The sequence below is a fragment of the Anaerocolumna jejuensis DSM 15929 genome (assembly GCF_900142215.1).
Lineage (GTDB): Bacteria > Bacillota > Clostridia > Lachnospirales > Lachnospiraceae > Anaerocolumna > Anaerocolumna jejuensis.
Window position 1 is genome coordinate 57,672 of the sequence record NZ_FRAC01000022.1, and the last position, 57,671, is coordinate 115,342.

At 40.6% G+C, this 57,671-nt stretch carries 56 protein-coding genes, 1 pseudogene and 1 riboswitch (2 of these 58 cut by a window edge); of the genes and pseudogenes, 44 read left to right on the forward strand and 13 right to left on the reverse strand.

Annotated elements, in window-relative coordinates; translation table 11 throughout:
• The 4 genes from BUB77_RS19755 to BUB77_RS30025 form a co-directional block, all read left to right on the forward strand.
• On the forward strand, positions 1–18 hold the final stretch of the coding sequence (locus tag BUB77_RS19755; RefSeq protein ID WP_073278576.1) for a spore coat protein CotJB. The gene continues 240 nt to the left of window position 1, outside the view; the window shows 18 of its 258 coding nt (coding positions 241–258); the start codon falls outside the window, past its left edge; its stop codon occupies positions 16–18.
• Between the two features lie 2 nt (positions 19–20).
• On the forward strand, positions 21–620 hold the full coding sequence (locus tag BUB77_RS19760) for a manganese catalase family protein (protein WP_073278577.1): 600 nt from the start codon (positions 21–23) through the stop codon (positions 618–620).
• Between the two features lie 243 nt (positions 621–863).
• Positions 864–1,229: a zinc ribbon domain-containing protein gene (locus tag BUB77_RS19765; RefSeq protein WP_073278578.1), complete on the forward strand. Its 366-nt coding sequence runs from the start codon at positions 864–866 to the stop codon at positions 1,227–1,229.
• A gap of 21 nt (positions 1,230–1,250) precedes the next feature.
• Complete coding sequence (locus BUB77_RS30025) at positions 1,251–1,397, forward strand: hypothetical protein (protein ID WP_170866699.1); 147 nt, start codon at positions 1,251–1,253, stop codon at positions 1,395–1,397.
• Positions 1,398–1,411: 14 nt separating this feature from the next.
• On the opposite strand, the gene BUB77_RS19770 is transcribed toward BUB77_RS30025, so the two are convergent.
• From BUB77_RS19770 to rpoD, 3 genes are all read right to left on the reverse strand, one after another.
• The gene (locus BUB77_RS19770) at positions 1,412–3,394 is read right to left on the reverse strand and encodes a glycoside hydrolase family 31 protein (RefSeq protein ID WP_073278579.1); all 1,983 of its coding nucleotides are present in this window, start codon (positions 3,392–3,394) and stop codon (positions 1,412–1,414) included.
• A 521-nt stretch (positions 3,395–3,915) separates the two neighbouring features.
• Positions 3,916–4,626, reverse strand: a complete 711-nt coding sequence (locus BUB77_RS19775) for a lysophospholipid acyltransferase family protein (protein WP_073278580.1) — start codon at positions 4,624–4,626, stop codon at positions 3,916–3,918.
• A 135-nt stretch (positions 4,627–4,761) separates the two neighbouring features.
• A complete protein-coding gene (gene rpoD / locus BUB77_RS19780; RefSeq protein WP_073278581.1) occupies positions 4,762–5,877 on the reverse strand; it encodes an RNA polymerase sigma factor RpoD in 1,116 nt (371 codons plus the stop codon).
• A 456-nt stretch (positions 5,878–6,333) separates the two neighbouring features.
• Between rpoD and BUB77_RS19785 the strand changes: the two genes are divergently transcribed.
• The gene (locus tag BUB77_RS19785) at positions 6,334–6,678 is read left to right on the forward strand and encodes a phenylpyruvate tautomerase MIF-related protein (protein WP_073278582.1); all 345 of its coding nucleotides are present in this window, start codon (positions 6,334–6,336) and stop codon (positions 6,676–6,678) included.
• A 75-nt stretch (positions 6,679–6,753) separates the two neighbouring features.
• Here the strand turns inward: BUB77_RS19785 and BUB77_RS19790 are convergent, their stop codons facing one another.
• Positions 6,754–7,329 carry an N-acetylmuramoyl-L-alanine amidase family protein gene (locus BUB77_RS19790; RefSeq protein WP_073278583.1) on the reverse strand — a complete coding sequence of 192 codons (576 nt, stop codon included), beginning with the start codon at positions 7,327–7,329 and terminating at the stop codon, positions 6,754–6,756.
• Positions 7,330–7,710: 381 nt separating this feature from the next.
• On the opposite strand from BUB77_RS19790, the gene BUB77_RS19795 reads away from it, so the two are divergent.
• From BUB77_RS19795 to BUB77_RS30910, 3 genes and pseudogenes are all read left to right on the forward strand, one after another.
• Positions 7,711–8,055 (forward strand): DUF134 domain-containing protein, encoded by a 345-nt coding sequence (locus BUB77_RS19795; protein WP_073278584.1) that lies wholly within the window; start codon positions 7,711–7,713, stop codon positions 8,053–8,055.
• A pseudogene (locus BUB77_RS19800) lies at positions 8,048–8,893 on the forward strand (P-loop NTPase); the annotation flags it as partial. The gene BUB77_RS19795 and the pseudogene BUB77_RS19800, both read left to right, overlap by 8 nt.
• Positions 8,891–9,325 carry a NifB/NifX family molybdenum-iron cluster-binding protein gene (locus tag BUB77_RS30910; RefSeq protein WP_334293048.1) on the forward strand — a complete coding sequence of 145 codons (435 nt, stop codon included), beginning with the start codon at positions 8,891–8,893 and terminating at the stop codon, positions 9,323–9,325. The pseudogene BUB77_RS19800 and the gene BUB77_RS30910, both read left to right, overlap by 3 nt.
• Here BUB77_RS30910 and BUB77_RS19805 read toward each other — a convergent pair.
• Positions 9,322–10,524 carry a DNA polymerase Y family protein gene (locus BUB77_RS19805; RefSeq protein WP_073278586.1) on the reverse strand — a complete coding sequence of 401 codons (1,203 nt, stop codon included), beginning with the start codon at positions 10,522–10,524 and terminating at the stop codon, positions 9,322–9,324. The genes BUB77_RS30910 and BUB77_RS19805 overlap by 4 nt on opposite strands.
• A 242-nt stretch (positions 10,525–10,766) precedes the next feature.
• Between BUB77_RS19805 and fba the strand changes: the two genes are divergently transcribed.
• Positions 10,767–11,630 (forward strand): class II fructose-1,6-bisphosphate aldolase, encoded by an 864-nt coding sequence (gene fba / locus BUB77_RS19810; protein WP_073278587.1) that lies wholly within the window; start codon positions 10,767–10,769, stop codon positions 11,628–11,630.
• Positions 11,631–12,367: 737 nt separating this feature from the next.
• Positions 12,368–13,390, forward strand: a complete 1,023-nt coding sequence (locus BUB77_RS19815; RefSeq protein WP_073278588.1) for a glycoside hydrolase family 130 protein — start codon at positions 12,368–12,370, stop codon at positions 13,388–13,390.
• 314 nt (positions 13,391–13,704) lie between these two features.
• On the opposite strand, the gene BUB77_RS19820 is transcribed toward BUB77_RS19815, so the two are convergent.
• Positions 13,705–15,144 carry a helix-turn-helix domain-containing protein gene (locus BUB77_RS19820; RefSeq protein WP_073278589.1) on the reverse strand — a complete coding sequence of 480 codons (1,440 nt, stop codon included), beginning with the start codon at positions 15,142–15,144 and terminating at the stop codon, positions 13,705–13,707.
• Positions 15,145–15,205: 61 nt separating this feature from the next.
• Entirely contained in the window at positions 15,206–16,936 is a 1,731-nt protein-coding gene (locus BUB77_RS19825) for a sensor histidine kinase (protein WP_073278590.1), read from the reverse strand.
• A gap of 418 nt (positions 16,937–17,354) precedes the next feature.
• On the opposite strand from BUB77_RS19825, the gene BUB77_RS19830 reads away from it, so the two are divergent.
• The 4 genes from BUB77_RS19830 to BUB77_RS19845 all read left to right on the forward strand — a co-directional run bounded on the left by BUB77_RS19830 (position 17,355) and on the right by BUB77_RS19845 (position 21,560).
• On the forward strand, positions 17,355–18,680 hold the full coding sequence (locus tag BUB77_RS19830) for an ABC transporter substrate-binding protein (RefSeq protein WP_073278591.1): 1,326 nt from the start codon (positions 17,355–17,357) through the stop codon (positions 18,678–18,680).
• A 103-nt stretch (positions 18,681–18,783) separates the two neighbouring features.
• The gene (locus BUB77_RS19835) at positions 18,784–19,653 is read left to right on the forward strand and encodes a carbohydrate ABC transporter permease (protein ID WP_073278592.1); all 870 of its coding nucleotides are present in this window, start codon (positions 18,784–18,786) and stop codon (positions 19,651–19,653) included.
• Positions 19,650–20,477 (forward strand): carbohydrate ABC transporter permease, encoded by an 828-nt coding sequence (locus BUB77_RS19840; RefSeq protein WP_073278593.1) that lies wholly within the window; start codon positions 19,650–19,652, stop codon positions 20,475–20,477. The genes BUB77_RS19835 and BUB77_RS19840 overlap by 4 nt, the downstream gene beginning before the upstream one ends.
• 12 nt (positions 20,478–20,489) lie before the next feature.
• Entirely contained in the window at positions 20,490–21,560 is a 1,071-nt protein-coding gene (locus tag BUB77_RS19845; RefSeq protein ID WP_073278594.1) for a glycoside hydrolase family 5 protein, read from the forward strand.
• A gap of 415 nt (positions 21,561–21,975) precedes the next feature.
• On the opposite strand, the gene BUB77_RS19850 is transcribed toward BUB77_RS19845, so the two are convergent.
• Together BUB77_RS19850 and BUB77_RS19855 are read right to left on the reverse strand one after the other, a co-directional pair.
• Entirely contained in the window at positions 21,976–24,654 is a 2,679-nt protein-coding gene (locus tag BUB77_RS19850; protein WP_073278595.1) for a cation-translocating P-type ATPase, read from the reverse strand.
• A gap of 407 nt (positions 24,655–25,061) precedes the next feature.
• Positions 25,062–25,496, reverse strand: coding sequence for a MarR family winged helix-turn-helix transcriptional regulator (locus BUB77_RS19855; RefSeq protein ID WP_073278596.1), 435 nt, complete (start codon positions 25,494–25,496; stop codon positions 25,062–25,064).
• Positions 25,497–26,016: 520 nt separating this feature from the next.
• Here BUB77_RS19855 and BUB77_RS19860 point away from each other — a divergent pair.
• Positions 26,017–27,732 carry a phospho-sugar mutase gene (locus BUB77_RS19860; protein ID WP_073278597.1) on the forward strand — a complete coding sequence of 572 codons (1,716 nt, stop codon included), beginning with the start codon at positions 26,017–26,019 and terminating at the stop codon, positions 27,730–27,732.
• A 92-nt stretch (positions 27,733–27,824) separates the two neighbouring features.
• Here BUB77_RS19860 and BUB77_RS19865 read toward each other — a convergent pair whose 3' ends face one another.
• From BUB77_RS19865 to BUB77_RS19880, 4 genes are all read right to left on the reverse strand, one after another.
• Positions 27,825–28,787, reverse strand: coding sequence for an SPFH domain-containing protein (locus tag BUB77_RS19865; protein ID WP_073278598.1), 963 nt, complete (start codon positions 28,785–28,787; stop codon positions 27,825–27,827).
• A 178-nt stretch (positions 28,788–28,965) separates the two neighbouring features.
• Positions 28,966–29,886 (reverse strand): TPM domain-containing protein, encoded by a 921-nt coding sequence (locus BUB77_RS19870; RefSeq protein ID WP_073278599.1) that lies wholly within the window; start codon positions 29,884–29,886, stop codon positions 28,966–28,968.
• Complete coding sequence (locus BUB77_RS19875; protein ID WP_073278600.1) at positions 29,883–30,959, reverse strand: TFIIB-type zinc ribbon-containing protein; 1,077 nt, start codon at positions 30,957–30,959, stop codon at positions 29,883–29,885. The genes BUB77_RS19870 and BUB77_RS19875 overlap by 4 nt, the downstream gene beginning before the upstream one ends.
• A 136-nt stretch (positions 30,960–31,095) precedes the next feature.
• Positions 31,096–31,770, reverse strand: a complete 675-nt coding sequence (locus BUB77_RS19880) for a PspA/IM30 family protein (protein WP_073278650.1) — start codon at positions 31,768–31,770, stop codon at positions 31,096–31,098.
• 272 nt (positions 31,771–32,042) lie between these two features.
• Between BUB77_RS19880 and BUB77_RS19885 the strand changes: the two genes are divergently transcribed.
• From BUB77_RS19885 to secY, 29 genes are all read left to right on the forward strand, one after another.
• A complete protein-coding gene (locus tag BUB77_RS19885; RefSeq protein WP_242962554.1) occupies positions 32,043–33,167 on the forward strand; it encodes an SGNH/GDSL hydrolase family protein in 1,125 nt (374 codons plus the stop codon).
• A gap of 41 nt (positions 33,168–33,208) precedes the next feature.
• Positions 33,209–34,252 (forward strand): LacI family DNA-binding transcriptional regulator, encoded by a 1,044-nt coding sequence (locus BUB77_RS19890; RefSeq protein ID WP_073278601.1) that lies wholly within the window; start codon positions 33,209–33,211, stop codon positions 34,250–34,252.
• A 421-nt stretch (positions 34,253–34,673) separates the two neighbouring features.
• Positions 34,674–35,555, forward strand: coding sequence for a class I SAM-dependent methyltransferase (locus BUB77_RS19900; protein ID WP_073278603.1), 882 nt, complete (start codon positions 34,674–34,676; stop codon positions 35,553–35,555).
• Positions 35,556–35,608: 53 nt separating this feature from the next.
• Entirely contained in the window at positions 35,609–38,767 is a 3,159-nt protein-coding gene (locus tag BUB77_RS19905; protein WP_073278604.1) for a hybrid sensor histidine kinase/response regulator, read from the forward strand.
• Positions 38,764–39,885 (forward strand): response regulator, encoded by a 1,122-nt coding sequence (locus BUB77_RS19910; protein WP_073278605.1) that lies wholly within the window; start codon positions 38,764–38,766, stop codon positions 39,883–39,885. The genes BUB77_RS19905 and BUB77_RS19910 overlap by 4 nt, the downstream gene beginning before the upstream one ends.
• Positions 39,886–40,536: 651 nt before the next feature.
• Entirely contained in the window at positions 40,537–45,147 is a 4,611-nt protein-coding gene (locus BUB77_RS29220; protein ID WP_084124498.1) for a collagen binding domain-containing protein, read from the forward strand.
• A 371-nt stretch (positions 45,148–45,518) separates the two neighbouring features.
• Positions 45,519–45,608, forward strand: a riboswitch (cyclic di-GMP riboswitch).
• A 14-nt stretch (positions 45,609–45,622) separates the two neighbouring features.
• On the forward strand, positions 45,623–46,444 hold the full coding sequence (locus tag BUB77_RS19945; protein ID WP_084124500.1) for a transglutaminase-like domain-containing protein: 822 nt from the start codon (positions 45,623–45,625) through the stop codon (positions 46,442–46,444).
• Between the two features lie 1,042 nt (positions 46,445–47,486).
• Positions 47,487–47,804 (forward strand): 30S ribosomal protein S10, encoded by a 318-nt coding sequence (rpsJ, locus tag BUB77_RS19955; protein ID WP_073278607.1) that lies wholly within the window; start codon positions 47,487–47,489, stop codon positions 47,802–47,804.
• 188 nt (positions 47,805–47,992) lie between these two features.
• Positions 47,993–48,625: a 50S ribosomal protein L3 gene (gene rplC, locus BUB77_RS19960; RefSeq protein ID WP_073278608.1), complete on the forward strand. Its 633-nt coding sequence runs from the start codon at positions 47,993–47,995 to the stop codon at positions 48,623–48,625.
• Between the two features lie 27 nt (positions 48,626–48,652).
• Positions 48,653–49,273, forward strand: a complete 621-nt coding sequence (rplD, locus tag BUB77_RS19965; RefSeq protein WP_073278609.1) for a 50S ribosomal protein L4 — start codon at positions 48,653–48,655, stop codon at positions 49,271–49,273.
• Positions 49,273–49,572: a 50S ribosomal protein L23 gene (gene rplW, locus BUB77_RS19970; RefSeq protein ID WP_073278610.1), complete on the forward strand. Its 300-nt coding sequence runs from the start codon at positions 49,273–49,275 to the stop codon at positions 49,570–49,572. The genes rplD and rplW overlap by 1 nt, the downstream gene beginning before the upstream one ends.
• Before the next feature lie 129 nt (positions 49,573–49,701).
• The gene (gene rplB / locus BUB77_RS19975; protein ID WP_073278611.1) at positions 49,702–50,544 is read left to right on the forward strand and encodes a 50S ribosomal protein L2; all 843 of its coding nucleotides are present in this window, start codon (positions 49,702–49,704) and stop codon (positions 50,542–50,544) included.
• 17 nt (positions 50,545–50,561) lie between these two features.
• Positions 50,562–50,840 carry a 30S ribosomal protein S19 gene (gene rpsS / locus BUB77_RS19980; RefSeq protein WP_073278612.1) on the forward strand — a complete coding sequence of 93 codons (279 nt, stop codon included), beginning with the start codon at positions 50,562–50,564 and terminating at the stop codon, positions 50,838–50,840.
• A 31-nt stretch (positions 50,841–50,871) separates the two neighbouring features.
• Positions 50,872–51,258 carry a 50S ribosomal protein L22 gene (gene rplV, locus BUB77_RS19985; protein WP_073278613.1) on the forward strand — a complete coding sequence of 129 codons (387 nt, stop codon included), beginning with the start codon at positions 50,872–50,874 and terminating at the stop codon, positions 51,256–51,258.
• 11 nt (positions 51,259–51,269) lie between these two features.
• Complete coding sequence (gene rpsC / locus BUB77_RS19990; protein WP_073278614.1) at positions 51,270–51,926, forward strand: 30S ribosomal protein S3; 657 nt, start codon at positions 51,270–51,272, stop codon at positions 51,924–51,926.
• The gene (gene rplP, locus BUB77_RS19995; RefSeq protein ID WP_073278615.1) at positions 51,926–52,363 is read left to right on the forward strand and encodes a 50S ribosomal protein L16; all 438 of its coding nucleotides are present in this window, start codon (positions 51,926–51,928) and stop codon (positions 52,361–52,363) included. The genes rpsC and rplP overlap by 1 nt, the downstream gene beginning before the upstream one ends.
• Positions 52,353–52,562 carry a 50S ribosomal protein L29 gene (gene rpmC, locus BUB77_RS20000; RefSeq protein ID WP_073278616.1) on the forward strand — a complete coding sequence of 70 codons (210 nt, stop codon included), beginning with the start codon at positions 52,353–52,355 and terminating at the stop codon, positions 52,560–52,562. The genes rplP and rpmC overlap by 11 nt, the downstream gene beginning before the upstream one ends.
• A gap of 53 nt (positions 52,563–52,615) precedes the next feature.
• Entirely contained in the window at positions 52,616–52,870 is a 255-nt protein-coding gene (rpsQ, locus tag BUB77_RS20005; protein WP_073278617.1) for a 30S ribosomal protein S17, read from the forward strand.
• 24 nt (positions 52,871–52,894) lie between these two features.
• Positions 52,895–53,263 carry a 50S ribosomal protein L14 gene (gene rplN, locus BUB77_RS20010; protein WP_073278618.1) on the forward strand — a complete coding sequence of 123 codons (369 nt, stop codon included), beginning with the start codon at positions 52,895–52,897 and terminating at the stop codon, positions 53,261–53,263.
• Between the two features lie 14 nt (positions 53,264–53,277).
• On the forward strand, positions 53,278–53,595 hold the full coding sequence (gene rplX / locus BUB77_RS20015) for a 50S ribosomal protein L24 (protein ID WP_073278619.1): 318 nt from the start codon (positions 53,278–53,280) through the stop codon (positions 53,593–53,595).
• 24 nt (positions 53,596–53,619) lie between these two features.
• Positions 53,620–54,159: a 50S ribosomal protein L5 gene (rplE, locus tag BUB77_RS20020; RefSeq protein WP_073278620.1), complete on the forward strand. Its 540-nt coding sequence runs from the start codon at positions 53,620–53,622 to the stop codon at positions 54,157–54,159.
• Between the two features lie 15 nt (positions 54,160–54,174).
• Positions 54,175–54,360 (forward strand): type Z 30S ribosomal protein S14, encoded by a 186-nt coding sequence (locus BUB77_RS20025; protein ID WP_073278621.1) that lies wholly within the window; start codon positions 54,175–54,177, stop codon positions 54,358–54,360.
• Positions 54,361–54,383: 23 nt separating this feature from the next.
• Entirely contained in the window at positions 54,384–54,785 is a 402-nt protein-coding gene (gene rpsH / locus BUB77_RS20030; RefSeq protein WP_073278622.1) for a 30S ribosomal protein S8, read from the forward strand.
• Positions 54,786–54,962: 177 nt separating this feature from the next.
• On the forward strand, positions 54,963–55,505 hold the full coding sequence (gene rplF / locus BUB77_RS20035) for a 50S ribosomal protein L6 (protein WP_073278623.1): 543 nt from the start codon (positions 54,963–54,965) through the stop codon (positions 55,503–55,505).
• Between the two features lie 17 nt (positions 55,506–55,522).
• The gene (rplR, locus tag BUB77_RS20040) at positions 55,523–55,891 is read left to right on the forward strand and encodes a 50S ribosomal protein L18 (RefSeq protein WP_073278624.1); all 369 of its coding nucleotides are present in this window, start codon (positions 55,523–55,525) and stop codon (positions 55,889–55,891) included.
• A 16-nt stretch (positions 55,892–55,907) separates the two neighbouring features.
• Entirely contained in the window at positions 55,908–56,417 is a 510-nt protein-coding gene (gene rpsE / locus BUB77_RS20045) for a 30S ribosomal protein S5 (RefSeq protein WP_073278625.1), read from the forward strand.
• Between the two features lie 12 nt (positions 56,418–56,429).
• On the forward strand, positions 56,430–56,612 hold the full coding sequence (gene rpmD, locus BUB77_RS20050) for a 50S ribosomal protein L30 (RefSeq protein WP_073278626.1): 183 nt from the start codon (positions 56,430–56,432) through the stop codon (positions 56,610–56,612).
• Positions 56,613–56,640: 28 nt separating this feature from the next.
• Positions 56,641–57,081, forward strand: a complete 441-nt coding sequence (gene rplO / locus BUB77_RS20055; RefSeq protein ID WP_073278627.1) for a 50S ribosomal protein L15 — start codon at positions 56,641–56,643, stop codon at positions 57,079–57,081.
• Between the two features lie 3 nt (positions 57,082–57,084).
• Positions 57,085–57,671, forward strand: the start of a protein-coding gene (secY, locus tag BUB77_RS20060) for a preprotein translocase subunit SecY (RefSeq protein WP_073278628.1). Its footprint extends 742 nt past the window's final position; only the first 587 of its 1,329 coding nucleotides appear in the window; the start codon lies at positions 57,085–57,087; its stop codon lies beyond the right edge, outside the window.

Genomic DNA, 57,671 nt, shown 5'->3' on the forward strand with positions numbered 1-57,671 from the left:
TGGGAAGGAGCGTGCTGATTATGTGGAACTATGAAAAAAGACTTCAATATCCTGTAAACATTAAGAACCCAAATGCTTCAACTGCAAGATTCATTATCACACAGTTTGGAGGCCCTGACGGCGAGCTGGCAGCATCCCAGCGTTATCTCTCTCAGAGATATGTTATGCCTTATAATGAAGTAAAGGGAATTTTAACAGACATCGGAACCGAAGAGCTGGCCCACATGGAAATTATTTGTGCCATTGTACACCAGCTTACGAGAAATCTTTCCATTGAAGAAATCAAGGCTTCAGGCTTTGACACCTATTTTGTTGACCATACGGTTGGACTTTGGCCGCAGGCAGCCAGCGGCACACCTTTTAGTGCCACTGTATTCCAGTCAAAGGGTGACCCGATTACAGATCTTCATGAGGATATGGCAGCAGAGCAGAAGGCAAGAACTACCTATGATAATATCCTTCGTATGATTAAGGACCCGGATGTTATAGATCCCATACGTTTCTTAAGGGAAAGAGAAATCGTTCATTTCCAGAGATTCGGTGAATCTTTAAGAGTAGTTCAGGATAATCTGGATTCTAAGAATTTCTATGCGTTCAACCCTGCCTTTGATAAACAGTAGATAAGAAAAAGCAGAAGAAAGGGAATTTGCAAATGCAGGTTCCCTTTCAGTATGTATAGGATTGTATATTAGATTTTGATTAAAGCATTCTACAAAACTAATATCAGTTTGTTTAAAAAATAATTAACATACTTGCATTTATTGCAAATTATGATACTATTATGACATATACTAATGGTGCAGATAATATAGAGTATAGAGCATAAAACAAGAAAGAATATAAAAGATAGAAGGAGGTAAAAAATGGATTTTTTTGAGAAGGTTGGAGATACCATAACAGGGAAGAGTAAGGAAATCGCTAAAAAGGCTAAGGAAGTAACGGATATAGCCAAGCTGAGCAACCAGGTAGGCAGTGAAAAGGATAAGATAAATAAGAATTATGCAGAGATAGGCCGTGCTTATTACAATGCCCATCTGCATGAGGAAAATTATGATTATGAGGGGCTTTGCGGTGAAATTACAGCCTCCATGGATAAGATTGAAGAGCTGAAGAAAGGCATCCAGGAATTAAAGGGAACCAAATGCTGTGAAAACTGCGGCGCTGAGCTTCCGAAGGATGCGGTGTACTGTTCAAGCTGCGGAACCAGAGTAGAAGAGGAAGACCTTTAAGAAATAGAAAAGGAGGAGCTGTTGCAAAAAGAAGAGCAAATACCGGATATCGTAGGCATAGGTGAATCTATGCGCGGTACCTGGTATGAGCATTCTTATTTGCAGCAGTTCCTTTTTTATTTGCGTGAAAGCGGTATTAAAAATCCAAAGCCGCTTCAAAGGCCTTGATTTTTACATACCTGTTAACACTTTTTAAAGACAGGGATGTATTCAATGGGTGCATCACAAGTGATTGTTTGGCCGCCCTTATACTCTTTTCCGTCGTTAAGGTTTTTCCATAGGCCATCCGGCAGATATACATTTCTGGAATACTGATTTGCATATAACACCGGTGCCACCAGGTATTCGGTGCCGAACATGTATTGATCACTGATTTCCCAGCACTTTTCATCCTGTGGAAATTCATAGAACATCGTTCTCATCAGAGGTGCCCCTGTTTCACTGGCTTCCTTCATCAAATCCAGAATATAAGGCTTCAGGGACAGACGAATTTTAAGATTTTCATTCATAATCTCAAAGGCTTCATCACCATAGCTCCACATTTCATTGGACTGCCCTGTAAATAAATAGCCACCTCCGTGGTCCTTATCCGACAACGGGGTTATATTATGAGGCTCCCTGTCGCCATGCATCCTTAGTACCGGACTGAAGACTGCAAACTGAAACCATCTGATCAGAAGCTGAATAAATTCCGGGTCGTTGACATCTCCTCCCATAAATCCACCTACGTCGGTGGTCCACCAGGGAATACCGGTCAAGCCGATATTCAGGCCTCCCATCAGCTGGTCACGGAAGGATTCAAAGGTACTGCGGACGTCCCCGGACCACACAAGGGCGGCATATTTCTGGCTACCGGCCCAGGCACTGCGTACAAGATTAACAATACCGGGTTCTTTTTCAGCTTTCAGTCCGTCATAAAAGGCTTTAGAGTACATCAGAGGGTAGATATTGCTGACTTTTAATGCAGGTCCCAGATAATAGCGGTAATTGTCAAAGTCATATACGGCATAATCCGGTTCCGCATTATCCAGCCAGAACATATCGATTCCGAATTTGTAATAATTCTCCCTGCACTTTTCCCACACAAAGCTTCGGGCTTCCGGATTCATGGCATCAAAGGAGACACAGTCGCCGTTAAAGTCATAGGTTTGTATTGTGCCCCTTTCAGTTCTGATCAACAGGCCCTTTGCATACATTTCCTCAAAGTTCGTGCTCTTACGGTCAACGGATGGCCAAACGGAAACCATGACCCGGGTGCCCATGGAGTGCAGCTCGTCTACCATGGCTTTAGGGTCCGGCCAGTATTCCGGATCAAAGCACCAGTCACCCTGCCGTGTCCAATGGAAGAAATCAATTACAATAACATCCAGGGGTATGCCAAGCTCTTTATATTTCCGGGCTACCTCAAGGACTTCCTCCTGTGTGCGGTAACGCAGTTTGCACTGCCAAAGTCCAAGCACATTTTCCGGAATCATGGGAGCTCGTCCGGTAACCTCTGTATAGTTCTTAACAATCTGAGCCGGGGAATCGTCTGCCGTAATCCAGTAATCCATCTGATCGGTCATTTCGGCATGCCATTCGGTATAGTTGTTACCAAAGGTAACCTTTCCAACAGCCGGATTATTCCAGAGAAAACCGTAACCCAAATTAGAAATAGCAAAGGGGATGGATATCTGGGAATTTCTCTGGGCCAATTCCAAAATACAACCTTTCTGATTCATATAAGCGTGCTGGTATTGCCCCATGCCATAAATTTTTTCTTTATCATTGCTTTCAAACCGTAGATTAAGACTGTAATCGCCGCCGATTATCGGCGCAAATTCCCGGGAAGTTACCTTTAGGCAGCTGCTTTCCCTGCTTTCTGTTCCAGAGTAATTACGGTAATATTCCCGGAGGATTATTTCATTATCTTTATAAAAGGTAATGACCCCGGCAGCATTTACACGGGCACGGATGCTTCCGTTCTGTATGGCAGCTTCCTCTTCGCGGATGGAAATATCGGAATTACCGGCTGCGGCAATATCGGATAAAGCCCAGTTGTTGCTGCTGAAATCGGGGTATAAGGTGGAGCGTACACGCAAAGAATTCTTTCCCCAGGGCTCGATTTTAAGGGTTTCGTTTTGCTGCCTGCAGATCAATGCCCGGTCTTTTTGGTTAAAAAACATAATTGCACCTCAATTCATTATATTATATACTAACAGTATAATGATTTTTGGATACATATTCTTTAATTATATTGACTGATATTAACACGATTTGAATATTTCCTGTATTGCGATGAATGGGAGACTTTATATGGAACATGATTTTCTCAAAGAAAAGATTCCCTACGGGAATAATTTCTTTCCCTTGAAAATCCATGAGTTTGAAACGGACATTAAAAATGATATTATAAGGTAAAATTGCGACCTTTAGAATCACATCTGCTGCTGTACAGATACCAAAAATGATACTATAACTTAAAATTGTGAGCTTTAGATTTACATCTGCTGCTGTACAGATATCAAAAATGCTATTATAGCCCTACAGGCACCATGTGTCCTTTTTAGCACAGAAAAGGCATAGGGTTCGACCTGTGCCATATGCCACCCGTGGACAGCTCAGCCTGATTCAGTCAGATGCATCATTAAAAAAGCGTGTTGCAAAGCTACTTAAAAAGTAGTATGCAGCACGCTCTTTATTTTGTTTATTCAGATTCCGATATTTTCTGCCTGATGGCCGCTTCCACATAGTGGGCGATATCGTTGGACTTCATATTCTTATAGTCATCATAATCCAAAGGCTTTAAATAATGTATCTGAACACCAACCTTTTTGGTAGAATGGGTATCAAATACCTTATAGGAATCAAGAATAGCCAGGGGAACAATAGGGCATTTGGCATTCATGGCACATTTAAAGCTGCCGCCTTTAAATTCCTGAATCTGATTCCCGTTTTTAGACCGGGTGCCTTCGGGGAAAATCAGATAATTCTTTCCCTGCTTTACTTCTTCGGTCACTTCGTTCAAAATCTTTATGGACTGGCGTACATCTTCCCTTACAATGAATTTTGAGCCGAGAATGGTAAAAACGTCACGAAGGAAGGGAATATTCTGAATTTCTATCTTTGATACGGTGGCAAAGGGCTTATCATGGGTCTCCAGCAGGAGAAGTGCATCGAACAGTCCCTGATGATTCCCATAGAGCACATAGCCAGTTTCTTTCGGAAGGTTTTCCGTTCCTGTACAGGTTAAGGTCACCCTTCCCCGCTTGTTTGCTTTTACTGTTACATTGTGCAGAAAAGCATATTTTTTTTGGTCACTGAATTTTTCCGGATGTTTCTTGTATTTATTTAGCAAAATGAGCCAATATGGCAATTGAAAGATACTCTTAAGTACCATCAGAAGGATTCTTTCCATTGTACCTCCTACGCATATTCCAGGACTGACTGCCTTGTGTTGATTTGACAGTCATCCATAGGCTTAACCAATTTTTGTTACTTTACTGTCATTATAGCAGAAAGGTTAACATAATGAAATAGGCAGGATAAAAAATTACATGATGTCGTAACCCTTTAACATCCGGGCTCTGCTGGGATGTCTTAATTTCCTTAAGGCCTTGGCCTCTATCTGACGGATACGCTCACGGGTAACATTAAATTCTTTACCGACTTCCTCCAGGGTTCTGGTCCTTCCGTCCTTTAATCCAAAACGAAGAATCAGGACTCTCTGCTCCCTCTCTGTGAGAGTTTCCAAAAGCTTGGATATCTGGTCCTGCAGTACGGAATAGGAGGCGGCATCCTCCGGTCCCATGATGGAGTCATCCTTTATAAAATCTCCCAGGTGGCTGTCATCCTCTTCTCCGATTGGAGTATCAAGGGAGATAGGGTCAGCAGAAACCTTTTGGATTTCTCTAACCTTTTCAACAGGGAGCTTCATGGCATCGGCAATTTCCTGCTCGGTTGGTTCCCTTCCCAAGCTTTGCAGTAAGCTTCTGGATACACGATATGTCTTGTTAATGACCTCAGACATATGTACCGGAATACGGATAGTTCGGGACTGGTCGGCAATGGATCTGGTAATAGCCTGACGAATCCACCAGGTAGCATAGGTACTGAATTTGTAACCTTTACTGTAATCAAATTTATCAACGGCTTTAATCAGGCCTAAATTACCCTCCTGGATTAAATCCAGAAAAGAAAGGCCGCGGCCTACGTAACGCTTAGCAATGCTTACGACCAGTCTCAGGTTGGACTCTGCCAGTACCTGCTTGGCATGTGCATCACCTTCCTCAATCTTTTTGGCAAGCTCAATCTCTTCTGCTACAGAAAGCAGGGGATAGCCTCCGATTTCCTTTAAATAGAGTTTTACAGGATCATCGGACATAGTACCAATCATGGATAAATCGTCAAAGTCTAAGAGGGCAGCTTCATCGCTGTCTTCCAGCTCCAAGATAATTTCATCATCAGGCTCATCTTCTTCAACGGGATTTAAGATGACGATATTATGTGCCTCAAGATACTCATATATTTTATCGATTTGCCTTACTTCAAGGTTCATCTCTTTAAAAAAATCGTTAACTTTCCCTACATCCACTACACCCTTGTTTTCATTGGCATAGGACAGTAGTTCTTTAAGTCTTTCTTCAAAATTATGTGTTGCTTCGCTCATCATATTCCTCCATGGGTCTCATTGAATTAGCACAATACGATAAAAAAAGAAACCCTTTACAAAATTAAGTGTCCCATAAGTCATAGTATGATTAATCATGGGACATTTCATGCAAAATATTTAGTAAATAAGTTTCATGGGACAAAATTACCACCAAATATCATTATAGCACAGGCTGTCCGATAAGAAAAGATAAATTTTATCAAGAAAACCAAAATATCTCGAAAAAGGTACATGGGGATTTTTTCATTTGTAGTTCCGTCTGAAATTATGGCGAAAGATGAATGGTATTAACGTTCACAATCTGTCCTATTCTCTTTAGAATAAAGTATGAGGCAAGCTGTGAAAATATCCATGAATTTAAAAAAGAACAATGGTCTTGACAAATCACAGAAAAATCCTCTATTCTTAAAATATTCCAAGAGATATATCAAGTATAAATAAAGGAGGTTTAGTATGCCCTATATCAGTACAAAAACAAATATCACAATCCCAAAAGAAAAAGAATTAATAATAAAAGAGAGGTTAGGGAAGGCTATTGCTATCTTACCAGGCAAAAGCGAAAGCTGGCTTATGCTGTCCTTTGAGGGGGACGTAAGTCTTTATTTTCAGGGAAAATCCGATAAGCCCATTGCTTTTGTAGAGGTTAAGCTTTTTGGAAAGTCCGGTAACGAAGCCTATAACAAGCTCACTTCTGAGATTTCTAATATCCTGAAGGAAGAGCTTTCCATTGACCCCGGTCAAATATATGTAAAGTATGAAGAGGTAAGCCACTGGGGATATAACGGAAGTAATTTTTAAGAGGAGGGGCGGTTGCAGTAATTGCAACTGCCCTGCATTTTTTACAGCCTCCGTGGCTTAAATATACGCCGTACTTTATGGATTGGGTGCCAGCCCAAAATAATTCAGCAGTCCCTGATAGATAGCATAGGCAAAATCATATTGTCTGTTTCTAAGCTTTTGATTGTCTTCATAATTGGTGATGTAACCCAGTTCAATAAGAACAGCTGGCATATTTGTCCGTCTCAATACATAGAGGGAAGGGTTTAAGCGGACTCCGTTGTTAAGGGTTCCAAGCCTGTCAACAATGGCCAGGAGAATACGTTCTGCCAGATAATAGGACTGGGTATAATTCTCGTAAACATAGCATTCGGTTCCGTTTAATGCCGGGTTGTCGCTTGCGTTGCAGTGAATACTGAGAAAATAGTCTGCCGGCCAGGTATTGGCAAGGCGTACACGTTCTGCAAGACTGGAAGTATTGCTATAGCCTAAAGATTGTTCCGGGCTGGTTCTGGAAGTACGTGCCTCAAAGCGGGGATCTGCATTTAAGATATTTGCCAGGTAGATTCCTACCTGATAGGTAACATCCTGCTCTCTCAGACCAAAACCTTCCGCACCTGCATTGACTCCTGAGGGATTGTGTCCCTGATCTATAAAAATTTTTATAGGCAAGATAATACTCCTTTTCATTCTATTATTACATCATATTCAGTTATTTTTTATTTGCTACTGCAGTAAGGAATAAATTCACGTAAAATATCACAGGATTAATGGCTGTGTTATTTATCAAGCTCAAACAGTGGCACTGCTTTATCTAGTCACGTTTCCTGCCACTTAAGTGTCATAAGGAACCTCTTGAGACAAAACTCCAAAACAACCTCCCTGGTCATCTGTGCATATCCATTATTTGGTCTCATGCATTTGTTGTAAAAGCCACAGTGTTTAGCCTTGACAGAAAACAGGTAAAGAGTATAATGTGATATGTGCATATGCACATTTACGCAAAAGGCCTGAGATGGTTAGAAGTACACCTGTCAGCGGAAAGGAGCTTTCTTGCCAGGAAATGAAAAATGCAGATTTATCTGTGCAGAATATAAACATAGAACCTTAAACCCGGAAACAGAGGGAAAGGCTTATACCGACATACAGATTGATGAGCTGGAAGCCTTAAGGTTATGTGACTTTGAGGGAATGGATCAGGAAATGGCAGCCCATAGCATGAATATTTCCAGAGGAACTCTCCAGCGTATTTTGTATGCGGCAAGACATAAGGTTGCGGAAGCCCTTCTGGAGGGCCGGGGCATCATAATAGCCGGGGGAAATTACCAGGTTTCGCCGGGGTGCCGGTGCAGTATGAAATGTAAAAAATGCAGAAAAGAGGTTATGGAAAATGAGTGAAACATATGAAACACAAAGCAGCTGCGGAGACAGCTGTTCCAGTTGTCAGGCTACCTGTTCATCCAGAAATAAGGAAAAGGACGATATGAAGGAAGCGCTGAATCCCTACAGTAAGGTTAAGAAGGTTATCGGTATCGTAAGCGGAAAAGGAGGGGTTGGAAAGTCCTTTGTTACTTCCTATCTGAGTGTGCTGATGAACAGAAAAGGCTGCCACACGGCTATTTTGGATGCGGATATTACCGGTCCTTCCATCCCAAAAGCCTTTGGGGTGCATGAGAAGGCAAAAGGCAATGAACTTGGCATCTTTCCTGCCATCAGCAAAAACGGTATCAAAATCATGTCTGTGAACCTGCTCCTTGAAACAGAGGATACTCCTGTCATCTGGAGAGGACCTGTTATTGCAGGAACAGTAAAGCAATTCTGGACGGATGTTCTTTGGGATGACGTGGATTATATGTTCGTAGATATGCCTCCCGGAACAGGAGATGTACCTCTTACGGTATTTCAGTCCCTGCCGGTTGATGGAGTTATTATAGTGACCTCACCCCAGGAGCTGGTATCCATGATCGTATCAAAGGCTGTGAATATGGCAGAGGCTATGAATGTACCGATTCTTGGTATCGTGGAGAATTACAGCTATCTGGAATGCGGTAACTGCGGAGAGAAAATAAGTGTTTTCGGCACCAGCCATGTAAATGAAACCGCAGAGAGATTCCATCTGCCGGTTCTGGGCAGGATTCCCATTAATCCTTCCATTGCCGAGGCTGTTGATAAAGAAAGAATTGAAGAGCTGGAAGGTCCCTGGCTTTCTGATGCAGTAAGCGTCTTAACAGCTATGTCAGGAGAGAAAAAGGAGGAAGGCGGGAAAGAAGAGGACAGCAAGGGCTTTCTTCGAATTGCAGTGCCTACCGACGGTAAAAATAATGTATTCGGTCATTTTGGAAAAGCTTCGGAATTTACCCTGTATGAAATTAAGGATAACGAACTGGAAGGAAAAGTAATTCTTTCAGCCGAAGGAGAAGGACACGCCAAAACCGTGGAAATGATGAAAAGAGAAAAAATCAATGTGGTAATCTGCGGAGGAATCGGTATGGAAGCCATGGAAGGCCTTATGGGAGGTAATATCCTTGTTATTCCCGGTGCCACAGGAGATGCCGACGTGGCAGCAGCTGCTTATCTGGACGGCAGCTTGGAGGACAGCGGTAAGGCAGTCTGTTCCTGCAAGGGAGAAAACCACGGACAGGAGGAAGGCGGCTGCAACTGCCATTAATGCTTCTTATCAAGTAAGGCCGCCCGTTTAACGGCATCCGTTCCATATTTTTCACGTATACTGTCAAGCGCTTTGTCAAGCTTCTCTCTCTTTTCATTTTCCTGATAGGAGAAGAGGGAGAGCTGGGTATACTGGCTCTTTTCCTCAATCTTTCCGGCTCTGACGCCCAGGAGCCTTAAAGGGGAACCCTTCCAGGATTCCTTTAAGAGCTTGCAGGCAGTCTGGTAAATTGTATCCGTAGAATTGGTAGGGAGGGGAAGAGTTTCCTGGTGGCTTTGGTTGTTAAAGTCACAATCCCGCATTTCCACGGTGATACAGGAGGCCTTTACATTCTCCTTCCGGAGTTTTGCCCCGACGGTCTCACTTAAGAGCAGCAGCACCTGCCTGGCATTGCTAAAGTCGGTGATATCCTCAGACAGAGTGAGGCTGTTACTGATGCATTTCGCGGCAGCAGGGGAGATTCCCACGGGACTGGTATCGATGCCGTTGGAATAGGCATAAATGAGTTCTCCGTGTTTTTTCCCTAAATGGGCTTTCAGAAAGGCGGGGTCTGTATTTGCAATATCCCCAATGGTACGAAGCCCCAGGCTCTTTAATATCCGGGCAGAGGAACGGCCCACAAAGAAAAGTTCATTTAATGGAAGAGGCCACATTTTTTTCTTGATTTCAGAGGGGAATAATGTGTGTATTTTATCAGGTTTTTCGAAATCCGATGCCATTTTCGCCAGGAGCTTATTGGAGGAAATACCGATATTTACTGTGAAATGAAGCTCCTCTCTTACACGGTCTGCAATTGTCATAGCAGTCTTAAGGGGAGTTGAGCCAAAAGGAATGGCTCCGGTCATATCCAAATAGGCTTCATCAATGGAAAAGGGTTCAATGTCAGGGGTATACTGATGCAGCAGCTCCTGCAGGGACTTGGAGTATTCCTCATACAGGCTGTGGTGAGGCGGAACCAGGTGAAGGGACGGACATTTTTTTAATGCGTTAACTACCGGTTCCCCTGTACTGATACCATAGGCCTTCGCCGGATGGGATTTAGCAAGAATGACACCATGACGGGTCTTTAAGTCTCCGCCCACAGCGGAAGGGATGGTCCTTAAATCAAGGGCGTCCTTATCAAGACTAAGCCTGTGGACAGCTTCCCAGCTTAGAAAAGCGGAATTGACATCAATATGAAATATTAATCGCTCCTCCATCGAATTCTCCCTGTGTTTCAAAAGTTTGCCTGCTTACATACTGATTATATAGTGATTTTGACCTTTAAATCCATTATAACACAAACGTACATTCGCATAAAGAAAAACTTTAAAAGGACCTGTGAGAAATAAATGAAAATAACGAACCTGGAAAATTATATTTTCTTTTTACCATAAATGAGGTATAATAACATAAGGTTATATTTAAGCTAACAATATTTACACAAAATGGAGGTATGAATATGCTAGTATCAGCAAAAGATATGCTTAATAAAGCAAAGGCCGGACATTATGCAGTAGGCCAGTTCAATATTAATAACCTTGAGTGGACAAAGGCAGTTCTTTTAACAGCTCAGGAATTGAATTCCCCGGTTATCCTGGGAGTATCAGAAGGTGCCGGTAAATATATGTGCGGTTACAAAACCGTTGCAAGCATGGTAACAGCTATGATGGATGAATTAAAGATTACTGTTCCTGTTGCACTTCATTTGGATCACGGCAGTTATGAAGGTTCTTTTAAATGCATCGAAGCCGGATTTTCTTCCATCATGTTTGATGGTTCCCATTATCCGATTGATGAAAATATTGAAAAGACCAGAGAATTAGTAAAAATCTGCAAAGATAAAGGACTTTCTCTGGAAGCAGAAGTAGGATCTATCGGCGGAGAAGAAGATGGCGTTATCGGTGCCGGTGAAGTGGCAGATCCCAAGGAGTGCAAAGCAATTGCAGATCTTGGAGTAACAATGCTTGCTGCAGGTATTGGAAATATCCATGGAAAATACCCTGCTAATTGGACAGGTCTTCGCTTTGATACCCTGGATGATATTCAGGCTTTGACCGGTGATATGCCTCTGGTACTTCACGGCGGTACAGGAATTCCTGATGATATGATCAAGAAGGCAATTTCTCTTGGCGTTGCTAAGATTAATGTAAACACAGAGTGCCAGCTTTCCTTTGCAGCAGCTACACGTAAATATATCGAAGAGGGCAAGGACCTTTCCGGTAAGGGATTTGATCCCCGTAAGCTCTTAGCTCCCGGCTTTGAAGCTATTAAGGCTACTGTAAAAGAGAAGATGGAGCTTTTTGGTTCCGTAGGAAAAGCTTAATAAATTTAATAAATAAGATACAGCTTATGAAAGCCTGTGAAAAATGGTCCTTGACCTTTTTTCACAGGCTTTTTTTCTTTCCTGGAGCGGAGTTATAGAATTGAATGCATTGGTTATAATAATAAAACCTTCCCACCATATTGCTGCAAAGTATGCGGCTGTCCATGGCCGCAGGAAAACAAGCGGTAGTGCTTGAAACTATGAGTGAACTGTGAGAACTGCTTAAACAAAGAGCTGCTTAAACAAAGAAATACTTTAACAAAGAGGTGCTTTAATAAAAATATCCATGTTTTAAATATCCTACGATGATGAATCACCTTTTTGGCGCAGAATGTAATACAATTTATTTCTACATTGTTCTCTTACAGCACATCATAAATTTATAAGTGCATGATAGTGCAAATGTATAAAAAAACAGTAATATTTATTAATGAATTACTACATACGAAATTTGTATTTTGTATTGCATAATTGAGCAATAGTAAAACTATATAATCCCTGCATCATGAAAAACACCCTCTAATAGCAAAATAATGTTAAAAATACAAAGATATATGCAATATAAATGAAAGATAAAAGCACTATAAACAAAATAAAAATGCACGTAATATTGACATAGGAAAGAGAATAAACTATAATAAATTCAGCAAGAAGAGCAAATTTAACTCGCAGATATATTGCGTTAAATTCAGCACATTATTGTGCAATAATAAGCATAATGAAAAAGGAGATTTGACATGGGAGAAATAAAGATGCTGGCAGACAATCTGCCCAATATACCCTGGCAGGAAAAGCCTGCGAATGCAGCAGGACCTGTCTGGAGATACTCGGAGAACCCGATTATCGGAAGAAATCCATTAAAAGGGGTAGCCAGAATATTTAACAGTGCAGTGGTACCTTACCAGGGCAGGTTTATCGGTGTATTCCGCGGTGAACAGACCAATGGTGTGCCCCACCTGTTTTTGGGACACAGTGAGGATGCTATTCACTGGACCTATGATGAGGAGAAAATTCCTTTTGTCAATGAAAAGGGTGAGCCATATATGCCAAGATATGCTTATGACCCCAGACTGATAAAGGTCGAGGATACTTATTACATTATCTGGTGCACTGATTTTTACGGTGCGGCTTTGGGACTTGCAAAGACAACCGATTTTAAGACCTTTGTAAGACTTGACAATCCCTTTCTTCCCTTTAACAGGAACGGTGTGTTCTTCCCCAGAAAGATTAATGGAAATTTCATGCTGTTATCCCGTCCAAGCGACAGCGGCCATACACCCTTTGGTGATATCTTCTTAAGTGAAAGCCCTGACCTGGTATACTGGGGAAAGCATAAGCATGTTATGACCAAGGGAAATAACCAGTGGTGGCAGACACTTAAGATTGGCGGCGGTGCTGCTCCTATTGAAACAACGGAAGGCTGGCTTTTATTCTACCATGGCGTGACCGGAACCTGTAATGGCTATGTATACAGCATGGGTGCTGCTATTTTAGACAGAGAGAATCCTTCTATTGTAAAATACCGTGCCGGTAATTTTATTCTTACACCGGAAGAATGGTATGAAGAAAGAGGCTTTGTAGGCAATGTCGTATTCCCCTGTGCCACTCTTCAGGATGCTGCGACAGGAAAAATTGCTATTTATTACGGAGCTGCTGACAGCTATGTAGGGCTTGCTTTCACGACCCTTGATGAAATTGTTGCCTTTGTAAAGGAAAACAACGTAAAAATCGGTGACGATGACTCAATCGGAATCATCTGATTATCCTGTAAGCATTAAATAATCATTCGTAAGAATCCTGTATGTAAGAAGCCTGAAGGGGCTGCTGCAAAATAGAAAATTTATTCCAGATACCTTGCATAAATTCTTTTATGTATACGATATCCGGTTTAATTATTCTATTTTATAGCAGCTCCTTTATTTTGTTCTGTACAGAGGCCAGTAGATTCGCTTTACAAGGGTAATTCACCTATAATTATTATTAAGATATATAAAATCAATATTAAAACATACGAATCATTAGTTTTAATGGTTTCGCATAATTTATTAGTTAGGACTGCTTTAGCAGATAAGTGCTATTTATTATTGAAAGAAGAAGGAAGCATTCCGGTATATTTCTGAAAGGTTTTTGAAAAATGGCGGACACTGGAATATCCCACTGCCTCGGCGGCCTGTTTAACAGATAATTCAGGGTTATTCTGAAACATTTCCTTTGCATGCTCCATTCGGACCTTTGTAACAAAATCAATATATTTCTCACCGGTCTTTTCATGGAATAGCCGGCTTAAATAGGTGGGAGATAAATTGAAGCATTCGCTGACATAGGAAATACCCACGTCCTTTGCATAATTTTTGTATACAAAGTCTTTGATCTTTATAATATCGCCGGTGGTCTTAAGAGCAGTATTTGTACTGGTTATATTTAAGCTGGATATAAGCTCCTGGATAAGGCTGGTATAGCTTTTCGTAGTAAAAGTATGGTTTAAAATGTCGGCTAAATATTGGTAAAATAACTTTTGGTCAATGACAGGGAAGATTTCTGCCATATCCTTATTCCGGTAATATTCCGTAAGCAATTGCTTATAGGTTCCGATATCATAGGACAGATAACTATCCAGGAGGGTTTCAAAGGCATCATAAAAGCTAAGTATCTTCGGAAGGTCCGGCAGTGTCTCAATATTGGATAAAAAGAGCGGCTTGCCATTGGAATACAGGACTCGTATTCCGGCAATGTCCTGTATCCGGAGGCTGAGTAAATAGATTCCTTTTATGGTATCTGAATTGCCATAGAAAATGGAAATGGCTCCTTCTTCAAAATTATGGCAGAGACTTGCCATAAAATGAGTAACTCGGGAGCTGTTTTCCACGGAACAGATAAAGCATAAATTTCCTGCCGTATTAAAAAAGAGACAGTGGTTCAATATGGTATTGGAGGGTTTGCAAAACCCGCTGATGGCACCACAGAGCTGCTGCTTCATGATATGCTGGGTTTCCTTTTTTGTTCTGTTAATGTAGATTTGATACAGGATATAATTTCCCCTGGCGGCAGGAAGAAAGTCGGTATCATCCACGCCGAACTGGTCCGACATATTAAAGGAACGGATAATATCGTTGGCAAAGCTTTTGTTGCTTTGAAGAAAAGTTTCCTGCTGGCTTAGGAGGATACGGTTAAAAAGCTGCCGGAGTGTATGAATGTCTATTGGCTTAAGGATATATTCAAAGGCAGAGAGGGATAATGCCTGGCGGGCGTATTCAAAGTCGGCATATCCCGATAAAATAATCCATATGGTGAAAGGAGACAGGGCCTTACATTGGGACAGTGCTTCCAGGCCATTTAACAAAGGCATTTTTACATCCAGGAAAGCAATGTCGGGGTGCTGCTTCTGGGTTATATAAATGACCTCCTGCCCATTGCGGGCATGAAGATAGGTGTGTTCCTGGGGGAAAAGCTCCTCTAACATCGATTGCAGCCCTAAGCGGACCATTTTCTCATCATCTGCCAGTAAGATAAGCATAATAAATCTCCTTTTCATGATTTCTCAAACGTTCTGAATTCCCTATATTTTGTTTTAGCTATTATTTTAATTCAATCGGAATAATAATATAACATTTCGTTGGCTTTTCAATTCCGCCTCCCATAACAAAAAATGCTTTTGGATTAAACAGCTTCAGGCGTTCTTCTACATTTTGAATGCCGACTCTTTTGGGCGATGAATTGGAAGCAATGAAAGGCAGCCCGGTATTGATTACCGAAATTACTGTCAGGTTATAGCCAAACTTATTTTTAACCTTTATGGCGGTTAATTGTATCATAATCTTTTTATCCGAAGGCTCCAGGGAATGAACAATGGCATTTTCAATCAGGGGCTGGATTAAGAGCTTGGGAATTTCAAAATCCTCCAGTCCAGGCTCCACAAAAATCTGAAAGGATAATCTGTCGTCATAGCGGATTTGCTGTAAGGACAGATAGTCCTTTATAAAGGAAAATTCTTTGTTGATGGTTGAAACAGTAGTGTGCTCACAGGTATACCGGAACAGGTGTGACAGGTTGATAATGGCATTTTCCAGCTGGTTTCTTTCATTGATCCGGTTGAGCGTTATAAATAAATTTAAGATATTATATAAAAAATGAGGGTCTATTTCTGCCTGTAATGCCTGATATTCGGCAATTTTTTGACTGATCTGCAATTTGTACTCATTTTGAATATGGTCATTGATATTTTGTATCATGATATTGAGATTCTCTGATATGGTCTTTATTTCTGAAATGGAGCATAAATCCGTATCGCATTGTATTTCGGCCTCTCCGGCATTGTATTTGGCCATAACCTGCAGAATCGGGTCAATGGAGCCGGATATCTTCCTTGAGGTAAAATGGAACACATAATAAACAGAAACCATCATAAGTAAATAAAAGAAAAGGACAAGCCACAGGCTGACCAGATAGGAGCCATATAAATCCTTTCTGGAGGACAGGTAATAAAAGGTGAAGTTGTTTGATTTGTCCGTATAGGAATAGATATCATAGGTGTCTTTTTTACTGGGAAGGACGGTTGTTTTCTTTGTAAGGAGTTTATAATGCTCTGACAAGTCCGCATTGGTAGAAAAGAGAAATTCACCCGTCGGGGAAAGCAGCAGAATACCTGAGTTTTTACCGATGGATAGCTGGTCCAATAAGGAATAGATAAAATCCATGGAGATATCGATAACAATATATCCGAGGTTCTGTTTTTTATCAACATTTTTTGCAACGCGAATAAGAGATATGACATTTTGCCTGTCTATCCCGTTATTCTTAGTGAATATGACACTGCTGCTGTTTTTTTGCAGTTTCAAATACCAGCCGCTGTTTTTATAATCCGTATATTCCTTGATTTCAAGAGCATTATATTTTTGCATATAAAAATATTTATCCGTATTATTGTGGCAGGGTATAAAACCCATACCCACGATATTTTTATTCAGTAAGGTCATATAGCTGTTCAGGGTTTTACTGTAGGGCTGCAGGTATTGGTTATACAATATCAGATTATCTTCAATGGGAGTGTGATCCAGCATATTGTAAAAATATAAAATATCATTATCAAAGATATAGGATAGGGACATTACTAAATCAGAATTGATATTTCCTGCCAGGTGGGCAGATAAAAGCTCCAGAGTGTTTTTTTGCTCCTGCTTTTGAAAGGACTGTGTTTTGTTGATAAAGGATATAAATAAAAGGCAGATGAGGATAAAGGAAGGTATAAAAAAGGATATAATAAAAGCTTTAAGCTGAACTCTTTTTAAGGAACTTGATTTTTTAGGCATTGTGAAATTCTCCTTTCCCCTATATTATAAACCCGCAAGCAGTGAGAACTCACAGCCGCCTTTGAAGTTCCTGCTCATTTTTAAAAAATTTTCCGCCCATTTTTTATATTTCCTGCCCATTTTTAAATTTCTCACTGATTTTTAATAAATTTCTTAATTCTTCCTGGTTTTGGTCTCCTGAAAAAAGTATCTTCCAGATGCCCTTAATAAATACATAACGGCTGCTTCTTTCTTGCAGTGGGCATGAATATTTACAATACCATATTATACAAAATAAAAATGCTTGTACAGTCTTTCGGAGGATACAGCAAGAAAAGGTACACAAAGCACAAAAATGGATACTTTGAATCGAAGCAGGTGAATGTTATAGTAAATTTACTCATGAGTGATATAAAAAACGAAGAAGGGAAGAGGTCATATGAAAAAGAGAGTATTGAGTTTATTATTATGCTGTATTTTTGTAGTGACATTGCTGATGGGCTGCAGCTCCAAGGGAACAGGCAATACAAACACACCCGGGTCCGAGGGAAATAAAGATAACGGCAGCAATGGAAAGGGAGAGAAGGTAACCCTGGAATGGGAGACAACCGCAACATCTGAAAAAATACCGGTATATCAGGAGCTAATCGATAAATTCACAAAGGAAACTGGAATTAAAGTCGAATTGGTAACACCGGGAAATGATTATGAAACCGTTATGAAAACACGTATGGCTTCCGGAGATTTACCGGATATTTGGGAAACCCATGGCTGGAGCGTCGCACGTTACAGTGAATACTTAATGCCTTTAAATGATCAGAAATGGTTCAGCAGAATCGATGAATCCATATTGCCTGTTATTTCGGATAAAGAGGATAACATCTACTGCCTGCCCCTTACAATTGGAGTTAATACAATTTCCTATAACAAAGATGTATTTAAAGCTGCAGGGGTGGATGCAAGCGCCATCCGTACCTGGAAGGATTTTGATGATGCCTGCGCTAAAATAAAGGCATCCGGTGTTACCCCAATTTTCCTGGGAAACAAAGACAGCTCTACCATAGCACAGCTTTGTGAGGATATTCCTCCGGCCTTTTTAACAACACAGTCCGTTGAAGATAATCAAAAAGAAGCTTTAAAGAATGGAAAATTTGACTTTGCCAAGTATTGGACACCAATCTCCGAAATGGTGGACAGCTGGATGCAAAAGGGATATTTCAACAAGGATGTTTTGACCTCCGATAACGATGCAGGCTGCCAGGCTCTTGCGAAAGGAGAATGCGGTATGATATTTGGAGGCGGAAATAATATTCTGTTCGCACGTACCTATAATCCGGATGCAAACCTGGGATACCTTGCCTGCCCGGGAGTAAATGAGGACGATGTTTCCTTTATCAGTATGGGTGAAGGAACCTGTGTAGGTATGTGGAAAGATACCACCTATCCGGAAGAGAGCAAAAAGTTCCTGGAGTATCTGTCTCAGGTTGAAAATTGTGAAAAAGTCGCAACGAGCAGCGGAGATATCCCCGGCTTAAAAGATGTAAAAAATGAAGATGCTTATATTACACAGGCTTTCCGCGAAGCACAGACTATGTATAAAGGTGATATAGAATACGTTCCGTTATTTGACAGAGAGTATTTACCAAGCGGAATGTGGGATGACCTGGGAGTCGGCATGACGAAGCTGATCATGGAACCGGGCAAAGCAGTGAAAGACAGTGTGGATTATTTACAGGACGCTTATAACAACAAGATGATAAAATAACTAAAATAACTTAGCGGCTTTCCAATACGAGGGAAGGAAGGATCAGGCTGTTGCAAAATGCAGATATTGTTTTCAACAGCCTTTTCTTTTAGGAGTGACATTTATGAGTAAAAGAAATAGAGCTATGAATTTATTTTATATTCCTGCCCTGGTTTTTATGCTGCTTTTTGTTGCATATCCTTTTTCAGAAGCAGTGAGAATATCCTTTACAAAATGGAACGGATATTCCCAGAACCAAATTTTTATAGGGCTGGATAATTATAAGAAGCTGTTCACGGATTCCAATTTTCATCTGGCCTTGAAAAATACCTTGATCTATGGATTCGGGAGCGCTTTTTTGCAGAATGCCTTCGGACTGGCCTTTGCCATATTCCTGAATAGTAAATTTAAGGGGAATTCGATTGTAAGGACAATTATTTATCTTCCGGTTATGATATCCGGACTGATTATGGGATATATTATCTCCTTCTTTGTGCAATACAGGGGAGGCGTTATCAATGAAATAATAGGATGGTTTGGAATGGCCCCCATTGATTATATGGCAAGTGGTGCCCGTGGGGTAATTATCATTACTTTGATTAACAGCTGGCAGTATATTGGAATCAGTATGATTATTTACATTGCCGGCCTGCAGAATATTTCAAATGTATATTATGAAGCCGCAGGAATTGACGGTGCTTCAAAATGGCAGCAATTTAAAAATATAACAGTACCGCTAATAATTCCGGCTATGTCAACTGCTGTTGTTCAAAATATAATAGGAAGCTTAAAATTGTATGATGTGATAATTTCTTTATCAGGGGGCGGACCGGGATTTTCGACCCATTCCCTGTCGACCTACATCAGCAACCAGTACTTTAAGGCACAGAATGCAGGGTATTCTGCGGCAGTCGGAATATTTACATTCCTGTTCATCATGATTGTAGCCACTGCCTTTTCCAGATATTTTACCCAAAAAGAGGTGGAATTATGAGAATGAAAAATCAGTCATCCTGGTGGAAATACCTTGTATCAGCCATTATAATCATTATTTACCTTTTGCCCATATATGTACTGGCAGTCATGTCCTTTAAGGACGTTACGGATCAATCAGGCAGGTTAATGCTGCCGGATATCTGGAATTTTAAGAACTACAGCAAGGTTTTTCTGGAATCGGATTTACTCAGAGCCTTAAAGAACACTGTTGTCATTACCTTTGTTACGGTGGCACTGGAGGTAGTTGTGGCATGTATAGCGGCCTATCCCCTTTCCAGAAACCGCTCCAAATGGAATAAATTTATCCGTACGGTCTTTATGGGGGTTATGATGATTCCATCCCTGAGTATTCTGGTTGGTGTGTATTCCATGCTGGTATCCATGCACGCCATATCAACCTATTGGGGAATTATCATTGTATCGGTGGCATTCGGACTGCCCATGCCCATCTATCTGTACACAAATTTCATATCAACTATTCCGGTTTCACTGGATGAAGCAAGTGCAATCGATGGCTGCAATGCATTGCAGACCTTTTTTCGGATTATTTTTCCCCAGCTAAAGCCGGTTACAGTTTCCGTTATTATATTGAACGGTGTTGGTATGTGGAATGAATATGGTTATTCTCTGTATATTTTACAAAAACCGGCTAAGTACACACTGACCTTGATGATATCCCAATACTTTTCATCAAGCTCTGTCAGTGATTTAAATGGTGCGGCGGCAGCAGCCTGTATTGCAATAGCGCCCATCGTCATAATCTACCTGTTTTTACAAAAGTATTTTGTAGCCGGACAAATCGACAGTGCTGTCAAAGGATAGGAGGAGCTAATTATGTTATATGAATTATTTGGAAAGGGCATCAATATCGGAGGCTGGCTTTCCCAGTGGAATTGCGTACCCGTTCCGCCGGTAGAGGAAGAGGAAATGAAAAAGCATTTTCAGGAATTTATCACCGAGGAAAATATTAAACAAATTGCAGGATGGGGAATGGACCATGTGAGACTTCCGGTTGATTACCGTGTTTTTGAAAAGAGTCCTTCTTCCTTGGAATTTAACAGGGAGGGCTTCTACTTTATTGATTTATGTGCCGATTGGTGCCAAAAGTACGGCTTGAATCTTATTTTGGACCTTCATGATATGGAAGGAAATGTTTATGGTGCAATGGAGTCGCCAATGCCCTTATTAACAGAGGAGGGGCTTAAGAAAAAGTTCTGCCGTATCTGGGAAGAAATCACATTGCATTTCCTGGGTAGAAAAGCACCGGTTATCATGTTTGAGCTGTTGAACGAAGTCTCGGATGGCTCCGGATACCTGTGGAACGAGCTATGCAGGCAGGCGGTCAAGGTAATACGGAATATCGATAAGGACAGGTATATTCTGATAGGAAGCAACGAGCAGAACAGCGCTTTCCGATTAAAGGAGCTGCAATTATGGGAGGATGATAAGGTTTTCTATAATTTCCATTTTTATGACCCTCAGGCCTTTACACATCAAAGAGCCCATTTTTCGGAAGAAATGCTTTTGTATAACAAAGAGATTCACTATCCCGGGGAAATTACCGGGTTTACAGATTTCCTTTTAAGCAACAGAAAATATATACCCAAATATGCAAGGGTATGTATGGAAGACCGGGTGGACAAAGAGTCCATGAGGCGGCTGTTAAAGGATGCCTTTGATTTTGTAAAATATACGGACAGAGAACTGTACTGCGGCGAATTTGGCGTTATCACCGCGGCAAGACCCCAGGATGCGGCGGCATGGCTGAAGGATGTTATGGAATTGCTGGATGAACAAAGGATAGGGCATGCCATCTGGAATTATAAGGAGCTGGATTTTGGCTTTGTCAATATGGAGAATGAGACGGTTTCCAATCTTATCATAAAGGAACTATTTGATAAATAATTAGAAAAACCAAAATAAATATTGTATGGAGTGATTATAATCCTGAGCAATGGCCGGAATAGGTCTGGAAGGAATAGGTCTGGATGGAATAGGTCTGGATGGAATAGGTCTGGATAGAATAGGCCTGGAAGGAAGATATGCGCCTGCTGAAGCAGGCGCATATTAACATGCTGACAGTAAACGTTTTTAATTTATTGTATTTGCAGGGTGCTGCATTCCTGGGAGACTGTCAAAATAATGATTAGATTCTTTGAAGATACCGGTTCTCATATACCACTGTCAGTACACTTTTTTAGAGACTCCGGTGGTACAGAATGAAAATATTTAAGAAGGCTGCTTATCATCTCTATATGGGATTGTGGCATCCTTGTTTTCATTGCTGCCGGCTCATAGAAAAGGTTTATTTTATCCGCTGCTATATATCAAGTTCTCTATGACGTATTATCCTATTTCTATATTTTTGCCTAATTTCCATGTTATCAATATATTTACCACACTCAGCTACAATTAGAGGAAGTACTGATAACAGTATGGCAATCAGCCAATGGTTTGCTCCGATAGAAGCTATGCCAAATATATTACCAACTCCAGGTATTAAAACAATGAGAGCAAATACCAGAATCATGGCTGCCGCACTATAAACCATAGGCATATTGGTCTTTAGGGAAACTTTAAATATTGACTTACGGCTTCTTACGGTAAATACATGTAAAATAGAGGACCACCCAAGGATTAAGAAGGACATGCTCTGACCTATTTCATGTGACGGTGCAACCCCAAGTGAAACCACTACATTCGTTCCAAGGTAATATCCGCACCATACAATTAACGAGCAGATTATGGTTTGTCTTATTATAACATGAATTAAATTGCTATTGAAAAAGCTTTCATCACGCCCAATTGGTTTACGCTGCATAATACGAGAATCAGATACTTCTTTTGCTAAGCAAATACCAGGAATTCCATCTCCTAATACATTAATCAGTAAAAGCATAACTGCCGTTACAGGGAATTGCCATCCGATTAACTGAGCACCCAGCATAATGATGATTTCAGAGATATTACAAACAATTAAAAAGTAAATGGTTTTTCTAATATTTGAAAATACATTACGGCCTTCATGCACCGCATCCACAATCGATGAAAAATTATCATCTGCCAATACCATATCAGCAGCATTTTTTGCTACTTCGGTACCATTCTTACCCATTGCCACACCAACGTCAGCAGCTTTTAAGGCGGGCGCATCATTTACACCGTCACCGGTCATTACTACTACTTCGTCATTTTCCTGCCATGCCTCTACGATACGTATTTTATCTTCCGGTGTAACTCTTGCATATACAGAATACTCACGGATGGAGCTGCATAATTCTTCGTCGCTCATTTCGGACAATTCCTGTCCGGTCAATACCTTTTCACCCTCACTTAAAATACCGATTTCTTTTGCGATTGCACTGGCGGTAGCCACATGATCTCCTGTAATCATAATGGTGCGAATACCCGCCTTTTTCGCAGAAGCGATGGCGGCTTTACTCTCAGGTCTTGGAGGATCGATAATACCGATAAGACCAATTATGTCAAGGTCAGTTTCGACCACTTCCAGTTCTTCCTCTTCCGGTAATTTATTTATATGCTTACCAGCTAATGCAATAACACGAAGTGCCTCCTTGGCAAAGGTATCATGTATGTGTTTGGCCTCCTCTTTCTCCTTTGAATTTTTACCAACGGGCATCCAGTCAAAAGCACCTTTAGTCAGTACCAAATAACCACCATTTGGGTCTTCGTGAATGGATGTCATTCTTTTGCGAGAGGAGGAAAAAGGAATTTCCTTCACCTTTGGCCATATGGATAAAAGCTCTTCTTTATTTCTTCCTTTATCATCAAACAGTTTCATGATGGCAGATTCCGTTGCATCTCCCATGATCTGTCTATTTCCGTTTTCATCGGTTTCAATAACCGCGTTGCTTGCCAGTGCAAACTGCTCTAACAGTCTTAACTGGTTTTCTGTAAATTCTTCTGAATCTGAGATTGCAGCTTCCGATTTAGCCCACAATTTTTTTATGGTCATTTTATTTTGTGTTAGTGTTCCTGTTTTGTCAGAACAGATAACAGAGGTACTTCCAAGGGTTTCAACTGCAGATAGCTTTCTGATAATAGCATTTTTATTAACCATATTTTTAACACCATTGGTTAAAGACAGGGTTATGATTAAAGACAGGGTTTCAGGTACAGCTGCCACTGCCAGTGAGACTGCCATTAAAACAAGGTGCCAGATACTTTCACCTCTTAAGATACCAACAATCACTAATATGACTGCTGAAAGAATTGCTGTAAAGCTTATCATTTTACCTAACTTATTCAGACGGGCCTGCAAAGGAGTCATCATCTTTAGGGTATTATTCAAATACCCTGCTATTTTACCCATTTGCGTTTTCATACCAGTTTCTGTTACAACAAAAATTCCATTACCTGCTGTAACATGGCAGCCGGAGAATACCATATTGTTTTGGTCTCCCAGAGGCACTTTACTATTCTCTATTACTTCAATATTTTTTTCAGAAGCTTCACTTTCTCCTGTTAAAGAAGCCTCTTCCACTTGTAAATCCACAGTTTCTATCAACCTGCCATCAGCAGGTACTAAATCGCCGGAACGAAGCATTACAATATCTCCCGGTACCAATTCCGCACTGTCTATTATTTTTTGAATACCATCACGAATCACCAAACAGGTGGGAGAATTCATATTAATCAATGCATCCAAAGATTTTTCCGCACTATTCTCCTGAGTGATAGCAAGGATAATATTTATTATAACAATACTTAAGATTACGATTGGCTCTAAGAATCCATTTCCTTCTTTTACTGCCAGCAGAAATGACAGTCCGATTGCAACCAGTAAAATTATGGTTGAGATGTCTTTAAATTGATGCAGAATTTTATTTAGAATGGACTCTTTCTTTTGTTTCTCAAATTCGTTTCTGCCATAAGTCTGTACTTTTTTAGCTACTTCTTCTGTTGCCAGCCCGTTAGCTGCATCCGATGAAAGTTCTTTTAATACTTCCTGAGGCTCTAAGTTATACCAGTTTTTCATACTTTTCCACCTTTCATAGATAATGTAAAACAAATAACCTTTCACATATCTTTTAAGCCATATCGCTGGAAAACGCGATATGCCCTGGTGTAGAGAGAAAAAATTAGAATAGAAAATTTGTTGCTATTAGATTCTTTCACTCTAATTAATAGTGACCGTCTCTTATACAAACCTTCTGTTCTTCATACAAAGTGCTCTTGAGAAAAGGGACTCCGGATCTTTTTACAGAGTTCTTATCATACTTGTTATTAACCTGTATATCGTAATGTGTAAATTGATTTTGATTTTTCAAAGATACCTCCTTTCTGATAGTTCATTAATGAACTAATTTGTTATAAAAAATACCAGGAAGCAAACTAAAGTATAATTAATTAGGTCTTATTAAATTATATTTTAGTTAAGAATATTTATTTTAATTCTTCACTAATATTATCTACTATTTTCTTTGATATTCTAATCATTAACTCGCTTTCTTCTTCCGTAATATTGTGAAATAGAATGTCAAGAAGATGTTCTCTCACTTTCTCAATATCTTCAATTACAGGACTTGCAGACTCTGTTACATTAAGATGCATATACCTGCGGTCTGTACTGTCCCCTATTACTGAAATATATTTTTTATGAGACAAATCTTCAATGGAATTAGAAATATGTGCTTTGGATATATACTGAATTTGGGCTATATCTTTAGCGGTATTATGTTCACCACATTGAGATATAAAATATAGAATCTCTATTTCTATCTTTTTTAGATTGTATTTCTTCATCACCCAATCATATTCTCTTTCATATAGCTTTTTGAATTGATGGCCGTTTATCAAAATATCAAAAGAATTCAGCATAATATAACCTCATAAAGTTTTTTGTATAACTCTTGTCTATTGTAACCTCATAATGAAAATAACTGTTTTCCAGTGAACTGTTTTTTATGGAACTGTTTACTTGTGAACTATTATAAGAAATTTCAAGTTGTATGTCAATAGTAAATTTTATATAGTATTGAATAAACAATTGTTTTAATTATTTATTCCACTATGCTTTTTCTTGTTTTATACTTATATAACCGGCTTCATCTCCATATATCCCAGCATTTTTTCTACGATTGCGCTGAATAACGGAGTCATCCAGAACGACGGCTTTAACACGTTCCGGCCTGGTCGGCTCATCTAAAATGGAAGTGACCTTTGCAGCTAAGAGTGGTAAAAATTTATTCCAGGGGTTATGGCGCCGTTGCAGAGGTAAGAATACCTATGGATTTACTTACAGCAAAACAATGATATATGAAAATTTCATTGCAAATTATTACAGAATTCAGTACAATAGGTAGAAGTAAAAAGTAAATCTGAAAGGAGACACAAGATAGTGGAATATTTAGAGAAATACAATAAGTGGACGACCAGCGATTATTTTGATGATGAAACCAGAAAAGAATTGTTAGGATTAAAAGGCAATGACGCTGAGATCAAGGATCGCTTTTATAAAGATCTGGAATTTGGTACAGGCGGACTCCGTGGTGTACTGGGTGCGGGAAGCAACCGCATGAACCTGTATACGGTAAGAAAGGCAACCCAGGGCCTGGCTAATTATATCATAAAACAGGGCGGAGAAGATAAAGGGGTAGCCATAGCCTATGATTCCAGAAGAATGTCTCCGGAATTTGCGGAAGATGCCGCACTTTGCCTTAATTCCAACGGAATAAAGGCCTATGTATTCGAATCCTTACGACCGACACCGGAGCTGTCCTTTGCGGTAAGAGAGCTTCACTGTATCGCCGGTATTGTAATCACAGCAAGCCATAACCCTCCGGAATATAACGGATACAAGGTATACTGGGAAGATGGCGCACAGATAACATATCCCAAGGATGTGGAGATTATCGGTGAGGTGAATGCCATTACCGAATATTCTGCCGTTAAGACAATGGATAAGAAGGCAGCAGAGGAAAAGGGACTGTTTCATATTATCGGCAAAGAAATTGATGACAGGTACATGGAAGAGCTTAAAAAGCTCGTAGTGAATCCTATTGCAGATGAATGCAGGGATATGAAGATTGTGTACACTCCCCTTCATGGAACCGGTAACCTTCCTGTTAGAAGAATCTTAAAGGAATTAGGCTTTACCAATGTCTATGTAGTGAAAGAACAGGAGCTTCCCGACGGGAATTTCCCTACCGTAGGATATCCCAACCCGGAGGACCCGAAGGTATTTACCCTTGCCAAGAAGCTGGCAGATGAAATAGGCGCAGACTTAATTCTTGCAACGGACCCGGATGCAGACAGGCTTGGGGTACAGGTAAGAGGAGAGGATGGAGAGTTCATTCTGCTTACAGGGAATATGTCGGGCGCCCTGATCGCAGAGTATGTATTCTCCCAGAAAGCAGCCCATAATACGCTTCCGAAGAATGCTGCCTTGATTAAGACTATTGTAACGGGCAATATCTCCGATAGAATTGCAGCCTATTACGGTGCCGCATTAATTGAAGTATTAACTGGTTTTAAATACATCGGCGAGCAGATTAAATTCTTTGAGGAAACCGGCTCTCATGAGTATGTATTCGGTTTTGAGGAAAGCTATGGCTGCCTGGTAGGAACCCATTCCAGGGATAAGGATGCAGTTGTTGCGGTCATGGCACTGTGTGAGGCAGCAGCTTATTATAAAACCCAGGGCATCTCTCTTTACCAGCAGATGAACAAAGTATTTGAAAAGTACGGATATTTTAAAGAGGATTTGGTCTCCGTTACTTTAAAAGGCATTGAGGGCATGGAGAAAATCAAGGAAATCATGGAAGGCTACCGCAAAAATCCTCCTTTGGCAGCAGGCGGACTGAAGGTATTGAAGTTCAGAGATTACAAAGAGGATAAGATTACGGACCTGGTGACAAAAGAAGTAACCCCTACAGGTCTTCCGAAATCAGATGTGCTTTACTTTGAGCTGGAAGAGGATGCATGGTGTGCCGTAAGGCCTTCCGGAACAGAACCGAAAATCAAGTTCTATTTTGGAGTAAAGGGAACGAGCCTGGCAGATTCTGCCGAGAAATTAGAGAAGCTTGTTCATGACCCTGTATTTAAAGTGGATTAAATGAATAAAGGGCGAAAGTATATTCCTTTCAAGGAAAGGAAAGTACTTTCGCCCTTTTATTTTACGGGATAAGGCTATGGTCTACCGCAGGATTACAGCTTTTGTCCGCAGTTGGGGCAGAAGTTTGCACCAGTAGATTTCTGTCCGCAGTTAGGGCAGAAATTAGGCTTTGAGCCGGTATTGGAATTGGCCGCCTGGTTCGTTCCGGCGTTATTCATATGATTAAGCATCTGATTTGCCATATTGGCTCCCATCATCATACCTGCCATATCGGAAGCCATGCTGTTAGAGCCGCCCTGCTTTCCGGATAAAAGCCCGTCTGTCATGGCTACCTGCTGATAACGGTTAAGGTCACCTACCATTCCGTAGGAAGCATTTTTAGTGATCATCGACTGAACCTCTTCCGGATAGGTAAAGCTCATAATCTGAAAGCCGGTCACGCTGAGTCCCGTATCGAAGAGCTGCATATCCAGGTCAGTCTTGATTCCAGCACTAATGTCATAGGAATTAGCCTGGAGGTTGAACATATCCTTGCCTTCCTTTGCAATCCATTTCATAAGAAGCTGGTCTAACAGTGCTGTGATACGAAGCTTTACATCCTCCACAAGGTAGCTTTCCTTGACACCGGCAATCTTATCAATCAGCTTAATATAATCTTTTACTTTAAACTGAAAGGTACCGTTGGAGCGGATCGGAAGGCCGCCGGGAAGAGTGGGAGCCGGAATATTAATGGCATTTTTGGTACCCCATTTTACAGTAAATTCCTTGGTATTGACGAATAGAACCTCTGCACGCATGCCACTGTTAAAGCCGAATTTAAAACCGCCTAAAGTAGAAAGAAAGGGGATGATCTGGGATTCGATGTCGTAATCACCATCATCCTGAAAAATTCCCTCCACTTTTCCGTTATACAGGAATATGGCATCCTGCCCGGGACGGATGATGAGCCTGCTGCCCTTTTTTATTTCCCTGTTGCTCCATTTCCAAAATATCATGTCTTCTCTGAATTCTTCCCATTCCACTACATTGGAAAACTGGTCTTTAAAGAAACCCATCGTTATTTTTTCCTTTCCTTGCTGAAATCTTTTATGGTCATATAAGATAAATCATAGTCTAAAATTTCATTTAGCTTATATAGTGTTGTCAGTCTGCTGCTTCTCCTGATATAGCTGTTATAAATCTATTAAACTACAATACAGCAATAACTGCAATGCCAAAATAATTCTATCTGCCTTAAAAGCTTCTGCTGCCTCCGCTGTGGGAGTGTCCTCCGCTTGAAATACCGCCACCTCCGCTGCTTCTTGGGCCGCTGCCGCCATTTGACTGGGGTGTGGGCTTTTTCACCCTGGTTGTAGTGGTGCGAAGATAATCATCCCTGCTGTCTGTAATGCCGGAATTGCTGCCATCCATATAATCCCTGCCCTGGGCGGTCATTCTGCCGCCGGAATTTGCAGCCATTATTCCTACGGTAACAGCACCTATGGCAAGGGCAATACCCAGTTGAAGAAAGGTATTGTAGAAGGGATTCTTTTCTTTCTGCCCATAGTAGTTACTGGGGCCGTCATAAGAGGATTCACCGTAGTAATTTCCGGAACCGGGCTCTCCCGAGGCAGGGGTTTCCTTGACTCCTTTTTCCTCATTCATATAGTAGGCGGATTCCTTGGCAAATTCTATAAAAGCCTTTTTATATTCAGCAGCCTTCAGGGAGCTATCAATATCATCTAAGATATATTCAATGCGGTCATTGTTTACGTAATATTCGGATTTCCCATAACCGTGAATGGTAACGCTGCGGTTTCCCTCTTCCATATTAATAAGCATCATTACGGTACTGCCGAATTGCTCCTCATAACCAAAGCCCTTTTCGTCATAGAAATCTTCCATATAGTCAATGGGAGCTTTACCACCCAGGTCACCGGAGGTAATCATGATAATATCGGCCTTTGCTTTCTCGCTGTATTTCTTGCAGGTATCCGTCAGCTCATTTACTTCTTCCTCGGAAAAAAGACCGTAATTATCATATACATATTGCTTACTGTCTTCCTCGGAGGCGTTTACCGGAAGAGGGGTCCTTCCATAGAGAAAAAGGCCTGCGATAACAGTGAAGATAAGGCTTAAGGCTAACAATGCGGATTTTTTACAAGCTAATTTCATAGTATTGGCCCTCCCGATAAAACAGCGATGATTTTTATAAGAAGGAAGGCCGCGGCACTGATGCCGGTAAACCAGGCGGCAATCCTACCCGCACTTAAAGGAGGCTTTCCGACAATTTTTCCGGTCTGGCCATTCATGGCAAAGGTATGCTCCGACTGCTTATAATCATAACAAACCATCCAGACGGGGAACAGGGCATACTCAGCCTTCCGCTTCCGGATTTGGATGTCCTTGGAATTATAGGAAGTGGTGGCATAGCCATTGATAGTTCCGTCAATGTAGCTGTCGACATATTGCTGTACTCTGGATTCTACGCGGTGAAACAGGTCATTATCGTCATAATTGTACTTTTCCGCCAGGTAGCCTGCCAGATATGGCATCTGAAATTCCTTCAAATCCTGATAGTGGTACGGTTCCAGTTTATCCATCATTCCGTCATTCATTTTCTCGGAAGCATCGGTAGGAACCTTTAGGTAATTCAGATTGACCTTACGGTATACGTTGAAATAATCGGTCTCCGTATAGATATAATCTCCTTTGGTATAGGTCCTGACCTTGGTGCAGGTCGCATCGGCACTGCCCAGGCCGTTTAAATCATACAGCCAAAAGGGAACATAAATGCCGGTAATGCTCTTTATCCTGTCAGCAGTCATGAAGCCCCTTGGAGTCAGAAGGCCTTTTTTGCACCATTTCCTGAAAGAAGCCTGTGCCTGCTCTTTATTGATTGTAAAGGGAATTACAAGGGAGGGGGCAAAGCTTCCGGAAAGCCGGTCGGAAAGTACGACGGCAGCACCGCAGAAGCTGCAGGTAGTAGCGGCGGTATCCTTATCGGTAATCAGTACGGCACCGCAGTTGTTGCAATGGTACTCGTTTACCTCTTCCTGGTGGTGGTGCGGTTCTTCTTCCTCTTTATAATTGTTATGATAGGCATTGCTTTCTTCTTTTTCTGTCCTGCTGCCGGACATTTCTTCTATGTTCATATTCTTGCCGCAGCTGTCACAATGCAGCATTCCCGTCGTACTGTCGAACGCCATATCGGCGCCGCAGTCCGGGCACTTGTATTGCACTACCATATGTTACCTCCTGGCTTTATTGTTTCTATTATTATAATACAAATACCTTCTGGTGCCAATAAAGATATGCATACGAAAACAGCGGCATAAAGCCGCTATTTCGACGGATAGTTTATCACTTTATCCCGGTTTAGTCTTATTTGTTCAGACTGGCTTTCAAGGCTGCCAGTTCATCCTCTACACCGGCATCCTGGCTGTACTTCTGAGTAAGGTCCTTTATTGTCCGGTCCGGTCCCGATGAGTTAAGCTCAGCCATGGCATTGGCTTTATCAAGAGCCTTATCAGCCATTTCTTCATATTTTGCAAAGCTTGCGATAGAGTCGTTTGCACTGGCGAAGGAGGAAGTCATTTTATTCATGCGTTCCTGGGTCTTTGCAACTGCAAGCTTGCCCTTGATCATATCCTTTCTGGATTCCAGCTCGTTAATGTCGGAGACCAGCTTATCATGCATTTCTCTCATGTGGACAGCATTTGTATGGGAAAGGTCATAAGCCTCCTGCAAACCATTTAACTTTGAAGTTAAAGAAGCTTTCTGTTCCAGGAATTTTCTTGCATCATCCTCGCTGCCGGCTTCTAAGGCTTTTACAGCATAAGCCTGCATTTTTGTGATTTCTTCCTTGCAGTCATCCAGTACACGCTTTGCCCTTTGTTCCTCCGCCATAATAGCAGCTGTTTCAGCCTTTACCTTGCCTAAATCGCTGGTCAGGTTTCTTAAACACTGGTCAATCATTTTCTCGGGATCCTCTGCTTTATCCAAAAGAGCATTAATGTTGCTGGACATAATATCTTTAAATCTTGTTAAAATACCCATGAAAAAACCTCCGTTCACTTGATTTACATTTATTGTTTTCATCATCAGTTTATCTTCTTACCGCCTTATAGTCAAGTTAAAATACGGTTAAAATCCTAATGGAGAAATTAGAAAGATTAAATTCAGATTGACAGGTCCCTTGCACTGTTGTAAATTATTTATGTAAGATAGATGCAAATTGGATGGCAAGCATTTTACAAACTAATTGTGCATTTTTAAATATAGTTATGGAATATCCAATAACAGACCGGATATTCAGGAAAGAGGTTATTGTGGAATTTGAACATATGGCAGACAGCGGGATAGTAGATTTCGGCAATCTGCACCGTATTGGCAAAACGATGAAAAAAGCCATGTCAGGTGAAGAAATTACAGTTGGTATGATAGGAGGCTCTATTACGCAAGGCTCTCTTTCCAGTACGCCTAAGACTTGCTATGCCTATCTTGTATATGAGTGGTGGGTCAGACGCTTTCCCGGCAGTAAGGTGCACTATATAAATGCCGGTATAGGGGGAACCTCCTCCCATTTTGGTGCTGCCAGGGTGGTCGAGGACTTACTTGTCCATCAACCGGATTTTGTTATTACGGAATTTAGTGTAAATGACAGCAATACACCATTTTTTAAGGAAACATATGAAGGACTTATCAGGAGAATTCTTACCCACGAAGCAGAGCCAGGGGTACTTATTTTAAATAATGTATTTTACAAGGATGGCACCAATGCCCAGGAGATGCACAATGAAGTCGGGGCTTTCTACGGACTTCCGATGGTAAGCATAAAGGACAGCCTGTACAGGCTGGTAGAAGCAGGGGAAATCTTAAAAGAGGATATTACTCCCGACGACCTTCATCCAAATGATGCAGGACATAAGCTGGTAGCCGATATAGTAACCCATATGCTTGACTGGATTTATAAGAAGGTCATAAAAGAAGAAGCAGATAAGGATTATATTCTTCCGAAGGAAACCTTAACAGCTAACCGATTTGAGGATTCCCTTCGCTTGAATAACAGAAATTCACAGCCGGCTGCAAAAGGCTTTGAAATAGATAACGCTGCACAAGAAAAGATAACGGATATTTTCCGTAACGGATGGAGTGCAGGAAGGATTGGGGATACTATTTCCTTTGAGGTCGAGGCGGGAAATATAGCGGTGCAATATAAGAAGACTGTCAAAAGGCAGGCACCTGTGGCAACGGTAATAGTGGATAAGGATATGGATAATCAGATTGTTCTGGATGCTAACTTTGAGGAAGACTGGGGAGACTGCCTATATCTTCAAAATCTTTTAACCGGCGGGGAGAAGAAAAAGCATACTCTGGACATTACAATTACCCAGGCGGATGAGAAGAGCAATCTGGATTTCTATCTTGTATCCATTATTATTTCAGATAGATAGTTTAGGAGAAACGGAATTTTTGTTAACAGGGAGGTAACAAGTTGAAAAAGATAACAATACAGGATGTGGCGAAGGAACTGAACCTGTCCCGCAATACTGTGGCAAAGGCATTAAATAACAGCGATACGGTAGCATATGAAACAAGGTATGTGGTAATAAAAAAAGCATATGAAATGGGTTATTCCAAGCTGTCCCCCCTTGTACTGAATGAATACAAAATAAAGGATAAGCTGGAAAAGGCAAGAACGGTGGTGGTATTTGCAAGAAGAGAGCTGTCCACCTTTTGGAACCGCATTATTATGGGAATATCCGATGAGCTGAATAAAAATAACTGCAAACTGCAGCTTAATTTTATCAGTGAAGAGGATGAAGCCAAGCATATTGCACCCCTTGATGTGGATTCGGATATGAGCGGCATTATTATCCTAAATGTATTTCACAAGGAATTTCTGGAACTGATATTAAAAAAGGATGTGCCGGTGGTATTTCTGGATGGACCAAGTGATGTTTATGAAATCTCTTCCATGGGAGACATTGTTGTATTTGAAGGCTACCATTCCACAAGAATGATAACCGAACACCTGTTAAGCCAGGGAAATAAAAAAATTGCCTTTATCGGAGATATCAGCTATTGCAGGACCATAAGAGACCGTTATGAGGGTTACAAGGCGGCGCTTTCCAGTTATGGAATTGAGCCGGAGGAACAATATCTTATTACCCGTCATGTAGAGCATAAATACTACAAGCAGGAAGAAGTAAATGCGGAACTTGAAAAGCTGAAGGAACTGCCGGAAGCAATTGTATGCGCCAATGATGATATTGCCAAGGATGCTATGCTTTGGCTTAAGAGAAGGGGTGTAAAGGTTCCCGAGGAGGTTGCCATAACCGGCTTTGATGATAAGGAAGAGGTAGAGCTCCTGTCTCCAGCCCTGACAACGGTACACATCGGTAATCAGAGAATGGGCCGCAGACTTGTTCAGCAGCTTATCTGGAGAATTGAAAATATGGACCTTCCCAAAGAAATAATAACCATAAATACAGAGACCATAATCAGGGAGTCCTCCGTACGCCAGGGTAAGTCTTGAAACTTATTTTAATAAGAAATAAGTAAATTGTATTTTAGAGTGTACTGATTGAACCAGATTGAGAAATTCCAGGATAGTTAGCTGTGACAGAAAAGCCGCCGCAGTGAACTATCCTGGAATTTTTGTTATGGGGAAAGATAAGTGCAGGCAAGAAAATAAGTGCAGGCATGAAAATAAATGCCAGCATGAAAATAAGTGCTATTTCGATTTATTCCGACAGTACTACAGGCAGCCAGCCAGTCGGCATCGTATTGAAATGTAAAGTTTTTAGCATTTTAGCAATATTCAGATGTAAATTACTTGATAAAAGACTGGAATTATAGTAGATTTGTAGTATTGCAGAATAAAAGAATAGTTATCATTCTGAATATAAAGAAAAAGTGGATGCAGTATTGCACTGGAAAAAGAAAGAGAGAAAGATATGTGGCTTGCGGATAGTTGGAAGGATTATGAGGTAATAGATACTTCGAATGGAGAAAAATTAGAGCGGTGGGGAGACTATATTCTGGTCAGGCCAGACCCTCAGGTGCTTTGGGATACAGAGAAAGCGGATAAAAGATGGAAGAAGCCAAACGGACATTATCACCGCAGCAATAAAGGCGGAGGGGAATGGGAGTTCTTTGATCTGCCCAAGGAATGGAATATTACCTATAAGGATATGGTATTTCATTTGCAGCCCTTTAATTTTAAGCATACGGGACTGTTTCCGGAACAGGCGGCTAACTGGGACTGGTTTGGAGATATTATCAGAAGAGAGAAGGAGAAAAATCCGGAGAAAGAAATTAAGGTTTTGAACCTCTTTGCCTACACGGGCGGAGCCACTATTGCTGCCGCAAAAGCAGGCGCAAATGTGACCCATGTGGATGCCTCCAAGGGAATGGTGACCTGGGCGAAGGAAAATGCTGTCCTATCAGGTTTATCGGAAGCACCGATACGCTATATCGTGGATGACTGTGTGAAATTTGTAGAAAGAGAGATACGCAGGGGAAATCTTTATGATGCGGTCATAATGGACCCGCCTTCCTATGGAAGAGGACCCAAAGGCGAGACCTGGAAAATTGAAGAAAACATCCATCCCTTTGTAAAATTAAGTACGGGAGTATTAAAAGAGAACCCCTTGTTTTTCCTGATAAATTCCTATACCACCGGATTGCAGCCGGCAGTGCTCTCCTACATGCTGGGGCTTGAAGTACAGAGTAAGCATGGAGGGATTGTCAGGGCGGAGGAGATAGGGATTCCTGTAACATCAAATAAGCTGATTCTTCCCTGCGGAGCATCGGGGCGCTGGTCTTCTCAGCTGTAAGGATAATGCCAAGAGTTGAAGGACGGTAATAAAAAATGGAGTGGGAGGACAGGATGGAAATTAAAAAAAAATCTTCAATTATTATCTGTATTGTAATTCTGGCAGCTAATATACTGGGCCTGGTTCTCTTGAATAATCCACATTATAAAAATCTTGCAGCCGCCAGTAATGGTGTGCTCTCCCTGGCAGACTGGGATTTTGCCAGGAAAGGGCTGGCCAAAATCGGAGGTACCTGGGAATTCTACCCCGGAAAACTGATTACCCCAAAGCAGGGCGAAGATGTCTTTCAGGAATACGAGCAATACCGAAGGTATGTAAAGGTGCCGGACGATTGGAGAAACTATGGGGCTTATAAGTCAAAGCCCTTTAATTCCGGTACCTTTCGGCTGCTATTGAATCTGCCGGAGGATGGGAGCTACGGAATTAAAACCGATGGGATACAGTCTGCAGCGGACATCTATATGAACGGCACAAAAGTGTGCGAAAGCGGCCGGGTTTCGGACGAGGCCGAAGGCTTTATGCCGGATATAAGGAGACTTGCCGGATTTGCCGGCTCATCTGCAAAAAGGATGGAGCTGGTAGTCAAGGTAAGTACATATGACTCTTACAAGGGAGGAATATTACAGGGCTTTGATTTTGGAAGGTCTGAAGAGATACTGAAAAGCAGAGACTTGGACAGGAGCGTGGATTTCTTTGTGATATCCTGCTGTATGGTCGCGGGTATTTGCCTGGCAGGTTCCTTTTTAATAAAAAAGGGCTCAAAGCATTCCTTTTACTTTGGAGTATTTCTCATTCTGCAGGGTATCTATATTTCAACCATCGGTGACAGGCTGATCAGTGACCTGCTCCCCATGCCTGGAAATACGGCAACGTTTTACGGATTCCAGATTCAGATTACCTTTATTTCATTTTTCTGCCTTCTGCTTTTAATAAACTCTTATTTTAAAAAGTACTCGGAAAGAAAAATTGTTGTTATTTTAGGGATTCTCCTGAATATTGTTGGACCGGTTCTGATTTGGGTGCCATTCACATCCGTTTCGGTCATGGGAATTTCCTTCTATCTTTATAAGCTTACCCTTGCCGCGGTAATTGCCGTAACTCTGGCCTATATCCTGCTTGTTATATACAGGGCATCCCGGAAGAAAATGGAGTATGCCGAATATGTCATAATATTTATCACAGCCTTTGGATGTTATCTTATTTCCTTACTGCTTGACTTCTTAACGGATATAAATGTGGGAAAAATGCCGACAGTTATGATGCTGGCTTTGATTCTGACACAAATTGTGCTTATGTATTACCGCAGTAAGACCGCATTTCAGAAGGTTGACCAGCTATCCTCCCAATTACTGGTGTATGACCAGTTAAAGGACCGGTTCCTGGCAAAGACCTCCCTGGAGCTGCAAAAGCCTGCAAATGGCATTATCAGTTTATCAGAAGAGCTGTTAAAAGGAGAAAAAGGTTCTATAAGCATCTATCAGCAGCAGAATATTATGCAGATTAACAGGGAAGGTAAGCATATTTACAGTATACTGGATGAAATGCTGGAAGCCTCTGGAGATAATCAGAATATAAAAATTGTTCAGGAGAATATAGACAGGGACAGCCTTGAGGCTATGATAGCGGAGCTTGAATATCTGGCTTATGAAAGAAAAGATTTAAAGGTTGTCAGAAAAATTCCGATAGATTTTCCGGGAATCAGGAGTGACAAGGTAAAGCTGAGACAGATTTTTTATCATTTGATTCATAATGCGGTTAAGTTTACGGAAACAGGGGAGATAGAGATATCGGCTGCTATATACGGCAATGAAGCATTTCTGTCGGTAAAGGATACAGGAATAGGGATTCCCTATGCGCAAAAAGAGATTATCTTTATCCCCTTTTATCAGGGAAAAAAGCAGGGCGAAGAGGAAGGCCTTGGACTGGGCCTTGGGATTACAAAAAATCTAATAGAAATCCTCGGGGGAAAGATATGGGTGGTTTCGGAAGCCGGGAAGGGTTCCAGGTTTACCTTTAGTATGCCCTTGGGTGAGAAAAAGACAGAAATCAGACATACGGAAAAGCCGCTTTATGAAAGGAAAGCTGGCAGTGAAGTGTCAGAAGCTTCGGCAGAGAAAAACCTCTGTCAGGACAATCAGGAGGGATATACAAAACTTGAAGGTACCAGAGAAGAAACACTGCTGATAGTAATGAAGGATGACCAGCTGATAAGGGAAGTCAGGCATTTAAACAGTGAAGAAAAGTACAACCTCATCCTTTGCGGCATTTATGATAAGGCACTGGACCTGGCAGCAAAGGAAGAGTGCGATTTGATTATCCTGGATTTTGGCATGGATTATGCAGCAGGCTATGAAACCTGCCTGAAAATAAGGGAGCGTTATTCCATGACGGAGCTTCCTGTCATTATCCTGACGGAAACCGGGCAGGCCAAGGAATTGCAAAAATCAGTCCGTTCAGGAGTAAATGATTTTATGCAAAAGCCATTTTCCTGGGAGGAATTAAGGATTCGTGTGGAAACCCTGCTATTGGTCAGGAAATCTGCCAGAGAAGCCATAAACCAGGAATACAAAATGCTTCATGCGCAGATCATGCCGCATTTTTTGTATAATACCTTAAATACGATTATTGGATTAAGCTATAAGGATGCAGAGCAGGCCTGTGAGGCATTGCAATATCTGTCTACCTATTTCCGGGCCAAGCTGGATTTTGACAGCTATAATTCATTTGTTTCCGTAGAGAGGGAAGTGGAGCTGATGAAGGCGTACCTGGCCATTGAAAAGATGCGCTTTAAGGAACGCCTGGAAATTATTTATGACCTGGATGAAAGTCTTGATTTTGAATTACCGGCACTGACCCTGCAGCCTCTGGTAGAGAATTCCGTACAGCATGGTGTCCTGGACAATAACAGAAGGATTACGGTAGAAATAACCATTAAAGAGACAGCAGAAAACGAAATCATAATACAGATAAAAGATAATGGAATGGGAATTCCAAAAGTGAAGCAGGAAGAACTTCTAGCGGAGAAAAATAACCGGATCGGGTTTTCGAATGTTTTAAGAAAGATAAGGCTGATGAAGAACTCGAACCTGACCCTGGAAAGTGAAGAGGGTAAGGGAACCTGTATCACAATCAATTTAAGGAATATGCCATTTCAAAGAAAGCAGAATCGGGCAAAGAATATTGAGCAGGAAACGGCTAAGGTGAAACTATGAAGGTACTGTTGGTGGATGATGAAGAAATAGCATTGGAAGTTCTTGAAAGAATGCTGTGCCAAATAGATAATGTTGAGATTCTGGGCAAATATACGGATCCGGAGAAGGCTTTGGTCAGGCTTAAGACAGAAGGAGCAGATGCCGTCTTTTTAGATTTTGAGATGGGAGGCCGGCATGGCTTACAATTTGCCCAGGAATTGCTGAATATGGATGCCTCTCCGGAGGTTATATTTGTTACGGCCTATTCCCAGTATGCGGTAGATGCCTTTGAGGTGGATGCCCTGGATTACCTGGTTAAGCCGGTAACACTGACCAGGCTTATGAAAGCGGTTCAAAAAATAGAGGAAAGACAAAGCCTGAAAAGAATTCGAAAATCCCATTTAACTGTAAATGAGGTCAATATCCGTGTTCATTCTCTGGGAGCATTTCAGGTGTTTGCAGGAGAAGAGGAAGCAATGCCTGTGCGGTGGCGCACAAAAAAAGTGAAGGAAATGTTCTGCTACCTTTGGATGAACAGGGAACAGCCTGTAAATAAGTACCGCATCCTGGAAGAGCTGTGGCCGGAGGCGGCTCTGGATAAGGGTACAGCTCTGCTGCATACGACGGTCTATCAGCTGAGAAAGGTTATTAAGGAATTGCATTTTGAGGATGGATTGCAGTATCTCAATGACCAATATGTCTTAGCCCTGCCAATCAAGAGTGATCTGGAAGAATTGGAAGGCTTATTAAAGGAGCCCGCACCCAGTCCTGATCAGATGAAAAGAATACTGCTGCTTTATGAGGGAGATTTATTGGAGCTGGATGAGTATAACTGGTGTATTTATGAGAGGCAGAGCTTAAAAAATACCTATTTAAAATGTCTGCAAAGATATGCTGAAAAGAATGGGGGTAAAACCCAAAATGAAGTAGTTGAAAACTGTCTGCAGAAAATGTTCAAAATGGATACCTATAACGAAATTTATACTATTATGCTGATAAACTATTATGCGGAGACAGGAAATACAAAGGAAATGGTTGAAGTATATAAATATTATAGTAAGATTTTATGGGAAGACTTAGGGATAGCACCATCAAGAAAAGTAATTGAATTATATCGGAAACATATTAAAAATGAATAAATTATGCTGTAATGTACTTTCATTGTTCCATTTTCTCTATCTTTTTCTAAGTTCAAGCCATAATTTTATTGCTTCTGCAGTCAAAATATTTGGATTGTATTCATCGAAGAATACCTCAGTAAAAATAGTTTATTAACTGAAAGGTTAACTATGCTGTTTTTGTGTGGAGGTATTTTTTATTTTTTCCTATAATACAAAATAGGAATGCTTATTGTTTAGAATTTGTTCAGTGCCTATAGGTATAATATACTACAATGTTAAAGGTATGCTGAATATAGTATTGTTAATGTTTTTAAACATCGGATAAATTTGTAATTATGCATTTATTTGTCAGCAGAGCCTTTTCATAATAGATGCAAGATATCCTTCCGCTTTTTGAGGTTGTCGGCCTAAGATAATTTTTGACACCTTCGTAGAGACCTTTAGATGATGCCGGAAGGATTGGGGAACAATTTATCAAGGTTTATATTTTTTAAAGAAACAGTATCAGTACAACTATTCTGAGGTTGTGGATATTGTTTACACTGGCCTTATGTTTTACATAAATCAGTGGGAAATTGTTTGGTTTATAGCAGAAAATATCTTGTAATTATGCGGGATGTGGTGTTATGCAACACCCAGAAATATTTAATATATAAGAAGGAGGATTAGATGAACATTAGTAAAAAGATAAAAATCAGTATAAGCAAATTGTTGGTTATTACCTTACTTTTATCACTCTGCGTTGGTGCATTACCTGGTATGGCATATGCCGAGGAGGAATCAAGGCAGCTTTCACCGGAAGAAGCATATATTACCTCGGTGGTGCTAAAGGTTGACGGGGTGGAAATAACCGCAGATAACGTAAATCAGGATCCTATAGGGCAGAATTCCCAGGTAGAACTATCTATTAATTGGGAACTAGCGGATTCTACGAATATTAATACAGGGGGTTATATAGAAGTACCCTTTCCAGTACAGTATTTTCAGGGGCTTTCTGGATATGAAGGTGGGCCGCTGGTATCAAATGGAGAAACGATAGGTAATTACAGTTTTTCAAATAATGGAAATCTAAAGTTGACGTTTAATGCAACAACTCAACTGAATGTTAAAGGTACAGTAACAATCTCAGGACTGAATTTTACAATTCCCTCAGGAGAAAGCAACCCTGTACAGATTGTCTTCCCTGTTTCGGGAAGTGCTATAACATATGTAAAGTTTCAACCAAAGAATGTAGATAAAACACTGACCAAAAAAGGTAATGCGAACTCAAATTTAAATGCATCTTACATAGATTGGGAAGTGGACCTGAATAAGAAACTGGAACATATTACAAATGCTGTGATAGAAGATAGCATACCGGAAAATCTTATACTGGATGAAAATTCCATTGAAATTCAGAAACTGGCTGTGGGCTTGGATGGAAACGCGGCAGTAACAGGTTCTGCCATAACTGGCATTGTAAACAGCGGTACAGCAGGTGAATTGAAGATAGCGCTTGGCGAGATTGATGGTGCATACCGTATTAAATATAGAACAACTATTGCTCCGGAGGGTGTAGGGAAAACTTCCTTTACGAATGAAGTGAAATTAAGCGGAGGGAGACCAAATACCCCCGAGGGGCTTATTGAGAAAGTACCCTGGACTGTAGAGACGCCAAGAGGGGCTGTACTTAAAAAAGGTGCAAAACTTGGTCAGGCATACAATCCCAAAAGTGTAGACTGGACGGTTTATGTAAACTTGGGGGAAACAAAAATAAACAAGGCAATCATAGAGGATGATCTCCCAGAGGGACTTGCACTGCAGGAGCCTGTGAAGGTTATACCGATTAAATACAATGGAAGTGAATGGATAAATGATGGTCCGGCTCTTACTACAGGTTATACGGTGGATGTTACTAAAAATCCGCTGAAAGTAACATTTGATGATTCGATAACCAAAGCATATAAGCTGGAGTATACCACCAATATTACGGATCGAACCCAAGAGAAATTCATAAATTCCGCCAACATTTATGATACTGATGAATCAAGTCCTCTGAATCAGAGTCCGGCCAAGGCATCAGTGGATATACAGCGGGGAGTTTATTTATTTAAATCTGGAGCAGATTATATTGATTACAATTCAAAATTCATTGATTGGACAATTGATATTAATACAAAAGAAGAATTAATAAATAATCCTGTATTAAAGGATGTAATCGGATCAGGATTAAAAAAACCGGTTACTAATTTAAAGATAGTTAAATTAAATATAGGATCTACGGGTACTGCAACGGAGGTTGGAGGAGACATTTCCGGAAATTATACCATTACTGACACTACGGATGGGTATCAAATAAATTTTGGATCTCAAATAACCGGTGCTTACCGCATAACTTACAGAACAGATATAAACGATGTCAATCTGACTTCTTATAGCAATAAGGCAACCTTGGAAGGAACCGTTGACGGCAAAGGTATTGGTATAGGAGATGGTAAAAAAGATTTAAATGGATGGGATGTTACCAAAAAACCTTTAATAAAAAATACCGTAGATAAGGCTATTAAAGGTGTTGATTATGCAAATAAAACCATTTCATGGGAAATAACAATTGATCCAAAGAAAGAACCTATGGAGAACTTAAAAATAATAGATACTTTTCAAACAGTTTTTTCTCAATCACCTACTGACAAGAAAGTGAACGGTGGGTTGGAATTGGTATCTGGTTCTGCTATCGTACTTAAGGTTGGGGACAGTGAACCATTGAGAAAGGGTATAGACTATACTCTTTCACCTAATCCAGATTGGAAGAGTGGGTTTGTAATTAGTTTTCTTCATGATGTAGAAAATGGGGTATATACAATACAATATAAAACCAGTTTTGACAGGGAATGGTCTGAGAAGGAAAATTATGTATTAAAAGGATATCAAAATACTGCTGTTGGACAATGGGATGAAAAAACAGGCCATAAAACAGATGATGACAATGTTAAATTTCAAGGAATAATTGATGCGGCCTCTCATAATGGAGCTAAGGATGGTACTGCAGTTTTAAATGGTGCTGGCAGGGCGGAAAGAGAAATTGACTGGAATATTGATGTGAATTATTTGTCTGAAAAATTGAATAATTTTACAGTTACTGATAACGGATGGGATAACGGTCAATTGAAATTAAAGGCTGACTCCATAAAAATATATAATTTGACCATAAGTGGTAACGGAAAAGCTACACCTGGTTCTGAAGTGATTGATCTCTCATCTGCTGGAATCAAAATTACCAAAGATGACGACGGTTTTGTTATCAAATTTGGAAGTGTAACCTCTCCTTACCGTATCACTTATACCACAGAGCTACTCAACCAGTCACAAGCGGAGTATATGAACACAGCAACGGTTACAGGTACCAGAGATAGCAGTGAAACGCCTGTATCAGACACAATGACGAAAAAGGTTACTTTTCCGAATAATCAGCAGAATACTTTCCTGAAAAAAACGGGTAAACAAAGGGACACTAAACCTTATATTGATTGGACAATACAGTTCAACACAAGCTTATCCTTGATAAAGGATGCGGTTCTTACGGATACCCTGTCAGCAGGACATAATTATGTTTATGGCAGTATTAGGGTAGAAAAACTTGGTACTGGCGGGGGATATACAGAAGTATTTCCAGGGGATACCACCTACAAACTTAATATAACTGAGGATCCGGTTACAAGGGTTCAGTCTTTCCATCTGGAGTTCATGGGAGAAATTAAGAATGAATATAGGATAACCTATGCCACAAAAATATTGGATAGCGTTGCCAATGGTGCATCCTTAGGCAATAAAGTGGAGTTTTCAGGAAATGGAATTACTACCACCAATGATAATGAGGAAAAATCCATACCTGTTCAGAAAATATCTTCCAGCGGATCTGCCAGCGGAGAAAAAGGCGAGTTTACCATTACAAAAGTCGACACAGCGGACATTAATAAAAAGCTTCAAGGAGCAAAATTCCAACTGTTAAAAAAAGGAACTAATGAAATTGTGTATGATTCTTTGTTAACTGGAGACGATGGAACTGTTACAGTTCTAATCAACAGAGGGGGAATAACTAATGGAGAATATTATTTAAAAGAAATAGTAGCTCCGGATGGTTATCAATTGCCTGATTTCAATAATTCCGTGAACTGGTTACCGGTTACATTAGATACATCAAAATTTAATGCTATTACAGTTACAAACCAGAAATATCGTAAGCTTATTATTAAAAAGACAGATCAGGCAACTTCTACTGAGAAGCTTCAAGGAGCAGAATTCGAAATCAAAAATTCAGCAGGAAATGTGGTTGCCAATATTACAACTAATAGTAACGGAACGGCTTCGGTTGACAATTTAAAGTTTGATACTTACACAGTGACTGAAGTGAAAGCTCCTAATGGATATGTGGCAGGCACACCGATTCAGGTTCAAATTGATAATACGAAAATGGAATTTGAAGTAACAGTAAAGAATCAAAAGGTAACTGTAACTCCAACTGCAGAGCCAAGTAAGCAGCCTACTGGTACACCGGTCAGCCCCACACCAACAGTGCCCACTGGTACACCAACCAGCCCTACACCAACAGAACCCACTGGTACACCGGTCAGCCCCACACCAACAGTGCCTACCAATACACCAACCGGTCCCACACCAACGGGTTCTACCAATACAACCTCTACTCCTACACCTACACCGACGGCAGCTGTCAGTACTACACCGGCTCCAACAAAGACACCTAGTGCTACGCCTACACCGACAGCAACTGTAAGTACTACACCAGCTCCGACAAAGATGCCCAGCAGTACACCTACTCCGGCTCCCAGCAGTAAGCCGACGCTGACGCCCACCCCTACCCCGAAGCCGATTATTGAAATCACTCCGGAAAATACACCGAAGGGCGGAAAGGTGCCTGTTCCGGAAGGCTCGACGGCATCACCCGGACAGAAGCCTGATAACGGTAAAATAACAGTGGATAAGGATGGAAAATGGACCTACGCGCCAGAGCCTGGATTCACAGGTAAAGATGAATTTACCATAACGGTAACTCACCCTGATGGTAAAAAGGAAGAAGTAGTTGTTCACATTGATGTGAATAAGGTTCCCTTTGGTAATCCGGATAATGGTAAGAAGGGCTCTGACGATAACGGAAAGGGAGTCCACATACCTAAGACAGGAGAGAAAATTCCGATGGCCGTTCTTCCGGTAGCGGTAACCGGTATAGTTGCAGGAATAATTGCATTTGCCGGAAGAAAGAAAAAGCTGAGAAACAGCAAATAGTTAGATATAAGGACTAGAAATTATATAATCAAGATATAACTGGAAAGCTGCAGAACATCTGCTTTCTTGCAAGAGAAAGTTCTCTGGCATGAAAGCAGACGGTTCCGCAGCTTTTTTCAGAAAGAAAGAGAAATAGGATAAATAACAGGGCGTAATATATATTAAATAAGGATGGCATTATAAATATTTGTTTAAATATACTATTCACAAAATTTAAAAGATATGGTATGTTATATGTATTAAAGGAAGTTAGTATATCACATCGATAATGGTAATCAATATCACATTCTATCGGATTTGAAATTATATTCATTTAGTGCTTAACGAATATAATAAATAGCTTTCTAAAGTATGTTAATTTCGGTGCTTTCCACCGATAAAGGCAAAACCAGTGAAAACTGGTGACGCAAAGCTATAGGGTCTTCCCCATGTAATAAATGGGTTGACAGCCAGCTACCGAAAGGAGGGTATTTTTATGTACAATTTTATAAAAAGAACTATAATCATAGCCTTAGCAGCCGTGCTGCTCATAAGTGTCCCTGGAATCTCCGTATTAGCAGAGGGATCGGGAACGGATAATTATCTGGATGAAAGTGACTTAGCCAATGGAATTATAACAGTTAAATATCCTGCAAAGGAATCGGATTCCTATGTAGTAAGGACTGAAAAAGGGAACTCCGTCTATACATATGATTACACCTACGGAATCAGAGTTCCACTGCAGGGAGGAGAAGGAACCTATACCATTCAGGTACTTGCACCTCTTGGCGGTCAGAACTATACGCCGGTCGCAGAACAAACCATTGAGTATAAAACCAAAGACGTTAAAAATTTATATTTGCAGAGCAGCGTAATCGTAAATTTCGATTCTGCCAGTAAGGCTGTTAAGAAAGCAGCAGAGTTGACGGCAGACAGTACCACGGATAGTGAGAAAGTCCTTGCGATTTACAACTACATAGTAAAAAATATTAAATATGACTTTAAAAAGGCAGCTAAAATACAAAGCTTCTATTTATCCGATCCGGATGACACCTTAAAGCAGAAAACAGGAATTTGCTATGACTATTCAATACTGTTTGCATCCATGCTAAGAAGTGTTGGAATACCAACAAAGGTTCTGATGGGAACCTCCAAGGACATCGTGGGATACCATGCCTGGAATCAGGTATACATCAAAGAAACGGATAAGTGGATAACGGTTGATACCACCATTGATGCAGCACAAAGCAAAAGCTCAAGTTCCATGAGCGCTATATCAAAGAAAGTCAACCGGTATTCAACTGAAAAATTATACTAAGCAGTAATTCAATTAAATTTATTAAAGAAAGTAAAAGTATTAGCGGATAAGGTTCCCACTTAACGCTAATACTTTTTTATATGGAATTTTATGTGAGGCATAGGGTGATTTTAATAAATGCATATTGCTAAAGATTTGGTTATAATAGGTTTGCCTGCTATACTGCTAAGATTAGTTTAAAAATTCCTTGCATCTTCCAAACTATAAAATCAAAAAAACTCAAAAATTAGTATCGAAAAATTTTATTATATGATAACTGAAAACTTGTAAAAATAATATGAGTTACAGTTCAGCCTCAATGTCATTTAGTTAAATTCAATGGTCAGACCCCATTTAGAAATCTAACCATTGAATTTAACTAAATAACATTGGTTCAGCCTTGCGCATCTATTCATGAAATTTAAAGATAAAGCACAGATGGTTTCCGGTTCCGTTCGTTCATTTTCTATTGAGGGGTTCCTTATGACACTTAAATGGCAGCCGTTATGACTAGGTTAAATTACACCACTGTCTGAGCTCACAGTGTTAATATACCCAGTAAATGTGAAGCGAGTTTGGTGCAATTTAACCTTCCAGGAATAACGGCTGGCATTTTAGTGGAATTGGAACAGGAGCTATCAGCTCCGAACGAGAAAAGGAATGAATGGAACCAGAAACCATCGTCCGTTACCAAAGACTTAAATGCAAGTAAGGTTAAGCATAAACTAAAATGTAAAAAATATAAAATATTTCTTGCATTATTGATTTTCCTATAGTATAATAGTGCTGTTGTGACATTGATAGCGTAGAAGCGTGAGGTTGCTACATATAATGTAGGTTTTCCGTGGAGCGAATGTCAAGTTATGAAACTGGCGACAAGTCACTGTACAAATTAAAATTCTGCAAAAGAGTATCAAGCAGATGAGTGTGAGTACCCAAGGTCTTTGGGCTTTCCAGCTATGGCAAGCTTTAGAAGAATCTTATGAACGGGACACACACGGCCCAGTGTACAGTCACCGCTTGTCGTACTGCTATTAAGTGCGAAAAGGAGGCGACTTTTTTTATGGCAAGTCAAGTAATGAGGATTACATTGAAGGCGTATGATCATCAGTTAATCGATCAGTCAGCTGCGAAAATCATCGAGACTGTAAAAAAGACAGGATCAAAGGTGAGCGGACCTGTACCCCTACCTACTAAGAAGGAAGTAGTTACGATTCTTAGAGCGGTACACAAATATAAGGATTCCAGAGAGCAGTTTGAGCAGAGAACCCACAAGAGATTAATCGATATCATCACACCTACTCAAAAAACTGTGGATTCATTATCCAGATTAGAAATGCCTGCCGGTGTATACATCGACATCAAGATGAAGGCAAAATAATCATCAAAAGCAAGTGAAGACAAAATCCTTTAGGGTTTATATATAGGGTAAGGTTCATTAGAGAACCCGCACCAAGGTAGACCATCTAGGATGATTGCACGTAGTGTGCAGTACTGAAAGTACCATGGTACGAAGTGCTGCTGAGCACATGGTGTAATCCGCTGTAGATTAAACAGGAGGTGCAAGTAATGAAGAAAGCGATTTTAACGACAAAAGTCGGAATGACTCAGATTTTCAATGAAAACGGAAGCTTGATTCCGGTAACTGTATTACAGGCAGGACCTTGCGTTGTAACACAGATTAAGACTGTTGAAAATGACGGATATACCGCCGTTCAGGTAGGTTACGGAGATATCCGCGAAGTATTGGTTAATAAACCGAGAAAAGGACACTTTGCAAAAGCAGGTGTTGCAAACAAAAAACATCTTAAAGAGTTCAAGTTTGAGAATGCTGCTGATTACGCAGTAGGACAAGAAATCAAAGCTGACATCTTTGCAGAAGGTGACAAAGTTGATGCTACTGCCAAATCAAAAGGTAAGGGATTCCAGGGTGCAATCAAGAGATACGGACAGTCCAGAGGACCTATGGCTCACGGTTCCAAATTCCACAGACATGCAGGTTCCAACGGTGCTGCTACAACACCCGGACGTGTATTCAAGGGAAAACACATGCCTGGTCACATGGGTCATGTAAAGGTAACAGTTCAGAATCTGGAAGTTGTAAGAGTTGATGCAGAAAAGAACATTATTTTAGTTAAGGGTGCCGTTCCCGGACCTAAGAAATCTTTAGTAATGTTAAAGAATACCGTAAAGGCAAACTAGAAGCTTTGAGAAAGGAGGACGACACAGATGGCAAACGTATCTGTTTATAATATGGAAGGCAAAGAAGTTGGTTCTATCGAACTTAACGATTCTGTCTTCGGAGTAGAAGTTAACGATCATTTGGTTCATATGGCAGTTGTTCAGCAGCTGGCAAATAAACGTCAGGGTACACAGAGCGCCAAGACCCGTGCAGAAGTAAGCGGCGGCGGAAGAAAACCCTGGAGACAGAAGGGAACCGGTCATGCAAGACAGGGTTCAACAAGATCTCCTCAGTGGAAAGGCGGCGGAGTTGTATTTGCTCCCAAGCCCAGAGATTATTCATTTAAGATGAACAAGAAAGAAAAGCAGCTTGCTCTTAAGTCTGCCTTGACTTCCAGAGTGGAAGAGAAGAAGATTTTCGTATTAGATGAATTAAAGTTAAGCGATGTGAAAACAAAGAATTTTGTAAAGATTCTTGATAATTTAAAGCTGAGCAAGGCACTTGTGGTTACTGGAGAAAAGGATGAGAATGTAGTTCTTTCCGCAAGAAATATCCCCACTGTGCTTACAGCAATTCCTGGAACTATCAATGTATTCGATATCTTGAAATACGATACACTGGTGCTTACCAAGGATGCGGTGGCAAAAATCGAGGAGGTGTACGCATAATGGCTGATTTAAAATATTATGATGTAATTTTAAAACCAATCGTAACAGAAAAAAGCATGAATTCTATGGCTGATAAGAAGTACACATTCTCTGTTCATCCCAATGCTACAAAGAATCAGATAAAAGAAGCTGTTGAAAAGATGTTTGCAGGAACTAAGGTTGTAAGTGTTAACACCATGAACCTTGACGGAAAGAACCGCAGACGTGGAAATACAGCAGGTAAGACTTCTAAAGTAAAGAAAGCAATTGTTCAGTTGACTGCTGAAAGTCCTGAAATTGAGATTTTCTCCGGATTATAAGAGAAAAACAAGAAATCCGGGCTGCTGATATGTTAGCGGGCTGTAAAGCCAGCGGCAGGACGGATAATAAATTATGGTGTTTATTCGCCGATAACAGAATAAAATAATTGCTCGAAAGGAGTGCAAAAGATGGGAATCAAAAAGTTTAACCCATATACACCTTCCAGAAGAAATATGACCTCATCCGATTTTTCAGAGATTACAGCAACCAAACCTGAAAAATCCTTAGTTGTTTCCTTAAACAAGAATGCAGGCCGTAACAATCAGGGAAAGATTACAGTAAGACACCAGGGCGGCGGCTCTAGAAAAAAATATAGATTAATAGATTTCAAGAGAAGAAAAGATGGAGTACCTGCAAAGGTCCTGACAATCGAATATGATCCCAACAGAACAGCAAACATCGCATTAATCTGCTATGCAGACGGCGAGAAGGCATATATCCTTGCTCCTAACGGATTACAGGTAGGTGCTACACTGATGAACGGTGAAACTGCAGAAGTTAGAGTAGGTAACTGCTTACCTCTTCAGAATATCCCTGTTGGTACACAGATCCACAACATCGAATTATATCCCGGAAAAGGCGGCCAGTTAGTACGTTCCGCTGGTAACTCAGCACAGTTAATGGCTAAGGAAGGAAAGTATGCAACACTTCGTCTTCCCTCCGGTGAAATGAGATTAGTTCCTATCATCTGCCGTGCTACCATTGGACAGGTGGGCAACATTGACCACGAATTAATAAACCTTGGTAAAGCTGGCCGTAAACGTCATATGGGTATCAGACCTACAGTCCGCGGTTCCGTTATGAACCCTAACGACCATCCTCACGGTGGTGGTGAAGGTAAGGCCGGTATTGGTCGTCCGGGTCCTGTAACGCCTTGGGGTAAACCTGCTCTTGGCTTAAAGACCAGAAAAACCAACAAAGCGTCTAACAAGATGATTGTAAGAAGAAGAGACGGTAAAACTGTTAAATAATTAAGGAGGTTAAACCTATGGCTCGTTCATTAAAAAAAGGACCGTTCGCGGATGAGCATCTGCTTAGAAAAATTGATACTATGAATAAAGCAGGTGATAAGTCTGTAATTAAGACATGGTCACGTCGTTCTACGATTTTCCCCCAGATGGTTGGACACACCATTGCTGTACATGACGGCAGAAGACATGTGCCTGTATATGTTACAGAAGACATGGTTGGCCACAAGTTAGGTGAATTTGTTGCAACCAGAACCTACAGAGGACACGGAAAAGACGAAAAGAAGACAAAGAGATAAAGTAACTTGGAATTGAAAGGAGGTTTCATCCATGGCGAAAGGACATAGATCCCAGATAAAGAGAGAAAGAAATGAGAATAAGGATACAAGACCCAGCGCAAAGGTTTCCTATGCTAGAGTATCCGTACAGAAAGCTTGTTTCGTTTTAGACGCCATTCGAGGTAAAGATGTTGAAACAGCTCTTGGTATTTTGGCTTATAATCCCAGATATGCTTCAACTGTAATAGAGAAAGTGTTAAAGTCAGCAATTGCAAATGCTGATAACAACAACCACATGGACGTGAGCAAGTTATATATTCAGGAGTGCTACGCAAACCAGGCTCCTACAATGAAAAGAATCAGACCTAGGGCACAGGGAAGGGCTTATCACATCTTTAAGAGAACAAGTCATGTCACTGTTGTACTAAATGAAAGATAAGGAGGTCAATAATGGGACAGAAAGTTAATCCTCATGGTTTAAGAGTCGGAGTTATCAAAGACTGGGATTCAAGATGGTATGCAGAAGCTGATTTTGCAGACAACTTAGTAGAAGACTACAATATCAGAACATACCTGAAAAAGAAATTATATAGTGCAGGTATTGCAAAAATCGAAATTGAACGTGCTTCTGACCGCTTAAAGGTTATCATCTTTACTGCAAAACCCGGTGTGGTTATCGGTAAGGGCGGACAGGAAATTGAGAAATTAAAGATTGAAATCCAGAAGTTTACTACAAAGAAATTAATGGTAGACATCAAGGAAATCAAGAGACCGGACTTAAATGCCCAGTTAGTAGCAGAAAATATTGCCGCTCAGCTTGAGAACCGTATATCTTTCAGAAGAGCTATGAAATCCACTATGTCAAGAACCATGAAATCAGGAGCAAAGGGTATCAAAGCTGCTGTTGCAGGACGTCTTGGCGGTGCTGATATGGCCCGTACAGAATTCTACAATGAAGGAACTATTCCGTTACAGACATTACGTGCGGATATTGACTATGGATTTGCAGAAGCAGACACCACCTTTGGTAAATTAGGCGTTAAAGTTTGGATTTATCAAGGTGAAGTACTTCCCACAAAGGCAAAAAAGGAAGGGAGCGATAAATAATGTTAATGCCAAAAAGAGTAAAGCGCCGTAAACAGTTCCGTGGCTCCATGGCAGGAAAGGCAACCAGAGGTAATACTATCTCTAACGGCGAATTTGGTCTGGTATCATTAGAACCAGCTTGGATTAAATCAAACCAAATCGAAGCAGCCCGTGTTGCGATGACTCGTTACATGAAGCGTGGCGGTAAAGTTTGGATTAAAATATTCCCCGATAAGCCAGTAACAACCAAACCGGCTGAAACTCGAATGGGTTCCGGTAAAGGTTCCTTAGAGTACTGGGTAGCTGTTGTAAAACCGGGACGCGTTATGTTTGAAATTGCTGGTGTTCCGGAAGAAACTGCAAGAGAAGCCTTAAGACTTGCTATGCATAAGCTTCCTGTTAAGTGCAAAATTGTTTCTCGCGCAGATTTAGAAGGAGGTGCGGGCAGTGAAAACTAGTAAATATTTAGAAGATTTAAATATAAAAACACTTAGTGAACTGAACGATGAATTAGTAGCTGCTAAAAAGGAACTTTTCAATTTGAGGTTCCAGAACGCAACAAATCAGCTGGATAACACAAGCCGTATCAAAGATGTCAGAAAGAACATTGCCAGAATCCAGACAGTTATTTCTGAAAAAGCAAAGGCTTCTAACTAATTGAAAATAATATATATCAATGCTCCCAGAGGTATTGGGAAAGGAGAATCGTTGTGGATAGAAATCTGAGAAAAGTTCGTACCGGTAAGGTAGTAAGCGATAAAATGGAAAAAACAATTACTGTAGCAGTTATTGACCATGTAAAGCATCCTTTATATAATAAAATCGTAAAGAGAACTTATAAATTGAAGGCTCACGATGAAAACAATGAATGCGGTATCGGTGATAGAGTAAAAGTTATGGAAACAAGGCCTTTATCCAAGGATAAGAGATGGAGACTTGTTGAGATTATCGAGAAAGCGAAATAATGAGATTCTGAAAGGAGTAAGGTCATGATACAACAGGAATCAAGACTTAGAGTTGCTGATAATACCGGTGCAAAAGAATTACTCTGCATCAGGGTACTTGGCGGATCAACGAGAAGATACGCTAATATCGGCGATGTTATTGTTGCCAGCGTTAAAGATGCAACACCAGGCGGTGTTGTAAAAAAAGGTGACGTTGTAAAAGCTGTTGTTGTTCGTACGGTAAAAGGCGCACGTCGTAAGGACGGCTCCTATATCAAATTCGATGAGAATGCAGCTGTTATTATAAAAGAAGACAAAAATCCCAAAGGAACACGTATCTTCGGACCTGTTGCCAGGGAATTAAGAGAGAAACAGTTCATGAAGATTGTTTCTTTAGCACCAGAAGTACTATAAGGAGGTGGAAACCTGTGTCAATGTTAAAAATTAAAAAGGGTGATAACGTGAAAGTTATCGCTGGTAAAGATAAAGGCAAAGAAGGCAAAGTAATCGCTGCTGTAGACGGTAAAGTATTGGTTGAAGGCGTTAACCTGGTTACAAAACATGCAAAGGCCAGCCAGTCCAATCCTAAGGGCGGCATCATGCATCAGGAAGCACCTATCGATGCATCCAATGTTATGTATGTTTACAAGGGAAAGACTACAAGAATCGGTTTCACTAACGTAGAAGGTAAAAAAGGTTCCAAAAAAGTACGTATCGCTAAATCAACCGGCGACGTAATTGACTAATTCTAAGAGAGGAGGTCCCATAAGTTGACTAGATTAAAAGAACTTTATTTGAATGAAATTGTAGCCGGTATGGAAAAGAAATTTGGTTACAAGAACACATTGGAAGTACCCAAATTGAATAAGATCGTTATTAATATGGGTGTTGGTGAAGCAAAGGAAAACTCCAAGCTTTTAGATGCAGCCATTAAAGATATGGAAACCATAGCTGGACAGAAAGCTGTTGTTACCAAAGCTAAGAAATCCGTAGCTAACTTTAAAATCAGGGAAGGCATGCCCATCGGATGCAAAGTTACCTTAAGAGGAGAGAAGATGTATGAGTTCGCTGACCGTCTGATTAACCTTGCACTCCCTCGAGTACGTGACTTTAGAGGCGTAAGCACAAATGCATTTGACGGAAGAGGAAACTATGCTCTTGGAATTAAGGAACAGGTTATTTTCCCCGAAATCGAATATGATAAAATTGACAAAGTCAGAGGTATGGACGTAATTTTCGTTACAACTGCCAAGACTGATGAAGAAGCTCGTGAATTATTGACATTATTCGGTATGCCATTCAAAAAATAGTTAGGAGGGAATTTCATGGCTAAAACGTCTATGAAAATAAAGCAGCAACGTCCCCAGAAGTTTTCCACCAGGGAGTATAACCGCTGCAGAATCTGTGGCCGTCCACATGGTTATTTAAGAAAATACGGAATTTGCAGAATCTGCTTCCGTGAATTAGCATATAAAGGACAAATACCAGGCGTTAAGAAAGCTAGCTGGTAATTAAAAGGAAGGAGGCAAACGACATGACAATGAGCGATCCTATTGCAGATATGCTTACTAGAATCCGCAATGCCAACACTGCAAAACATGATACAGTAGATATACCGGCTTCAAAAATGAAAATAGCTATTGCTGATATCCTTTTAAAAGAAGGTTACATCAGAAAGTATGACATTGAAGAAGTAGACGGTTTTAAGAATATCCATATTACATTAAAATATGGTAAAGATAAAAATGTTAAGATCATTACCGGTCTTAAGAGAATTTCCAAACCCGGACTCCGCGTTTATGCCAACCAGGAAGAGCTTCCTAAGGTTCTTGGAGGACTTGGTGTAGCCATCATTTCCACAAACAAGGGTGTTGTAACAGACAAGGAAGCAAGAAAGTTAAATGTAGGCGGAGAAGTTCTTGCCTTCATTTGGTAGGATGAAGCCATCTTATAAGATGAAGTAATCTGGTAATCAGATAAAAACTACCCCCTTTAACCGTTTTGGAAACAAGGCGGAAAGCTGCAAAAACTAATATAACACGTACTTTATACCGCTGTTATCCTGTAATAGAATTCGGCGGAAAAAGTATATAAAATCATAGGAGGTGCGGGCATGTCACGTATAGGAAGAATGCCTATCGCTATACCGGCTGGTGTAACTGTTGATATAGCAGAAAATAATAAAGTGACTGTAAAAGGTCCTAAGGGAACATTGGAAAGAGTGTTACCTTCCGAAATAGATATAAAGATTGAAGGCACAGAAATCGTTGTTACAAGACCCAATGACTTAAAGAAAATGAAGTCTTTACACGGTCTTACAAGAACGTTAGTTGCCAACATGGTAACTGGTGTAACTGCCGGATACGAGAAAGTACTTGAAATCAACGGTGTTGGTTACAGGGCTGCAAAATCCGGAAAGGAATTAACCTTAACCTTAGGATATTCACATCCTGTAGTTATGGTGGATCCGGAAGGCCTTGAGGCTGTATTAGAAGGACAGAACAAAATTACAGTTAAAGGTATCGATAAAGAAAAAGTCGGACAATACGCTGCTGAAATCAGAGATAAGAGAAGACCTGAACCTTACAAGGGCAAAGGTATTAAATATGCTGATGAAGTTATCAGACGTAAAGTTGGTAAGACTGGTAAGAAATAATTGGAGGTGAAATAAAAATGGTTAGTAAAGAAGCAAGATCCAAAGTTCGTGTAAATAAACATAGAAAATTACGTAATCGTTTTTCCGGAACTCCTGAAAGACCGCGTCTTGCTGTGTTTAGAAGTAATACCCATATGTATGCTCAGATTATTGACGATACTGTAGGTAATACTTTAGTATCAGCTTCCACCCTGCAAAAGGACGTAAAAGCTGAGCTTGAAAAGACAAATGACGTAGCTGCAGCAGCATATTTAGGAACTGTTATTGCAAAGAAGGCAATTGAAAAAGGTATTAATACTGTTGTCTTTGACAGAGGCGGTTTCATATATCAGGGTAAAGTTAAAGCATTAGCAGAAGCAGCTAGAGAAGCTGGTCTGGAATTCTAAGCGAGGAGGGAAACACATGAAACGTATAATCGTTGATACTGATCAACTGGAGTTAGAAGAAAAAGTAGTATCCATTAAACGTGTTACGAAAGTAGTAAAAGGTGGACGTAACTTCCGCTTTACAGCTTTAGTAGTAGTTGGTGACAAGAACGGCCATGTGGGAGCAGGTCTTGGAAAAGCAACAGAAATTCCGGAAGCTATCCGCAAGGGAATCGAAGATGCCAAGAAGAAGTTAATATCATTTCCTATTGATGAAAACGGAAGTGTTCCTCATGATTATACAGGAAAATTTGGGGGTGCAACAGTACTCTTAAAGCGTTCACCAGAAGGTACCGGAATTATTGCCGGTGGTCCTGCACGTAACGTTCTTGAGCTTGCCGGATTTAAGAACATTCGTACAAAATCACTTGGTTCCAATAACAAGCAGAACGTGGTTTTGGCAACAATCGAAGGATTAAGTCACTTAAGAACTCCTGAGGAAGTGGCAAAACTTCGCGGAATCACTGTAGAAGAGTTGTTAGGCTAGGAGGTGCCCAGGATGGCAGAGAAATTAAAAGTAACTTTAGTAAAGTCTACAATCGGTTCTATTCCGAAGCATAAGAAAACAGTGGAAGCATTAGGACTTAAGAAGCTCCACAAAACGGTAGAATTACCCGATAATGAATGTGTTAGAGGAATGGTTAATCACGTTAGACATTTAGTAAAGGTTGAAGAGATATAATTCCGAGAAAAGTAAGGAGGTGTACTAGATGAATTTATCAGAATTGAGACCGGCTGAAGGCTCCAAGCAAAGTGGAAATTTCAGAAGAGGCCGTGGACATGGTTCAGGTAATGGTAAGACTGCAGGTAAAGGACATAAAGGCCAGAAGGCACGTTCCGGCGCACCCAGAGTAGGCTTCGAAGGTGGTCAGACACCTTTTATCAGAACCTTACCTAAGAGAGGTTTTACAAACAGAAATACAAAAGAAATCGTGGCAATCAATGTTGACAGACTGAATGTTTTTGAAGACGGTTCTGTAGTTACAATCGAATCTTTAATGGAATACGGTATTGTAAGGAACCCAAGAGATGGTGTTAAGATCCTAGGAAATGGAGAACTTACTAAGAAGCTTGACGTTAAAGTATCTGCATTCAGCGAATCCGCTGCAGAGAAAATAAAAGCTCTTGGTGGAAATGCTGAGGTGATTTAGGAGATGTTTAAAACAATCCGAAATGCTTTTAAGATTAAAGATATAAGAAATAAGTTAGTGTTTACTTTTATCGCATTAATAATCGTAAGACTTGGCTGTCAGCTCCCTGTGCCTGAAATAAACAGGGAGTATTTCTCCCAATGGGTGACAAGCCAGACTTCTTTAGGTTTCTTTGATACTTTAACTGGTGGTTCTTTTACTCGGATGTCAATACTTGCACTTAATATTACACCTTACATTACCGCATCCATCATAATGCAGCTCCTTACCATAGCGATTCCCAAGCTGGAAGAGCTGCAAAAAGACGGTGAAGACGGAAGAAAGAAAATTGCTGAATTTACACGTTACCTGAATGTTGCTTTATCCCTGGTTGAGTCTACCGCTATGGCAATCGGATTTGGCAGGTCAGGCTTACTCATCGGCGGTATCACTTTCACAAATGTAGTGATCGTAGTTGCTACCTTAACTGCAGGTTCCACTTTCTTAATGTGGTTAGGTGAAAGAATTACAGAAAAAGGCGTTGGAAATGGTATCTCAATAATCCTTTTAGTTAATATCGTTGCAAAGCTGCCAAGCGACTTTACAAATCT

What these genes read in the sequence shown, in the direction of transcription:
- BUB77_RS19760 (WP_073278577.1), top strand. Translation starts at nt 21, where the DNA reads ATGTGGAACTATGAAAAAAGACTTCAATATCCTGTAAACATTAAGAAC.
- BUB77_RS19765 (WP_073278578.1), top strand. Translation starts at nt 864, where the DNA reads ATGGATTTTTTTGAGAAGGTTGGAGATACCATAACAGGGAAGAGTAAG.
- BUB77_RS19770 (WP_073278579.1), bottom strand. Translation starts at nt 3,394, where the DNA reads ATGTTTTTTAACCAAAAAGACCGGGCATTGATCTGCAGGCAGCAAAAC.
- BUB77_RS19775 (WP_073278580.1), bottom strand. Translation starts at nt 4,626, where the DNA reads ATGGAAAGAATCCTTCTGATGGTACTTAAGAGTATCTTTCAATTGCCA.
- rpoD (WP_073278581.1), bottom strand. Translation starts at nt 5,877, where the DNA reads ATGAGCGAAGCAACACATAATTTTGAAGAAAGACTTAAAGAACTACTG.
- BUB77_RS19785 (WP_073278582.1), top strand. Translation starts at nt 6,334, where the DNA reads ATGCCCTATATCAGTACAAAAACAAATATCACAATCCCAAAAGAAAAA.
- BUB77_RS30910 (WP_334293048.1), top strand. Translation starts at nt 8,891, where the DNA reads ATGTCAGGAGAGAAAAAGGAGGAAGGCGGGAAAGAAGAGGACAGCAAG.
- BUB77_RS19805 (WP_073278586.1), bottom strand. Translation starts at nt 10,524, where the DNA reads ATGGAGGAGCGATTAATATTTCATATTGATGTCAATTCCGCTTTTCTA.
- fba (WP_073278587.1), top strand. Translation starts at nt 10,767, where the DNA reads ATGCTAGTATCAGCAAAAGATATGCTTAATAAAGCAAAGGCCGGACAT.
- BUB77_RS19815 (WP_073278588.1), top strand. Translation starts at nt 12,368, where the DNA reads ATGGGAGAAATAAAGATGCTGGCAGACAATCTGCCCAATATACCCTGG.
- BUB77_RS19820 (WP_073278589.1), bottom strand. Translation starts at nt 15,144, where the DNA reads ATGCTTATCTTACTGGCAGATGATGAGAAAATGGTCCGCTTAGGGCTG.
- BUB77_RS19825 (WP_073278590.1), bottom strand. Translation starts at nt 16,936, where the DNA reads ATGCCTAAAAAATCAAGTTCCTTAAAAAGAGTTCAGCTTAAAGCTTTT.
- BUB77_RS19830 (WP_073278591.1), top strand. Translation starts at nt 17,355, where the DNA reads ATGAAAAAGAGAGTATTGAGTTTATTATTATGCTGTATTTTTGTAGTG.
- BUB77_RS19835 (WP_073278592.1), top strand. Translation starts at nt 18,784, where the DNA reads ATGAGTAAAAGAAATAGAGCTATGAATTTATTTTATATTCCTGCCCTG.
- BUB77_RS19840 (WP_073278593.1), top strand. Translation starts at nt 19,650, where the DNA reads ATGAGAATGAAAAATCAGTCATCCTGGTGGAAATACCTTGTATCAGCC.
- BUB77_RS19845 (WP_073278594.1), top strand. Translation starts at nt 20,490, where the DNA reads ATGTTATATGAATTATTTGGAAAGGGCATCAATATCGGAGGCTGGCTT.
- BUB77_RS19850 (WP_073278595.1), bottom strand. Translation starts at nt 24,654, where the DNA reads ATGAAAAACTGGTATAACTTAGAGCCTCAGGAAGTATTAAAAGAACTT.
- BUB77_RS19855 (WP_073278596.1), bottom strand. Translation starts at nt 25,496, where the DNA reads ATGCTGAATTCTTTTGATATTTTGATAAACGGCCATCAATTCAAAAAG.
- BUB77_RS19865 (WP_073278598.1), bottom strand. Translation starts at nt 28,787, where the DNA reads ATGGGTTTCTTTAAAGACCAGTTTTCCAATGTAGTGGAATGGGAAGAA.
- BUB77_RS19870 (WP_073278599.1), bottom strand. Translation starts at nt 29,886, where the DNA reads ATGAAATTAGCTTGTAAAAAATCCGCATTGTTAGCCTTAAGCCTTATC.
- BUB77_RS19875 (WP_073278600.1), bottom strand. Translation starts at nt 30,959, where the DNA reads ATGGTAGTGCAATACAAGTGCCCGGACTGCGGCGCCGATATGGCGTTC.
- BUB77_RS19880 (WP_073278650.1), bottom strand. Translation starts at nt 31,770, where the DNA reads ATGGGTATTTTAACAAGATTTAAAGATATTATGTCCAGCAACATTAAT.
- BUB77_RS19900 (WP_073278603.1), top strand. Translation starts at nt 34,674, where the DNA reads ATGTGGCTTGCGGATAGTTGGAAGGATTATGAGGTAATAGATACTTCG.
- BUB77_RS19905 (WP_073278604.1), top strand. Translation starts at nt 35,609, where the DNA reads ATGGAAATTAAAAAAAAATCTTCAATTATTATCTGTATTGTAATTCTG.
- BUB77_RS19910 (WP_073278605.1), top strand. Translation starts at nt 38,764, where the DNA reads ATGAAGGTACTGTTGGTGGATGATGAAGAAATAGCATTGGAAGTTCTT.
- BUB77_RS29220 (WP_084124498.1), top strand. Translation starts at nt 40,537, where the DNA reads ATGAACATTAGTAAAAAGATAAAAATCAGTATAAGCAAATTGTTGGTT.
- BUB77_RS19945 (WP_084124500.1), top strand. Translation starts at nt 45,623, where the DNA reads ATGTACAATTTTATAAAAAGAACTATAATCATAGCCTTAGCAGCCGTG.
- rpsJ (WP_073278607.1), top strand. Translation starts at nt 47,487, where the DNA reads ATGGCAAGTCAAGTAATGAGGATTACATTGAAGGCGTATGATCATCAG.
- rplC (WP_073278608.1), top strand. Translation starts at nt 47,993, where the DNA reads ATGAAGAAAGCGATTTTAACGACAAAAGTCGGAATGACTCAGATTTTC.
- rplD (WP_073278609.1), top strand. Translation starts at nt 48,653, where the DNA reads ATGGCAAACGTATCTGTTTATAATATGGAAGGCAAAGAAGTTGGTTCT.
- rplW (WP_073278610.1), top strand. Translation starts at nt 49,273, where the DNA reads ATGGCTGATTTAAAATATTATGATGTAATTTTAAAACCAATCGTAACA.
- rplB (WP_073278611.1), top strand. Translation starts at nt 49,702, where the DNA reads ATGGGAATCAAAAAGTTTAACCCATATACACCTTCCAGAAGAAATATG.
- rpsS (WP_073278612.1), top strand. Translation starts at nt 50,562, where the DNA reads ATGGCTCGTTCATTAAAAAAAGGACCGTTCGCGGATGAGCATCTGCTT.
- rplV (WP_073278613.1), top strand. Translation starts at nt 50,872, where the DNA reads ATGGCGAAAGGACATAGATCCCAGATAAAGAGAGAAAGAAATGAGAAT.
- rpsC (WP_073278614.1), top strand. Translation starts at nt 51,270, where the DNA reads ATGGGACAGAAAGTTAATCCTCATGGTTTAAGAGTCGGAGTTATCAAA.
- rplP (WP_073278615.1), top strand. Translation starts at nt 51,926, where the DNA reads ATGTTAATGCCAAAAAGAGTAAAGCGCCGTAAACAGTTCCGTGGCTCC.
- rplN (WP_073278618.1), top strand. Translation starts at nt 52,895, where the DNA reads ATGATACAACAGGAATCAAGACTTAGAGTTGCTGATAATACCGGTGCA.
- BUB77_RS20025 (WP_073278621.1), top strand. Translation starts at nt 54,175, where the DNA reads ATGGCTAAAACGTCTATGAAAATAAAGCAGCAACGTCCCCAGAAGTTT.
- rpsH (WP_073278622.1), top strand. Translation starts at nt 54,384, where the DNA reads ATGACAATGAGCGATCCTATTGCAGATATGCTTACTAGAATCCGCAAT.
- rplF (WP_073278623.1), top strand. Translation starts at nt 54,963, where the DNA reads ATGTCACGTATAGGAAGAATGCCTATCGCTATACCGGCTGGTGTAACT.
- rplR (WP_073278624.1), top strand. Translation starts at nt 55,523, where the DNA reads ATGGTTAGTAAAGAAGCAAGATCCAAAGTTCGTGTAAATAAACATAGA.
- rpsE (WP_073278625.1), top strand. Translation starts at nt 55,908, where the DNA reads ATGAAACGTATAATCGTTGATACTGATCAACTGGAGTTAGAAGAAAAA.
- rpmD (WP_073278626.1), top strand. Translation starts at nt 56,430, where the DNA reads ATGGCAGAGAAATTAAAAGTAACTTTAGTAAAGTCTACAATCGGTTCT.
- rplO (WP_073278627.1), top strand. Translation starts at nt 56,641, where the DNA reads ATGAATTTATCAGAATTGAGACCGGCTGAAGGCTCCAAGCAAAGTGGA.